Below are 57,671 nucleotides of genomic sequence, written 5' to 3'. Positions count from 1 at the left end.
CATCCACAACCAGAATCGGAAGAAGTGTTTGAGCGCCGGGTGCAGCTCCAGGGAGCGGTGCGCCGAATAGCGGTGCAGATATACGGTCACACTGACGATGGTGATATGGGTCAGCACCAGTATGATGGCGAGCACTTGCCAGCCGGAAGGATCGAGTAAACCGTTGTACCACATAGCAGAATGAACCTCTGACAGAAATTTGGGAGCAGGAACGCTGTCCCTGACTGCTAGGAATCAGTATGTAGCAATATCTGCCTGTTTGCATGACCACAAGTCGTCAAGCAGCTAAGATGAGGCCTGATTTTGCAAAAGAATAATTCAGACCTATGAGCCTTAGCCGAAGCGCGTTTCGCGTAGCGATGTTGTATTCGACGGTGGCCATGTTGTGGATTCTGTTTAGCGACTACTTGCTGGTCGCTCTTGGCCTGGAGCCTTTGGCTCAGCGCTGGATGCAGACCTCCAAGGGCATCCTTTTCGTTCTGGTGACCACGGCACTGGTGTTCTTCGCGTCGATGCAGCAGTTGAACCGCCGCGCCGAACAGCAGCGTTTGCTGCAACTCAATCAGGAACGTTTTGATTTGGCGCTTGCGGGCTCCAATGATGGTGTGTGGGACTGGGATATCGAAGCCGGAAGCGTGTATTTTTCTGACCGCTGTCTGGAAATTATCGGCTACCCGGGCTCATCAGACGTCGACCTGAGTGTCGTCTGGTTGCAGCGGGTGCATCCTGATGATCTTGCCGCGACACGGCACGCGATCCGTTCGCATTTTCGCGGCGTCACCGAGCGTTTCGACAATAATCATCGAATTCAGAACCTGAACGGCGAATACGTCTGGATCCACGCGCGTGGCAGGGCTATCCGCAACCAGCGAAATCGAGCCGTGCGCCTGATAGGGATCGTTCGGGACGTCACCGAACAGAAATTGAACGAGGAGAGTTTGCAGCAGGCGGCGGTGGTCATGGAAAGTACCACCGAGGGCGTGGTGGTCACTGACGATCAAAACCGTATCGTCAGTGTCAATCCTGCGTTTTGCAGGATCACCGGCTACGACGCTGAAACGGCCATTGGCCAGACGCCTTCATTACTTAAATCAGGCTGGCATCCCGAGCAGTTCTACACGGAATTATGGCGGCAATTGCGGTCAACGGGCAGTTGGCAGGGTGAGATCTGGAACCGCAGGCAGGACGGCGAAATCTATCCGCAATGGGAAACTATCAACGCGGTGTACGACGAGAGCGGTGGCCTGTCGCACTATGTAGCGGTGTTTGCCGATATATCGCAGATCAAACGTTCGCAGGAAGAAATAGACTTTCTGGCGCATCATGATCCGCTCACCCGCCTGCCCAACCGCCTCCTCATGATTGAACGACTGGGTAACGCGCTGTCTCGGGCCAAGCGCAACGATAGCCGCCTGGGCTTGATCTTCATCGATATCGACCGATTCAAGGCGATCAACGACAGTATGGGGCATACCGCCGGGGATGAATTGTTGCGCATCGCCGCAGAGCGTCTTTCTGAGCTGTGCCGCGAACAGGACACCCTGGCGCGGTTGAGTGGTGACGAGTTCATCATGTTGGTTGAGGATCTGGCCGAAGCCGGGGATCTGACGCCCTTTGCCCTGCGGATTCAGCGGGCTTTTGACAAGCCTTTCGATATCGACGACAGATCACTGCATCTGAGTTGTAGCCTGGGCATGAGCGTCTACCCCGAAGACGGCGAAGACAGTGCGGAGTTGCTCAAGAACGCAGACACGGCCGTCACCCTGGCGAAGAAGAATGGCCGCAACACCTATGCTTATTACACCCAGGCACTTACACACCATGCGCGCCGGCAGATGACACTGGAGTCCGAGCTGCACAAGGCAATCCGGGATGAACAGTTACGTGTGTATTTTCAGCCGCAGAAAGACCTGGCCAGCGGACGGATGGTGGGCATGGAGGCCCTGGTACGCTGGGAGCACCCGAAGCTGGGAATTATTCCGCCTATGGATTTCCTGCCTGCAGCGCAACATGCCGGGCTGATGTCGGCAATCGACGAGTACGTTCTGCATGTCGCCTGTGGTCAGATGCGCCGTTGGCTGAATATGGGCTTTGCGCTGGAAACGGTGGCTGTAAATATGTCGGGTTACTGGCTGCAGCGCGGCGAGGTCATCGCCGCCGTGCAGGCAGCGCTGAAGGATACCGGTCTGCCGGCACATTATCTCGAACTTGAAGTCACCGAAGACGAGATCATGGAACATGGCGAAAAGAGCGGCCCGGTGCTGGACGCTCTGCGCAACCTCGGCGTCAAGCTGGCGATTGATGACTTCGGCACGGGTTATTCTTCTCTCCTGCGCCTCAAGCGGTTGCCAGTTACCAAACTCAAGATCGATCGCGGGTTCACCATGGACCTGCCCGGTGATATTAACGATAGCGCTATCGCCCGGGCGATTATCGCTCTGGGCAAGAGCCTGCAATTGACCATCACTGCCGAAGGCATCGAAACGCTGGCTCAGGAGAGCCTGCTTGGCGAGCTTCAGTGCGACTATGGTCAGGGCTACCTTTACAGCAAGCCAGTCCCGGCGGAACAGCTGGAAGCTTTGTTGCGTAAGTCCTTTCCTGATCACGATAAGCCGGCCAGCACACCCTAGCGCTCGGATGATACCGATGTGCCATCGCTGAGGCGGGCGGACTGGCGTCGGGGTCTCGTTGAATGGTCCGCGATACCCTGTTGCGAGCTTTATTTGCCTAGTGTGGTATAGAAACTGCAGTAACCCTCCTCAGTGTTCAGAGCACACCACAGTGTGCCGAAACGCACTTATTTAGCGCATGTGAAAAGCATTCATATATATCAAAACGCCATTATGGTGCTGGGTCTGTGGTGCATTGGGGAAACAGGGAATGTCATTCGAGACGATAGACGTATTATGGATCGTGCTGTGCGCCGGTCTTGTCTTCAATATGCAGTTGGGCTTCCTCTGCCTGGAGTCAGGCCTGACTCGCAGCAAGAACGCAATAAACGTAGCAGTAAAGAACATGGCGGATCTAAGCGTAGCCATCGTTCTGTACTGGCTGTTCGGCTTCGGACTCATGTTCGGCAGCAGCGCCAATGGCTGGTTCGGCACCGGTTTCTTTATGGTCTCGTTCGACGATACCTGGCGCGCCGCCTTTTTCCTGTTCCAGGCGATGTTCTGCACCACCGCAGCGACCATCGTTTCCGGAGCGGCCGCTGAGCGAATGCGCTTTAGCGGATACCTGGTCGTAACCGTCATCGCCGCTGGACTCATATATCCGTTGTATGGCCACTGGGCGTGGGCCGGGGCTTTCAGCGAGTCGGTTGGTTGGCTCGCTGCGAGAGGGTTTACTGACTTTGCTGGCTCAACGGTCGTGCACTCAGTCGGCGGTTGGATTGCATTGGCTGTGATCCTGGTGTTGGGGCCAAGACGGGGCCGATTTGAGCTGGATCGTGAGGGTCGGAGCCTGCCGGGTTCGAATCTGCCGGTAGCGATGCTCGGCGGGCTTTTGCTCATGTTCGGTTGGTTCGGCTTCAACGGCGGAAGTACCTTTCGTTTTGACACCATCGTGCCGGGCATCATCGCGAATACTGTTCTGGCTGGCGTGGTTGGCATCCTCGGCGGCATGCTGGCCTCGTGGCTACGCTGGCGTCATGTCGATCCGGTTTATCCGTTGAACGGGCTCATTGCCGGAATGGTTTCCATAACTGCCAGTGCGCACGTGGTCTCCGCCGGCTCCGCGGTGATGATCGGTTTCACCGGAAGCCTGGTGATGTACGGCGCTGACCGGCTGATGTATCGCTGGCGGATCGACGACGCGGTGAGTGCGGTACCAGTGCATCTTGCCAGCGGCATATGGGGCACCCTCGCGGTTGCCCTGTTTGCTGACCTGGAGCTGCTGAACACCGGACTCAGCCGCTGGGAGCAATTAATGGTGCAGTTCGAAGGCATCATGGTGGCGGGGTTGTGGGCGTTTGGGGTGACCTGGATATTGCTGCAGACTATCAGTCGCTGGTTGCCGATGAGAGTCAGCACCGAAGCGGAAATGGTAGGGCTGAATGTTTCCGAGCATGGTGCCCGTACCGAACTGATTGAGCTTTTGGATGCCATGGAGGCTCACCAGCACGACGGACGTTTCGAACAGGAAGTACTGGTCGAGCCGTTCACCGAGGTGGGTCAGATTGCAGCTCAATACAACAAGGTGATTCGCGCGCTTCGCAGCGCCGTGGGCATGACTCAGGCCATCGTTCGCGACATTCGCGACGGCGTTGTAACCTGCTCAGCCGAAGGGCTGCTGACGACCTGCAATCCGGGTGCGGAGCGGCTGTTTGGCCGGGGCGCCTCAGATCTGATTGGTCAGCCCATACGGGGATTGGTGGCGGAGCAGGGCTGGGGTGGTCTGCCGCTGCCCGAGGCTGGCAACGAGCTGAAGCAGGAAGTGTTGTTCACTCGCCACGACCAGTCGTTCGTTGCCGAGCTGACCGTGAGCCGCGGCGCCTTGGACGACCCGTTTTATACCTGCATGATTCGGGACATCACCGAACGCAGGCGGGTAGAGCAGCAGCTATTTCAGGAAAAGACGCTGGCGCAGGTTACGCTGGCTTCGATTGGCGATGGCGTTATCACTACAGGCCCTGATGGCCGGGTGCGCTATCTCAACCCGGTAGCCGAAAAGCTCACTGGCTGGAGCGCTGAACAGGCCAGCGACCGGCCGCTTGAGGAGGTCTACCAGCTATTCGACGAGCAGACTGACGCGCCACTTGGGAATCCGGTTACGGCCCTTTTGCGCCGACACCGCAGAGCGCTGGTGGGTCAGGGTGAAATCATATCGCTGCTGCGAAAACGGGATGGCGAGCAAGTTTATATTCAAGATGCCGTCGCCCTGATGCACGATCAGGAAGGGCGGATTATTGGGGCAGTGCTTACATTTCGGGATGTCACCTCTACCCGGCGGATGGCCAATGAGTTGTCTCACCAGGCTGCACACGATGCGCTCACCGGCTTGGCCAATCGTTCCGAATTCGAGCGACGCCTGGCGATGGCCGTTCAGGCTCACCAGGAGAGCGACCGTAAACAGGTTCTCTGCTACATGGATCTTGACCAGTTCAAGATAGTCAACGATACCTGTGGGCACGCTGCAGGCGATGAGTTGCTGCGCCAGCTTGCTCGATTATTTCAGACCCGTATTCGCAGCTCGGATGTACTGGCGAGGTTGGGTGGGGATGAGTTTGGGTTGTTGCTGGTTGGGTGCTCGCTTGAAGAGGCGATACCGGTTGCTGACGATATTCGCAGCCTGGTTGAAGATTTTCGCTTCAGCTGGGAAAACAGGACTTTCGCCATCGGGGTCAGCATCGGTCTGGTGCTCATTGGTGAGCAAATGCATTCTCTCGGCGAATTGTTGAGTGCTGCAGACAGTGCTTGCTACGCAGCAAAGGATGCCGGGCGTAACCGCATTCACATCTACCAGGCCGATGATCAGATATTGATTGAGCGTCGCGGTGAGATGCTCTGGGTCAACCGGATCAGAGAAGCGGTGGACCGGGATTTGCTCCGTCTGTATGTCCAGCCAATCATACCTGTACATGCGGAGCCCGGCGGGCCTCGCTACGAAGTGCTGGTGCGAATGCTGGGCGACGATGGACGCATTATCCCACCAGGCGCGTTCATGCCCGCCGCCGAGCGCTATGATCTGGCGACGGCAATTGATCGCTGGGTAGTGGGCAACTTTCTGGCCTGGGTCGGTGATTATCAACGTCGTAGCAAGGGCCCGCTCGGACACTACTCGATCAACCTGGCTGCAGCATCCCTAGGCGAGGACGGTTTCCTCGAATTCGTGCTCGACACCATCAAGCGTCATCAGATACCTGCCAGCTGTATCTGTTTTGAGATTACCGAAACCAGCGCGATCGCCAATCTCAGTCGTGCAGTCATATTCATGCAACGGCTCAAGACTATCGGTTGCCACTTTGCGTTGGATGACTTCGGATCGGGGCTGTCATCCTTCGCCTACCTGAAGACGCTGCCGGTGGACATCCTGAAAATAGACGGGGTGTTCGTTAAGGATATCGAGACGGACCCGATCGCCGCAGCCATGGTCAGTTCAATCAACACCATAGGCCATGAGATGGGTTTGAAGACCGTCGCGGAGTATGTGGAGAACGAAGCCATTCTCGAGCGGTTGCGCGAGCTGGGGGTGGACTATGCCCAGGGCTACCTCCTGGGCCATCCCCGCCCTCTCAGCGAGTTGGACGGGGTGCGGATGATGCCGAGATAGCATAGCGATGATCTTATCTGCTGATGTCGGTCGAAGCGTTGGCCGCCGCCAGAGCAGCGGACCTGTTGCGGACCGGAACGTAGCTCATCGTAATAAAGCAAAACCACTTGGCTCCGCCACCGACCGCGTGGCGCACAGGAAACCGGAACACGAGAATCATAGACCTCTGGCCCGCTGCTTGCTTGAGTCGGGTCGTGCATAAGGAATTCAGGGATGTCTCTACATAGCGATCAAATGGTGCTTACCCAGACAGAACGTAAATGGCTGCCTTGGCTAGGTCCAACCGGCAAGCTGCGAATGGGGTGGGCCTGTTGGATAAATAACAATCGCTACGGGCAGCTCAAGGACATATTCGAGAGCATCGCTCAGACGCGGGTCCGCCTGTTGCAGCAATGGTGCGATAACCAGTGGAACACGCTTGCATCGGTATCCCAAAGCATAAGTGCGCAGACCCACGCGCCAGACAGCGATCGACTTGGTCAACTGCTGAAGAAGATGCCGGATGCCTCGGAATTATTCATCATCAACAGCAGTGGCGAGGTCACTGCCAGCAGCGCCCGGCATGGCGCGGCCTTTAAACTCGATACCGCCGCCATACAAACCGGGCTACAGAAACCCTTCTTGCATGGCCCTTATGTGGACGACCGAACCAAGTCGCTTGGCCCGTCCACGTCCAGCTTTCACGACGCCGTGACACTGATGTTTTACCAGCCCATGTCCAACGGAGGCTGCCTGTGTGCGCGGATACCCAATGACGTGGTGGGCGATTTGATCCAGCGTGAAGCTGGACACATCTACCCGGAGTCTGGCGACAACTATATTTTCATGGTCGATTCCCGTTTTGACAGGACTATCGAGCAGGGGCGTGCGCTCTCCCGCTCGCGTTTCGAAGACGACACGTTCAATCACGGTGACAACCTCAAGAGCGGTATCCGGACGGCCTGGGGCCAAGTGAGCGTACGGGAGCACACTGAGCTCGAGCTACGTTTTACTGACCCGGCGACCGGTCAGCTCCACCCCGGCGTTCGTGAAACCATACGTAAGGGACATAACCTCTACGTCGCCTACCCAGGCTATTCGGACTACCGCCACATTCCGGTTATCGGCAAAGGGATCACCTTCAGCCTTACCGGCTCACCGGATCGCTGGGGCATGATGTGCGAAGCCGACCTGGAAGAAGTTTACCGCTACCGTTCGCTGAGCTACGACCTGATGAGGCTGTTCCTGGGTCTCATGCTGTTCATCAGCCTGTGTCAGATTGGTACCGCTTATTCTGGTCTCGGCCAAGCTGCGGCCAGTCTGTTGAATCTGTCCGCCGTGGGCCTGTCTGCTTTCTGGTTCTGGCGCCGGGGTACCAAGCGTTTGGCCAGGCGCATGGGCCGAATGACCGAGATCATACGCAACATAGCGGAGGGTGAAGGCAATCTGAGGCAGCGGCTGGATACCTCACGCTTTGTCGCTGACGAAACCGGTGAGCTGGGGCGCTGGGTCAACAGCTTTCTGGACAGCCTGGATACCATCGTAGGCCGAGTGAAACAGGCCAGTCATCATGCAGTACAGAATAGCGAGCAAATGCTGGGGCATAACCGCGGGGCGAGCGATATGGCCGAAGAGGTAACCGAGAACATTGCCCAGATGTTGACCATGATCGAGTCTCAACTGGCAACGGTCAGCAGTGCCTCGGTCACCGCTGCTGAGATGAAAAAGACCATGGCAGAAGTGGTCGACTCTGCTCGCCAGCGGCTGGACGTGGTGTGCAGTGGTACGCAGAAGATTCGCGATATTGTCGCCACCTCGGCCCTCAGCGTACAGAAGCTGGATCAGCGATCGGGTGAGATTGTGGGGATGGTGTCGGTGATCAGCGACATCACCAGCCAGACCAACCTGCTAGCGCTGAATGCAGCTATCGAAGCTGCACGCGCGGGTGAACATGGTCGCGGCTTCGCCGTTGTAGCCGACGAGGTGCGCGCACTGGCTCTGCGTACAGCCAGCGCCGCAGAAGAAATCAGCCGCGGGGTTACGTCCATTCGCGACGCCACACGGCAGGCGGTGGAACTGATGGAGCAGGGCGTATCCGATGTGGATCTGCAGTTGCAGGACGCAGGCAACGCCTCGGACGACAACGACGTGTTGCATAGTACCGTCGAGCAGCTGTTTGAGGTGATTTCGGTAATGGAGACCAATAGCAAGGAGCATGGCCGTCAGGCTAGCCAGGTCGCAAGCGCTACGGAATCAATGGGCGATGTGGTCCGAACCCTGCGTATCAGTTCAGATCAGGTCAGAGAAACTGCGCAACGCTTGCACCAATTATCCGACACCTTCCAGGTCAGCGCTGACCGCGCCTGAGGGCTGAAGGCCCGTCAGACGAAATCCTGTGTCCGCTAATCGGGTGGATGATTACCACATGGCTTAAGCATTTGGCACACTTGAGACATCCACAACCCCGTTGACCGCGCCGCCGCAGGACAGCGTTGTACAGCGGCAGCGCACTTTGACGCCCGGCCTGGGTCAATACCTATTCGGTCGCCGCGCGGGCATTTCCCTGCGTGGCGAATGGCACTGACTCGACCACAAGTAACCGCTAAACATGCTTTCAGATCATATCCCGCAGTCCCGTTTTTCCTTGTCCTGTCCAGCCGCGTTCGGAGCGCGGTTCGAGGTTGAGCGCGCAGGTCTCGTTCGACGCTGCGCAGGATTGATGCTGCTGATCGGCCTGGGGATATTGGCTGGTTGCAGCACGCGGCCTGGTGTGACGCCGCCGGAGCACCGGCCGGCTGCAGTTCAGGCGCAGGTACTGCGGTTACTGCCTGCTGACGTGGCAGACCGGGAGGGTTGGGCGAGGGATATTCAGGTGGCATTCACCACGCTTGATATCGAGCCGCACGCGGAAAATATCTGCTCGGTGCTGGCCGTAACCGCACAGGAATCCACCTTTCAGGTGGCGCCGCCGGTTCCTGGCCTCGCCAAAATTGCGCGGGAGGAGATTGACCGTCGCGCGAGCACACTGCGCATCCCCGGATTTCTGGTCAATGCCGCACTGCGGATGGAATCGCCAACGGGCGAGACCTATGAGGAACGCCTGAGTCAGGTGCGCTCGGAAAAGCAGCTTAATGCCGTCTTCGACGATTTCATCAGCGTGGTTCCGCTTGGCAAACAGCTGTTCGGCAGCTTCAATCCGGTACAGACCGGCGGGCCGATGCAGGTCAGTATCGCCTTCGCCGAGACGCAGCGGGACGTCTATCCCTATCCGATCAGCGGATCAATGCGTGACGAAGTCTTCACCCGGCGCGGCGGGATGTTCTTTGGTATTGCGCACCTGTTGGGTTACCCGGCTGACTACACGCGTCCGTTATACCGCTACGCCGATTTCAATGCTGGCTGGTACGCCAGCCGTAACGCCGCCTTCCAGAACGCCGTCAGCAAGGCCACGGGTATAGCGCTGGCGCTGGATGGCGACCTGATTGTGCATGGCTCCAGCACAGTGGGTGCCACCGAGCGCGCGGTGCGTTCGCTGAGCAAACAGCTCGGCATGAATGACAACAGCATCAGGCGCGATCTGGAAAAGAGCATTGAGCTGGAGTTTTCCGATACCCGCTTGTACAAGCGGCTATTCGAGTTGGCTGACACGCTGGAAGGCGAACCTTTGCCGCGCGAGATGATTCCGCGGATTACCCTGGAAAGTCCCAAGATTACCCGGGAGCTGACCACCGGCTGGTTTGCCAATCGGGTCGATGAGCGGCGCAGACAGTGCATGGTGCGGGCCGGTGCGGCCCAATAACCGGGAAGGCTAGAACCAGCGGCGCACTGACTGACAATAGCGGCTGTACTCGCTGCCAAACTTCTCACTGAGCATGCGTTCTTCGGGGCGAATCTGGAAACGGTTCATGTACAGCACAAAGCCGGGCAGAACCAGGAAGGCGGGCGGGTTCTCCAGCCACACCGCCCAGGCAGCGAGACAGAGCGCAAAGCCCAGGTACATGGGATTGCGGCTGGATCGGTAGATACCCGAGCTGACGATCGAGGTTGCGCGTTCCGGAGCGGTGGGGTCGACGGTGGTCCTGGCCTGACGGAAGTTGACAACGCCCGCCACGGCGATAAACACACCCGCCGCAGCGAGCAGGCCGGCGAGGGCGGAGGCTCCCGGGATGCTCGAGCTGAGTCCTGCGAACAGGTGCGAGATAGCCCACATCAGCAGCATGCAGAGCGTAACCAGTACCAGCGGCGGTACCTTCAATTCAAGTTTGTTCAAAACACTTTTCCTCGTACGTCCGTGTAGGTTTTGTATACCTCTCTCGCAGCCGTAGACGCAAGCCTCGTTCGATATTTGCTTGAGCGGGCTGTCCGACGTGCGGTAGGCGCTGCGCCGAACAGTCTTTCAGCTGTGTGGTCGTAGAGGCTCCACAGTACTCATGAGGTTTCCATGTATTTGAAAACGGTAGCTTTCTTTTCCAGTCTGATGATGCTCTCTACGGCAGGATTGGCTAACGAACGGACCGTATACGGTGTCAGCGAGAACGCCCGGCTGGCCGATTTGGCGTTGGACGTGCCGGCCAAGCTGGACACAGGGGCAGTGACTGCATCGTTGAGCGCTTTGAATATCGAAATGTTTGAACGCGAGGATGGCGACTGGGTGCGTTTCGATCTCGCCGTCGACGGCGCCAAACAAGGCAAGACGCTGGAACGCCCGGTTGTGCGCATCAGCCAGATCAAGCGCCGCTCCGATGACATTCCCGATGGGGAAACCAAGGACTACACCACGCGTCCGGTGATCGAGATGGATGTTTGCCTGGGCGGCGAGCGGGAAAATATCGAAGTGAATCTGACCGATCGCACCGCGTTCTCATACCCCTTGCTCATTGGCTCTACCGCCTTGCAGCAGTTCGATGCGGTGGTTGACCCCAGCCTGAAATACTCCGCAGGCGCGCCTGGCTGCGCCTGATCTGCCTGGCAGTTGTCCAGTTGCTGGCCGGTTCTTGCTATCCGGTCAGCAGGCCTGATTCTCTGATCTATACTGCGAACTAACCGGTTTCGCGCGTTGCAATGACGCCAGCCGGGTACCCGCGATCCGGGTGCTTGCAGAGACGCTGGTCACAAACCAGCCCAGAACAACAGGCCGACCCACAGGTCCGGTCAGCAACCGCCACCGGCGGCAGTCGTAACGCGCCGGTCGAGGAGGTCAGTCCATGCCGTTGACTGTTCAGATTCCCTATACCCGTCTAATTGATGATCACGGACAGCCGCAGGCCGATCTGCCTGCCTGGATCGATGATCCACAGTTGTTGCGCGCGTTCTATCAGGACATGGTGCTGGTGCGCGCCTTCGACCAGAAATGCGTTGCGTTGCAGCGAACCGGCCAGATTGGCACCTACGCCTCGACGCTGGGGCAGGAAGCCATCGGCGCGGCGGTGGGTCATGCCATGACCGCCGAGGACGTGCTGATCCCCTACTATCGCGATACCTCCACGCAGCTGCAGCGCGGCGTTGCCATGCACGAGATCCTCCTGTACTGGGGGGGCGATGAGCGCGGCAGCGCCTGGGAAAATCCCGCGGTGGCGGAGGATTTCCCCATCTGCGTGCCCATCGCGACCCAGGCTTGCCATGCCTGCGGCGTTGCCTCGGCGTTCCGCATACGTCAGCAGGCCCGGGTAGCGGTAACGACCTGCGGAGATGGCGCGACCAGCAAGGGCGACTTTCTCGAACGCCTGAACCTGGCGGGGGTCTGGCAGCTGCCCGTGGTGTTTGTGGTGAACAACAATCAATGGGCCATTTCAGTCCCGCGCAGCCTGCAGACCGCCGCGCCCACGCTGGCGCACAAGGCGCTTGCGGCCGGCATTCCGGGCGAGCAGGTGGACGGCAACGATGTGCTGGCGGTGTATGACCGGGTAAGCCAGGCGATTCAGCGCGCCCGTGCCGGCAAAGGCGCAACGCTGGTTGAATGTGTGACCTATCGTCTGGGCGATCACACCACCGCCGATGATGCCAGCCGCTACCGCTCTGCTGATGAGCTCAACGCCGCCTGGAAGCACGAACCCATCGGACGCCTGCAGCGATTCCTGCACGATCATAGGCTCTGGGACGAACAGCAGGAGCAACAGCTGCAGCGCGACATTACTGAGCGCATCAATGACGCAGTCGAGCGCTTCCGCAACATGCCGCCGTCGGATACCGCTGCCGCCTTCGATTATCTGTATGCCGAACTGCCGGCGCAGTATCAGGCGCAGCGTGAGCAGTTGCAGGCGCGGCTGGATGCGCGGGGAGGGACCGGCCATGAGTGAGCAAGCCAGCATTTCCATGGTGGAGGCAATCAATCTGGCCCTGCATCGCGCCATGCAGGATGACCCGGACGTCGTCGTGCTGGGCGAGGATATCGGCACCAATGGCGGCGTATTTCGCGCCACGGTCGGCCTGCATGAGCGCTTCGGCTTCCGGCGAGTAATGGACACGCCTCTGGCGGAAACGCTGATCACCGGGATCAGCGTGGGGATGGCTGCGCAGGGGCTAAAGCCGGTGGCGGAGATCCAGTTCATGGGATTCATCTATGCCGGCATGGAGCATCTGGTCTCGCATGCCAGCCGCCTGCGCAGTCGCACCCGCGGCCGGCTCAGCTGCCCCATGGTGCTGCGTACACCGCATGGCGCAGGTATCCATGCGCCGGAACATCATGGCGAAAGCACCGAAGCATTATTCGCGCACGTTCCGGGCCTGCGGGTAGTGATTCCTTCTTCGCCGCGCCGCGCCTACGGGCTGCTACTGGCAGCCATTGCCAATCCCGACCCGGTGATCTTTCTCGAGCCAGCGCGACTGTATCGCTCGGTGCAGCAGGTCGTGCCGGACGATGGCCAGGCCTTGGCACTGGATACCTGCTTCACCCTGCGCGAGGGCCAGGATCTGACACTCATCAGCTGGGGCGCGGCCCTGAAGGAAACCCTGGAAGCCGCAGCGCTGCTGGCTGGAGAGGGCATCGATTGCGAAGTGATCGATGTCGCCACGCTCAAACCGCTGGATACCGAGACCCTGATAGCCTCGGTGTGCAAGACGGGACGCTGCGTTGTGGTGCACGAAGCCGCGCCGAGCTACGGTCCCGGCGCGGAAATCGCTGCGCTATTGCAGGAACAGGCGATGTACGCGCTACAGGCGCCGGTGTTGCGCGTGACCGGTTTCGATTGCGTGATTCCCTATGCCCGGCAGGAAATGGCCTATCTGCCGGATGTCGGTTCGATCTGCCAGGCCGCACGAAACGTGATGCAGGGGGACGTATGAAACAGTTCAAACTGCCGGATCTGGGCGAAGGCCTGCAAGAGGCCGAGATTGTTGAGTGGCACGTGCAGGCAGGGGATGAGGTCGAGGTTGATCAGCTGCTGGTGTCGGTGGAGACCGCCAAGGCGATTGTCGATGTGCCTTCTCCCTATGCCGGCGTGATCAGCCGGTGCTTCGGCAAGCCGGGAGATTTGCTCCATGTGGGTGAGCCACTGGTCGGCTTCGAAGGCGAGGCGGAGGACAGCGGCACCGTAGTGGGCAACTTGGGAGCCGCGAGCGGCTCCAGTGATCTGGCTGCGGATGACTTCCATATTGGCGCCGCGCCCTCCACCCGGGATTTTCAGCCGGCCCGCGCAGCGCCGGCGGTACGCGCGCTGGCGCGCAAGCTGGATGTGGAGCTGGGCCGGGTGAGCGGGTCGGGCCCGAATGGCTTGATCACCGAGCAGGATGTGCGCTCGGCCAGTGAAGGCCCGGCCGGGTTCGAGGGGACGGCTTTGCGCAGCGTGCGGCGGACCATGGCCAAGAACATGGCCCGCGCGCATGCTGAGGTGGTACCGGTGATGATCGTCGAGGATGCCGACTTGCATGGCTGGCCGACCAGCGCCCGGGATCCGATTATCCGGCTGGCGCGGGCTATTGCGAAAGCCTGCCTGGCCGAGCCGGCGCTGAATGTCGCATTCGATGGCCGGCGCTTGAGTATCCAGACCCATGACAAGGTTGACCTGGGCGTCGCCGTGGATACGCCGGACGGGCTATTTGTGCCGGTTCTGCGCGATGTCGCCAATCGCGAAGCCGAAGACCTGCGCGAAGGCCTCGCACGGCTGCGCCGGGATGTGGCGAACCGCTCCATCCCACCCTCGGAACTGATGGGGGCAACGATCACCCTATCCAACTTCGGGACCCTGTTTGGCCGCTATGCCAGCCCGGTGGTCGTCCCGCCACAGGTGGCGATTGTGGGCGCCGGGGTTATACGTGATGCGGTGGTGGCGTGGCAGGGTGAACCGGCGGTGCATCCGATTCTGCCGATATCGCTGACCTTCGACCACCGCGCCGTAACCGGCGGCGAGGCAGCGCGATTTCTGAAGGCGTTGGTGGAGGATCTGGAGCGTTCTTCCTGAGCAGCCGGACCCGCCCGGTTTGCGCCAATGCCACGGATGGCGCATGCATACTTCACGGCGCGCCGGAATTGCCGCCTGCTCCGGTTGCCATTTTTAATACAGCTGGCCGCGCTTGATGCGGATCAAGCCCAACGGCGAATAAAACCCTGATACTGTCTCTGCCGTTCGTACCGGGACCCCGTTCCCGGCGCGATACCAGACCCTCAAGCGCAGCGGGGCTATCGGGTGCCTTCTTCTTCACTATCCAAACCGATGAGTAACAGGACAGCAAGTCGGGGCACGCGTGCCTGGTTAGCTGTGCTGTTTGGCTGGTGTGTGATATTCAACGCAGTGATTTGCTGCGTGCACAGCAGCCATGTCGTTGCCGTCGCCCTGGACAGTGATTCGCTTGAAAGCTGTGTTGAACATGACGATGACATGCCGGGCATGGCTTCCAGCATGCCGGACCAGAGTGGCGCCAATCTGGCGGCCTCGCTAGGCTGCCCGCTGTGTTCCTCCGCCGGCGGTATAGCGTTGAGCTCGTATTGGCCGCCTGTGCTGGTTCCCCTTGAACAGTCCTTCGCGTCCAGCGTAACGCTGACTCTGCCCCTCACCATCACCGAACACGCGCCCAGCCAGCCGCGTGCGCCCCCAGCCGTCTCCTGATCCTTCAACACATTCGCTCCGGACCGCCGGAAACCGATTACTGATCGATATGAGACAACCACCATGTCGCACTCTTCCTTTGTGCCCGCTTTACTGTGCCTGGCCGTCGCCGCAGCCAGCAATCCTGCCTGGTCCGCTGAAGACCATTCCCGGCACGCCGGGCACCCGGCGCTGCAACTGGCGCCACGGGTGATTACTGCCGTGCAGCAGGATTCACCCCTGACCATCATCACTGACCCAAAACAGGCTCGTCAGCCGATCCCTGCCAGCGATGCGGCTGATTATCTGAAAACCATTGCCGGGTTTTCCGCCATTCGGGGCGGAGGGAGCAATAGCGATCCGGTACTGCGCGGCATGTTCGGCTCTCGGCTGAAACTGCTGACCAACGGGGGTGAAATGCTCGGTGCCTGTCCGTCGCGAATGGACGCGCCATCGTCCTATATTGCGCCGCAGAACTTTGATCAGCTGACCGTAATAAAAGGACCTCAAAGTGTCGCCTGGGGGCCGGGCGCGTCGGCTGGTACCGTTTTGTTCGATCGGCTTCCGGAGGAGTTCGATGAGCCAGGTAGTCGGATGGACGCCACGGCTGTGGCCGCCTCCAACACCCGGCGGGATGTGCAAGTTGATGGCGCGCTGGGTAATCGCGACGGTTATCTGCGTCTGAGCGGCAACCGTTCGCGATCCGGTGATTATGAGGATGGCGACGGCAACACCGTTCCCTCACGCTGGAACAAATGGAATACCGATCTGGCCCTGGGCTGGCGGCCGGATGACGACACCTTGCTGGAGCTGAGCGTCGGTGCTGGCGATGCCGAAGCGCGTTATGCCGGACGGGGTATGGATGGCTCGCAATTCGAGCGCGAAAGCCTGGGCCTGCGCTTCGAGAAAACCCTGTATGACGGCGCGTTGCGCGAGCTGAAGGCCCGCTTCTATTACAATTACGCGGATCACGTGATGGACAATTACAGCCTGCGCACACCGCCAGCCACCGGCATGATGGCTGGGCCGCGGGCGACCAACGTGGACCGGCGCACGCTGGGTGCGCGCGTCAGCGCGACCTGGGAATGGGATGAGCTTGAAGTGCTTGCCGGCGTGGATGCGCAGCGCAACATCCATCGCACCCGAAGCGGTATGGGCGTGGACAGCTACAGGGATCAATCATGGCTCAAGGATGCCGAGTTCAGTCAGATGGGAGTATTCTCGGAGCTGACCTGGTCGGTCAGCGACAGCCGGCGCTGGATCGGCGGGCTGCGGCTGGACCAGCATCACGTCGAGGATGAGCGCGCCACCGTCACTGGCGCAATGATGGGCATGGCGATGCCTAACCCCACTGTGAATGCCAGCCGACGCCAAACCCTGCCCAGCGGCTTTGTCCGGCTGGAGCAGGATCTGTCTGATGTGGCTGCCACTGCCTATATTGGTGTAGGACACGTACAGCGTTTTCCTGACTATTGGGAGCTGTTCTCGCCCAAAGGCTCACCCGGAGCGGTCAACGCCTTCGACGGCGTTGAGCCGGAACAGACCACCCAGCTGGATCTGGGCGTTCAATATCAGCGCGAAGGGCTTGAGGCCTGGGTATCAGCCTATGCGGGCGTGGTTAACGACTTCATTCTGTTTGATTATGCCGGCAGCGCCAGTACCGCGAACAATATTGACGCGCACATCATGGGTGCCGAAACCGGTGTCGCCTATGAGCTGACGGACAACTGGAAGACCGACGCCAGCCTGGCCTGGGCCTGGGGCAGGAACCGCAGTGATGGCGAAGCCTTGCCGCAGATGCCGCCGCTCGATGCGCGGTTCAATTTGAGTTATGAACGGGCCAACTGGAGTGCGGGTGCGCTTTGGCGCGTGACTGCCGAACAGAACCGCACGGCAATCAACAAGGGCAGTGTGGTCGGGCAGGATCTCGGCGACTCCTCAGGTTTCGGCGTGTTGTCGCTTAACGGTGCCTACCGTTTCAGTGAAGCGGTTACGCTGAGCACAGGGGTGGATAACCTGCTCGACAAGACCTACGCCGAACACCTCAACCTGGCAGGCAATGCCGGGTTTGGTTTCCCGGCAGAGACTAGAATCAACGAGCCCGGCCGTACCCTGTGGGCCAAGCTGGATCTGAGTTTCTAGACCGCCTCGGTTTCAGCTGTGCGCCATTCGCTGGCGCATAGCTGATCACGTCCGCTGTTCTTGGCCACATACATTCGAGCATCAGCCATTTTCAATAGCTGGCGGTAGGCACCGGCGCGGTCAAAGCAGCGTTCTGCCAGCCCGATGCTCGCAGTCAGTGGAGTCCCGTCTGGTCGCTCACCGAAACCCGCAGCGCGCAGGCGTTCAATCGCTTTGCGCGCCTGGGTCATGTCGGTATCGGGCATGATCAACAGGAATTCCTCCCCGCCCCAGCGCACCAGACTATCCGAGCTGCGCAGGCAATCCAGCACGCAGCTGGCCGAATCGCGCAGCACCTTGTCCCCTGCATGATGACCGAAGGTGTCGTTGATGTTCTTGAAGAAATCCAGGTCAATGAATGCGACCGCGAGCCCGCTGTTGTTACGCTGGGCCGCTGCCCATTGCAGGTTGAGAATTTCCTCGCCGCTGCCCCGCGAATACACCCCGGTCAAAGGGTCACGAATGGCCTGGCGAATCAATGCGATCATGAAGGCCAGTTGGCTCATGCAGGCCAGACTGGTAACCCCTGCAATCAATACCAGCAGCCAGAACGCGCCGACAAACGAGGGCCAGTTCAAGGTGCTCCAACTCAAGTAGCCGGCCAAGGCCTGGGCCAGCAACAACACCAGCCCCAGTGCGAGGTTTTCCACCAGCGTGAGCGGGAAAATGGCCAGACCCGCTACCAGTACGAAGGGCAGAAAGGCATAGCCTGCACCCACAGCGCCGGAAAAATCAGTCAGGTTGTAACTGCCCAGCAGCGTATGCGAAACGACATAAAAAACAGTCGGAATGGCGAACAGAATGGCGATCGCCCGGTAGGCATCGAACAGGTTTCCGCTGGGCCGGTACATCAACAGCAGGCAGACGAAGGCGGCGCAGACACTCAGGCGCAGCGCTCCCAGCATCAACCAGAGGTGTAGCGGGAAAACCAGCGCATCGACGATGCTCCAGAGCGGTGTCAACACGGCAAACAGGAACGCAAACAGCCGGACCCGATTGACGATCAGCGTGGCGCGACGCTGACTGAGCAGAAAATTGTGCCGGTGCGGTGACAGCAACCGGGGTATCTCGCTAGCGGCGAGTTCATTGGGGAGCAGAGAGCTCAATCGGTCCCTGAGAGCATCTAGTAGCAGCATTTGTTATCGAGTCGCTGGTTATTGCCGTGGACATTCCAGCGGCATCATGGCTTTTCGATATTATTCAAGCATGGCTATCAGGACCGCTTATTGATCCTGATCATAGACGGGGCGGATTTGAATGTGTTGTTACCAGAGATCCGGCGCAGCGGGTGCTGCGCCGGATCGCTCAGTCAGTAGAAGATCCACAGCAGGGCTATACCCAGAACGATCCGGTAGATCACGAAGGGCTGCATGCCGATGCGGTTGATGAATTCCAGGAAAAAATGGATACACAGGTAGGCGCTGATGCCGGATGCGACGATGCCCCCAGCCATGGCCAGCCAGTCGACGGCCACGTTGGCCTGAATCAGGTCCAGCGTTTCCAGCCCACAAGCAAGCACAATGACGGGGATCGACAGCAGGAACGAAAAGCGCGCCGACGCTTCCCGGCTCAGGCCCATGAGCAGGCCGGCGGTCATGGTGATGCCAGACCGCGAGGTGCCGGGGAACAGCGCTACGGCCTGGAACAGACCAATGACCGCGACATCCTTCCAGTTCATCTGATGCTCGGTGCGCTGGCCCTTGTGTCGCCAGTCCGCCCAACTCAACAACAGGCCGAACACGATCAAGCCGGCGGCGATATACACCGGGGAGCGCAATACGGTTTCGATCGTATCCTTGAATGCCAGGCCCGCCAGACCCACCGGGATGGTGCCGAGGATCACGGCCCAGGCCAGTTTGGCATCCGCATCCAGTTGCCGGGTGGCCAATGAGCGCGTCCAGCTGGTAGTCATGCCCAGGATGTCGCGGCGAAAATAGATCAATACCGCTGACAGGCTGCCCAGATGCAGGGCGACGTCGAAGGCAAGGCCCTGGTCTGCCCAGTCGGTCAATACCGGTACCAGAATCAGGTGCGCCGAGCTGGAAACCGGGAGAAATTCAGTGATGCCCTGAACGATCGCCAGAACGATAACCTGCAGCCAATCCATAGAAATCTACACTCCGATAAATGCCGGCCGCGAGCGACCTGTTCAGACAGCGCAGGCGGGCGGAGCTGGATGTCCGCCCACGGCTGCGTTGTAAGGCAGCATTATGCCGAAAAAATTCCGTTGCTCTATGAAAAAGCCGCACGTGATGCAATCAATCTCTCAGACAGCGCAATAGCAGCCCCATTTCCGCGTTGACGGGGGCGAGCCGCGGAATGCGTACCACGTGCCCGTCGCCCGGTGCGACATCGATGGAGCGTCCCTGGCGATCCTGCAGTGTTTCCAGAACCAGAGGGTAATTCCCCTGCGGTGTCATCAGCTCCAGCTGATCGCCGACCTTGAAGCGGTTCTTGACGGCAATAGTTAACCAGTCGCCGTTATCTTCCAGTACCTCGCCAACAAACTGGTGACGCTCCATCCGCGAGGCGCCCTGTTCGTAGTTCTGATAGACGCCCGGCGGGTGGCGGCGGTAGAAGCCTTCGGTGTATCCGCGGTTTGACAGGCTTTCCAGATCATCCATCAGGCCCAGGTCGAAGGGCCGGCCCGCGACAGCATCGTCAATCGCCTTGCGGTAGGTTTGCACGGTCCGTGCGACATAGAAATGCGACTTGGTGCGTCCTTCGATCTTGAGCGAATGCATGCCCATATCAACGAAGCGCTGCACGTGCTGGACCGCCCGCAAATCCTTGGAGTTCATGATGTAGGTGCCGTGCTCGTCTTCTTCGATAGCCATCTGCTCGTCCGGCTTGTCACTTTGATTAAGCAGATACACCGGCTGGGCCGCCACTTCCTTGACCACCGATTCGATATTGCCTTCTGCGGTTTCCTGCGCCGGTTGCAGATCATATTTCCAGCGACAGGCATTGGTGCAGGCGCCTTGGTTGGCGTCCCGGTGATTGAAATAACCGGAAAGCAGGCAGCGTCCGGAATAGGCGATGCAAAGTGCACCATGGACGAAGACTTCCAGCTCCATGTCCGGACACTGGCGACGAATCTCTTCCAGCTCATCCAATGACAGCTCGCGGGACAGGATCACCCGCTCCAGTCCCTGCTGCTGCCAGAATTTTACAGTCGCCCAGCTTGTGGCGTTAGCCTGGACAGACAGATGCACCGGCAGTGCAGGCCAGCGCTCGCGCACCAGCATGATCAAGCCGGGGTCGGACATGATCAGGGCGTCCGGCCCCATCGCCACGACTTCCTCCAGGTCTCGGAGATAGGTGGCCACCTTGTTGTTATGCGCAGCAATGTTACTGGCCAGGTAGAACCTCTTGCCTTGGGCGTGGGCTTCGGCGATGGCCTTGGCCATTACCGCCGGGTTGTGGAAATCGTTCTCACGCACGCGCAGGCTGTAGCGGGGCTGGCCTGCATACACCGCCTCGGCGCCGTAGGCGAATGCATAACGCATGGCTTTCAGGGTGCCGGCCGGAGCCAGCAATTCGGGGGCTTGGGGCATGACGCAATCCTGTGTACAAGACAAGAAAAGCGCGGAGGATAGCGGCGCGGGCCGAGCCGGGCATTGATCAGGCTCAAGAATGAGTCATGAAGTAGCAGGGCCACTGATACCCCCGATCAGTGGTCCTTTCAAGCACCCGCTCGCCACGCTTTGCTTCAGCGGTTCATTCGGCGCGCCACGGTTATCAGCGCCTGTGCGCACAGTTTGCCGGTGAAGACTACGCCGATCAGTCTCAGGGTTTGCAGCGCGACGACAAAACTGGCATCGGAGCCGGTCTCGACTGCAATGATCGCCATGGCATCCAGCCCGCCGGGGGAAATCGCGAGAAACACCGAGAGAAAATCGCGGGAAAACACCCAGCTGATCGGCCAGGCGAGGCCGGTGGTCAGCAGTATCAGCGCCAGGTTGGCGGTGATAATGGTCGGCATCAATCTGGCGACGCGCAGCACTGTTGCGCGATCAAAGCGCAGGCCGATGTAGCTGCCGATGGCGCCATAGGCCACTGCGAGGATCGGCTCAGTGAGGGTGATATCCAGCCAGCCCAGCAGCTGCAAGGCGCTGCCGAGAATGACCGGCGTCAGCAATGCCCCCGAGGGGACGAATCTGCCGCTCAGGGCACCGATGAATGCGACCAGCAGGGTGGCAGCCAGACCAAACAGGCTCAGCGGGACATCAGCGGCGTCCGAGGAGGGCTGCATGGCCTCTGGCCCGACGACCATATGACTTATCCACGCGCCCAGCATGACCACGCATACCACCCGCACATACTGCATGCAGGCAACCAGGCGACTATCGGCGCCATCTTCCTCTGCCATGGCAATCATGGCTGAGGCGGCCCCCGGCGCCGTACCCCAGGCGGCAGCACTGGCAGGGATGCCGCCGAAGCGGATCATGCCCAGGCCCACGACAGCACTGAGCAGCAGCGTCACCAGGGTCATGATCAGCATCAGATGCCATTCGGAGGCCATTGCCAGCAGCACGCCCAGCGTGACGGAGTTGGCCACCATCAAGCCGACAATACCTTGCCCGGATCGAAACAGCAGCCGGGGAACATGGATATTGCTGCCGGCCACGCCCATGCACACGGCGACGATCATCGGTCCGAGGAACAGTGCCGCGGGCAGTCCAATGTAATGCAGCAGATAACCCGCCAGACCGCCGCCGCCAACCAGAATGATCCATTGAAGCCAATGCGGCAGAGCGCTAAGCAGTGTGGGGAATTCGTTTTTCATCGCCTGTCTTTCTGCAAGGTATCAGGGCGTACAGCGAAGCGCGTTATGCAACGCGCGGTTCATACGAACCATGGATAAAAAAACCCGGCCACATGGACCGGGTTTTCGTTACCGCTCAAGCGTTACTTACAGCTTGCCGTCCAGCTCCGGGATGATCTGGAACAGATCACCAACCAGACCGTAGTCGGCTACCTGGAAGATCGGCGCTTCTTCGTCCTTGTTGATCGCAACGATCACCTTGGACTCCTTCATGCCGGCCAGGTGCTGGATCGCGCCGGAGATACCGACGGCGATGTACAGCTGCGGTGCAACGATCTTGCCGGTCTGACCGACCTGCATGTCGTTGGGTACGAAACCGGCGTCCACTGCGGCGCGTGAAGCACCCACGGCAGCGCCGATCTTGTCGGCCAGCTTGTACAGCATTTCGAAGTTGTCACCGTTCTGCATACCGCGACCGCCGGAGATGACGATCTTGGCACCGGCCAGCTCGGGACGGTCAGACTTGGCCAGCTCTTCGTTAACGAAGCTGGACACGCCGGCGTCCTGGGCAACGTCTAGGTTCTCGACGCTGGCGCTGCCGCCTTCGGCTGCAACCGGATCGAAACCGGTGGAGCGCACGGTGATGACCTTGACCGCTGCGCTGGACTGCACGGTAGCGATGGCGTTACCGGCATAGATCGGACGCTTGAAGGTATCGGCGCTTTCAACGGCGATGATCTCGGAGATCTGATCAACGTCCAGCAGGGCCGCCACTCGTGGCAGGTAGTTCTTGCCGTTGGTGCTGGCGGTGGCCAGGATGTGACTGTAGTTTTTACCGATTTCGGCTACCAGCAGGGAGATGTTCTCCGGCAGCTGGTTGGCGTAGGCAGCGTTATCAGCCAGCAGGACCTTGCTCACGCCTTCGATCTTGGCGGCAGCGTCAGCCACGGCGGAGCAGCCTTGGCCAGCGACCAGTACTTCGATGTCGCCGCCAATGGCTTTGGCAGCCGCCACGGTGTTCAGGGTCGAGGCAGTCAGCTCGGCGTTGTTGTGTTCAGCAATAACCAAAATTGTCATTTAGATCACCTTGGCTTCGTTCTTGAGTTTGTCGACCAACTCGTCTACCGACTTGACCATGATGCCGGCGCTGCGCGCGGCCGGTGCTTCAACCTTCACAGTGGACAGGGTCGAAGCGATGCTGACGCCCAGATCTTCCGGCTTGAGGGTTTCAAGCGGCTTCTTCTTGGCTTTCATGATGTTGGGCAGCGAGGCGTAACGCGGCTCGTTCAGACGCAGGTCAGTGGTGACGATGGCCGGCAGCTTCAGATCAACGGTCTGGGCGCCGCCGTCGATTTCACGGGTAACCTTGACGCTTTCGCCTTCGACGTTGACTGCCGAAGCGAAGGTGCCCTGGCCGTAGCCGGACAGCGCAGCCAGCATCTGGCCGGTCTGGTTGTTATCGGAATCGATGGCCTGCTTGCCAAGAATGACCAGCTGCGGCTGTTCCTTGTCGACCACACCCTTGAGCAGCTTGGCGATGGACAGCGAGCTCAGCTCTTCAGTGGACTCAACCAGAATGGCGCGATCGGCACCCAGTGCCAGAGCGGTACGCAGCTGCTCCTGGGCAGCAGTCGGGCCGACGGACACAGCGACGATTTCAGTCGCCACGCCTTTTTCTTTCAGGCGCACGGCCTCTTCCACGGCAATTTCGCAGAAGGGGTTCATCGACATCTTGACGTTGGCGAGATCGACACCGGAATTGTCCGCTTTGACGCGAACCTTGACGTTGTAATCGACCACGCGCTTTACGGCGACGAGGATTTTCATGGACGTTAGTCCTCCACAAGTCTATGAGACGCCCGGCGGGCGCATGACATTAAAAGGGTGCATAGCATAACGGGCACTGTGCCTGGCTGATAGTGCAAATCGCCATCAACCGGGTCACAAGTCGGCCGGAACAGCTTCAGCGGCTGTTCCGGCCGAGCGGCTCAGATGCTCAGTTGAGCAGCGTAGGCTTCGAGATGATGATCATCATCACCGAACTGATGGCCAATCATGACCAGACGCTTGGCGTAATGAGCACCGGCGTATTCCCAGGTCATGGCGATACCGCCGTGCAGCTGAATGCTCTGCTCTGCCACGTACTGGGCAGCGCGGTTGACCATGTACTTGGCAGCGGACAGCTTGGCGCTGCGCTCTTCGCTGTCTTCGTCGTCCGCCAGGCAGGCAGCCAGAATCGCCATGGAAGTAGCACGTTCCAGCTCGCTGATCATGTCCACCATACGGTGCTGCAACACCTGGAACTTGCCGATGACCACGCCGAACTGCTTGCGGGTCTTCAGGTAGTCCAGAGTGATGTCGCACAGTACGCGCATGGAACCGACGGCCTCAGCACAGAGTGCAGCAATGGCACGGCCGGAGTGATAGCGGATTGCGTCGTAGGCTTCGCCGTCGGTACCCAGCAATTCGCCCTTGGCGTTGTCGAGGAACAGTTCGCAGCCCTTGCGGCCATCTACAGTGGAATAGGTGCGGCGGCGAACGCCCTGGCTGTTCGGATCGATGATGAACAGGCTGATGCCGGACTGGTCGCGCACATCGCCCGCGCTGCGGGCAGAGACCAGAATCTTGCCGGCGGTGTGACCGCCGATAACGACAGCCTTGCGACCGTTGAGTGTCCAGCTGCCATCCTGTCTGGTTGCAGTAGTGGTGACGTGGCACAGGTCGTAGTGGCTCTGCTGTTCTTCCAGCGCCACAGCCGCCTGCAGCTCGCCGGAGGCGATGCCAGCCAGCAGCTCTTCCTTCTGTGCGTCGGAACCGAGCTGGGTGATCAGTCCGCCTGCGAGGATGACCGATTCCATATAGGGCTCCAGGCAAAGCCCCTTGCCCAGCTCCTGCATGATCAGCATGTTCTCGATGCCGGTGCCGCCAAATCCGCCCAGCTCTTCGGGGAAGGGAATCGCAGTCAGGCCCAGCTCGCCCATCTGATTCCAGAACTCAGGGCTGAAACCGGCTTCGCTTTCGCTGAATTTCTCGCGGTTGCTGAAAGTGTAAGCGTCGCGTACCAGACGCTCCGCAGTTTCCTGGAGCATTTGTTGCTCTTCAGTCAATTTGAAGTCCACGGCAGGCTCCTTAAAGTTCGAGAATCATTTTCGAGACGATGTTCTTCTGGATCTCGTTGGATCCGCCGAAGATCGACAGTTTGCGCATGTTGAAGTAGATGGAAGCCAGCGACGGGCTGTAGTCTTCCAGCAATACTTCGCCTTCGTAACCGTATTCCATTTCCTCCGGCAGGAAAGGCAGAGCGTACGGGCCGATGGCCTTGCGCAGCAGATTGGTGATCGCCTGGCGGATCTCCGTGCCCTGTACTTTCAGGATCGAGCTTTCAGCGCCGGGAACGCCGCCTTCCGAGGCTGCTGCGACAATACGCAGGGTGCTCATCTCGGCTGCCATCAGTTGCATCTCGATCTGGGCGATCTGCGTGCGGAACAGGGTGTCTTCGATCAGCGGCTTGCCATTTTTCTGCTGCTTGCTGGCAACGCGCTTGAGGTGACGCATGGCAGCCTTGGAGGCGCCGATGCCGGCCAGTCCGGTACGCTCGTGAGTCAACAGGTACTTGGCGCAGGTCCAGCCCTTGTTTTCTTCGCCCACCAGGTTCTCGACCGGTACCTTGACGTCGTCGAAGAAGACTTCGTTGACTTCATGGTCGCCGTCCAGAGTGATGATTGGACGTACGGTGATACCTGGGGTCGCCATGTCGATCAGCAGGAAGGAAATGCCGCGCTGCTGCTGCGCTTCCGGATCGGTACGTACCAGGCAGAAAATCCAGTTGGCATGCTGGCCCAGTGTGGTCCAGGTCTTCTGGCCATTGACGATGTAATGGTCGCCATCGCGCACGGCGCGGGTTTTCAGCGAGGCCAGGTCGGAACCGGCGCCCGGCTCGGAATAACCCTGACACCACCAGTCTTCACCGGACAGGATGCGCGGCAGGTAATGCGCCTTCTGCTCCTCGGTGCCGAACTTGATGATTACCGGAGCAACCATGTTCACGCCGAAGGGGATGGTGCGCGGCGCGCCGGCTGCAGCGGACTCTTCATCAAAGATGTGCTTTTCGACGGCTCCCCAGGTGGTGCCGCCGTGCTCAACCGGCCAGCCCGGAGCGTACCAGCCCTTGGCCGACAGGATTTTCTGCCAGCGCTGGTGGTCTTCCTTGGACAGGTGCTTGCCCAGCTTGACCTTGGACGCGATGTCTGCGGGCAACTCGTTTGTCAGAAATTCACGCACTTCATCGCGGAAGGCGAGCTGTTCAGATGAGTAATGGATATCCATGTGTGGTCCTCGTTGTAATCGGTCCAAATACGGCTGCTCCACCCGGTTGCGTTGACCGGGCTTCACAAGGACGTTTTCGGAATCCTCAATAATTGTTCAGAGATCAGCGAACTTGCGGCCTTCTTTAGCCAGCTTTTCCAGCAATGGAGCCGGTTTCCACCAGGCGCCGAGCTTTTCATGGAACTCGCTTATCTTCGCATAAACGCGATCCAGGCCAATGCTGTCGGCATAGTACATAGGGCCGCCCTGGTAGGCCGGGAAGCCATAGCCATTGAGATAGATGACGTCGATGTCGCTTGCGCGCTGGGCGATGCCTTCCTCGAGGATCTTGGCGCCTTCGTTGATCAGGGCGTACAAGGTGCGCTCAAGAATGTATTCGTCGCTCAGCTGCTGACGCTCGATACCCTGTTCCTTCGAAGCAGCTTCGAGAATCGGCGGCAGGGCCGGGTTCTCCAGCGGCGTGCGCGACCCTTTCTCGTAGACGTAGAAACCCTTGCCGGTCTTCTGACCGAGCATGCCGGCCTCGGCCATCTTGTCCAGAATCGCCGGCAGCTTGTACTCGGCAGGCAGTGTTTCGCGCTGACGGGTGCGGATCGCCAGGCCAATATCCAGGCCGGACAGGTCGCGCATCGCAAAGGGGCCCATCGCCATGCCGAACTTGCGCAGCGCGCCATCGACCTGGGCAGGTGTAGCACCTTCTTCGAGCAGGAATTCGGACTCGCGGCCGTACTGGAAGACCATACGGTTGCCGACGAAACCGTCACACACGCCGACCGGCACCGAGACTTTCTTGAGTTTCTTGCCGATGGCCATGGCGGTAGCCAGTACGTCGTTGGCGGTTTTCTCGCCACGGACGACTTCCAGCAGACGCATGACATTGGCCGGGCTGAAGAAGTGCAGGCCGACTACATCCTGGGGACGCTTGGTGAATTCAGCGATCCTGTTCAGATCCAGCGAGGATGTGTTGCTGGCCAGGATAGCGCCCGGCTTGCAGTTGGCATCCAGTGCTTCAAAGACCTTCTGCTTGACACCCATTTCTTCGAAAACGGCTTCGACCACCAGGTCTACGTCAGACAGGTCGGCGTAATCCGTTACGCCCTGAATCAGGTCGAGACGCTTGTTCATGGCGTCTTCGGTCAGGCTGCCGCGCTTGACGCTCATCATGTAGGTATCGCGGCAACGCTGCATGGCCTTGGCTTTGGCGTCTTCGCTGATTTCCAGCACCTTGACCGGAATCCCGACATTGGCAAAGCACATGGCGATACCGACGCCCATGGTGCCGCCACCGATAACGGCGGCGATCCTGATATCACGGACCGGTGTGTCCTTGGGCAAGTCATTGACTTTGGATGCCTGGCGCTCGGAGAAGAACGCATGAACCAGGGCGCCGCGCTGAGGGGAAACCAGACATTCGCCGAACAGTTCACGCTCACGCTTGAGGCCTTCCTCGAGCGGCAGGGTGAAGGCGGCTTCGACAGCAGAAACGCAGCGCTGTGGTGAGAACAGGCCGGGCGTCTTTTTCTCGATTTCTGCACGCTTGGCAGCAACGGCAGCGGCGTTGTCGACCCCTTCCAGCTTGTCGGTGCGCTCGCCGGTACGACGTGCATCCTTGCCTTCGGCAATCAGCTTCTCTGCATAGGCGATACCGGCAGCTTGCAGGTCGCCTTCGATCAGTTCGTCGATAACACCCAGTTCGTGGGCTTCGGTGGCACCGATCGGGTTACCGCTGACAATCATGTCCAGAGCCTTGGACACACCTACCAGACGCGGCAGGCGCTGCGTGCCACCGGCACCCGGCAGCAGGCCCAGCTTGACTTCCGGCAGGCCGACCTTGGCGCTCTTCACGGCAATGCGGTAGTGGCAGCTGACTGCCACTTCGAGTCCGCCACCCAGGGCGGTGCCATGGATAACGGCAACGCTTGGCTTGTTGCCGGCTTCAATGCCGTTGACTACTTCAGGCAGGCTCGGCGACTTCGGCGGCTTGCCGAATTCCTTGATGTCGGCTCCGGCCATGAAGGTGCTGCCTTCACAGACCAGTACGATCGCCTTGACTTGCGGATCGGCCTCGGCGGCTGCGAAGCTGTCTTGCAGGCCTTCACGAACAGCAATACCCAGGGCATTGACCGGTGGGTTGTTGACTCTGACGACTGCGATAGCGCCGTGTCGTTCCAGGGTGACCACGTCCGACATGCTGAACCTCCGTTCTGGTGAATCGTTATGGTTTCACTATGCGGAATAATGAAACCAAGTTTCGCTATGCAAAATACAAAAAAAGAATCTGTTTGTCGATGATTGAAGAAGCGAAATGTGGATCATTGATAACGGGTCATCGATAAGCAGACATACCGACCCCGCGCCGCGATTTTAGTGCGACGCAGGGTATGGCTGTTGGTCAGACGCCGAGTCGCTCGATATCCCGCGCGAGCATCTCCAGCTGATGGGCCAGCTGGTTCTTGACCTTTTCCGCAGGCACCAGATAGGTCGGTGCGCCGCAGGTCAGTACCATAATAGTGCCGTCCTGCAGGAACAGCGGAACGCCTGCAGCGTTAACGTTGCGGTCCCAATCACCGAGCGACAGGCAGAAACCATAGGCTTCATATTCTTCCAGCGCGGTTGCCACACGCCGTTCGATGTCCGGCCAGGTTTCCGGATGACGGTTGGCCAGAGCGGTCAGCACATGGGCGCGCTCTTCTTCCTTCATCGCTGCGAGATAGGCGCGCCCTGCGGCGGTGGTGCCGAGCGGCAGGCGGATACCGACATCCATGCGCAGGGAGGTCGCTTCGGCAGGGCGGCAGTTTTCCACGTAGATCATTGACAGACGGTCGCGGCAGGTCAGGCCCACCGAGGTGTTGGTGCTGCGGGCGAACTCGTCCATGTACGGCTTGGCCAACTGACGCACTCGCAGATTCGAAACATAGGCATAACCGAGGGCCAGCACGCCTGAATCAAGCTGATATTTCTCCAGCTGCGGCGAGTAGCTCAGATAGCCGAGTTTGGTGAGTGTGTAGGTCATGCGGGAAACGGTGGGCTTGGGCAGGCCGGTGATGCGGGCGATATCCTGATTGCCCATGACCACGGTGCCCTGGCTGAACGCGCGCAGCACGTCGAGGCCGCGGGAAAGCGCCTCGACAAATTTGCGATCCTTGACCGCCGTTTCCTTGATTGATTGCGAATCTTCGTTCATGGCGCTTTATTACCCTTTAAGCGTCTTGGACATTGGTCTGTGCACATTCCGTACGTTGGACTGAAGTGCCTGAGATACCGTGCTATGGATCATTCGGCGGCGCTATGTGAGCGCTGCCCGAACGGAGCAAATATTCAATGTCCGGCTGTTTTTGTTGTCTCGATGCTCTGAGCAATTGAGCCGGTGTGGCCGAGCAACGATGCGTGCGTCGTTGCCTGATCATTGCACACTCACTTTGGATAGAATAGCATCTTTTTGGTATTTGGTTCCGCAGTGCAAAATAACAGTCCAAAAAAATCAAGAGGTTCAGATGTCGATATCCGCTCACTCTGTCGTCGGCACCCAGCTGGCGCAACTGGGTCACGCCACCATCTTCGATGTGCTTGAAAAGGCCTGCCAGGATTACGGCAACAAGCCAGCGTTTTCCTGCGGTGCAGACACCGAGACCTTCCTTGAACTGCGCGCCTCGGCGGACTTCTTTGCGCGTTACCTGCGCCACGGGCTGGGCCTTGAGCCTGGCGACCGCATTGCCATACAACTGCCCAATCTTCTTCAGTACACCGTCGCCATCTTTGGCGCGATGAAGGCCGGACTGGTCATCGTCAATACCAATCCGCAATACACCCCGCACGAAAGTCGCCACCAGTTCGCCGACTCCGGTGCCAAGGCGATTGTCGTTCTCGACAAGCTGGTGCCGATGTTGCGCAGCATTCAGGGCAATACCGAGATCCAGCACCTGATTGTCACCAGCGTGGATGATCTGCAAAACCCCGTCCATGAAGCAGACGAGCCTGATGTGACACGTTTCCAGCAAGCGTTGCGATTGGGTCAGGGCCTGCCCGAAGTACAGACCGCACGCGGCCTGGATGATCTGGCTCTGTTGCAATACACCGGCGGCACCACCGGCGTTTCCAAGGGCGCGATGCTGACCCATCGTAATATTCTGAGCAACGTGATCCAGGCCACCAGCATCATCCGCGAGGGTGATGTCGAATACGGTAACGAGGTTCGCGTTTCGCCGTTGCCGCTGTACCACATCTTCGCATTCACGGCGAACTGCATCGCCTCTGTCGCGACAGGGTTTCACAGCGTTCTGATTACCAATCCGCGTGATCTCGACAGCATGATCGCCGATATCAAGCGCCGTCCGGTGACGCTGCTTACCGGTATCAACTCGCTGTTTGTTTCGCTGTTGGCGCATCCTGAATTCGACAGTATCGACTTCAGCCGGCTCAAGTGGGTGAATTCCGGCGGCGCGCCCCTGAACACCGAAGTGGCCAGGCGCTGGTTTCAGCGCACCGGCAGCGTGGTGCGTGAGGGATACGGTCTGACTGAAACCTCTCCGGTGGTTATCGCTTCCACTGCCTTCACGCCCTATAAGGAAGGTTTTATTGGTCGCGCGGTGATCGACACCGAACTGAAGACGGTCGATGAGGATGGCCAGGAGACTGCACCGGGCGAACCGGGCGAGGTGCTGATCCGCGGGCCGCAGGTCATGCAGGGCTACTGGCAGCGCCCCGAGGAGACCACCGAAACCTTCACCGCCGATGGCTGGCTACGTACAGGTGATGTCGGTCTGATCGATGAAGAAGGTTTTCTCAAGTTGGTCGACCGCAAGAAGGACATGATCCTGGTGTCCGGTTTCAATGTGTATCCGAACGAAATCGAAGAAGTCGTCATGCTGCACCCGGCGATCCGCGAATGCGTGGCGGTAGGCGTGCCGGATGAGAAGAAGGGCGAGGCGATCAAGCTGTATGTGAGCCTCAGCGAGGCCAATCTCGACGAGGCCGCGATTATCGCCCATTGCCGCGAACACCTGACCAGTTACAAGGTGCCCAGCACGGTCGAGATTCGGGATGACCTGCCCAAATCGACGGTCGGCAAGTTATTGCGGCGGGTGCTGCGTGACGAGGCGCGCGCGGGGTCTGCATCATGAGTGGCTTGACGCTGAATATCACCAACGGCATTGCCGAGATCACGCTGGATGACGGCAAGGCCAACGCCTTGTCGCAAACCATGCTCGAGGCCTTGCTGAAGGCGCTCGAGGAAGCGGCAGCGGCCGATTGCGCGGTGTTGATCAGCGGGCGACAGGGCATATTCAGTGGCGGTTACGACCGAAAGCTGATTGATGCTGGCGGGCCTGCCTGTGATGCCATGCGCGCGGCGGGTGATCGCCTGTCGATGGCGATGCTGGATTTTCCTGCGCCGCTGGTGATCGCCAGCACCGGACACGCAATGGCCAAGGCGGCGTTCATGCTGCTGTTGGCGGATTACCGTCTTGGAATTGAAGGCCCGTTCAAGGTAGGGCTGAATGAAGTGGCAATTGGCATGACCATGCCCGATGCCGCCATGCCCCAGGCACGGGCGCGCTTGAATCCGGCGTGGCTGTCGCGTTGTGCATTGCAATCAGAGACGCTGGATCCGGAGCGGGCAGTGCAGGCGGGCTTTTACGATGAGTTGGTCAGCGCCGATCAGTTGCTCGATCGCGCTCGGGCAAAGGTACAAGGTCTGGCGAAGCTGGATCGCAAGGCGTATCGGGAAACCCGGCGATTGATGAGCGAGCCACTGCGAGCAGAGTTGAAGGCTGCGCTGGAAGGGCGCAACGCATAGAAATGCCCGCCGGTGAGCTTGCTCGCCGGCGGGATGCACCGGGCTCAGCCGCGCTGGTAGGTGCCGATCAGGCGGTTCATGGCCAGCGTATGCGGCTCAATCTTTTCCAGCAATTCCCACATGCTCAGCCCCTCGGGCAGGTTCAGCTCGGCGTCGAGCGCCAACACCCAATAGTAGTAATGATGACGGCCGTGACCTTCGGGCGGCATCGGTCCCTTGTAGCCGTTCTCACCGAAATTGTTGGTGCCCTGGGTGTAGTCCGAGGTCCCCTCCGGCAGCGAATTGACCTCGCCGGGGATGTTGTAGAGCGTCCAGTGAACGAAACCGTAAGTGCCGTTGGGCGATACCAGCGGTGCGTCAGGATCATGGCAGATGATCGCATAGGACTTGGTGCCTGCCGGTGGGTTGCTCCAGCTCAGCGCCGGGGATACGTCTTGCCCCTCGCCGGTGTGTTTGGTGGGAATCGCGCCGTGCTGTTCGAAGGCGCTACTGGTCAGTTGCAGATCGGTGGAAAAGGCAAATCCCATGATGGTCTCCTCTGATGAAGTTGATGCCTTCGCATAGTTCGTTCTATGCGGACTCTCATTTGTGCTCTCGGTTCACGCGTGCTGCACCGCGGCTGCTCAGCGCACCAGCGCGCTCAACAACCAGAGCCCGAGCAGAATCCAGATGACTCCGCTGATAAAGCGCTTGCGCATCAGCGACTGCACTCCGCTATACAGCAATAACAGGCCGATAATCACGGCGCCGATGCTCAGCCAGCTGCTATCGACGCCCAGCGTGCGCGCAAATCCGTTGATGAAGCCTGCACTGGCGGTGCTGAGCAGGTCGAATATCCAGGTGAGGCTGTCGATGACGATACGCACCAGGCTGCCCAGCACTTCACCGAGCCATTCGAAGGGATTGGAAGCTATTTGCATCTGCGATACCGGGTTGATCAGAAGCGTTCACGATACCAGAAGCGCCGGGAAATTCGATGCCGCCATGTCACGCCTGGCAGGCAGAAAGCAAACAGCCAGACTGCCGATTCGGCAGGTCTGGCTGTTTGTGGCGCTCCGCATACTGCTCAGCGGAGGATCGGGTCAGTATTCAGACGCGTTCGATGACAGCTGCGACGCCCTGACCCAGGCCAATGCACAGGCTGACCAGTGCATAGCGACCGCCGGTGCGTTCCAGCTGGCGAACCGCCGTCAGCGTCAGTCGGCCGCCGGAAGCGCCCAGCGGGTGACCGACAGCAATGGCGCCGCCGTTGGGGTTCAGGCGTGGATCGTTGAAGTCCAGCTCGAGCATCTTGGCGCAGCCAAGCACCTGTGAGGCGAAGGCTTCGTTGATCTCGATGAGATCCATGTCTGCCAGCGTCAGGCCGGCGCGTGCCAGTGCTTTTTTACAGGCTTCAACCGGACCAACCCCCATGAGGCGCGGTGCGACGCCAGCGACAGCGCCAGCCAGAATGCGTGCGCGGGGCTTGAGTCCATACTTCTGGCCGATGGCTTCGGAGCCGATCAACAGTGCAGCGGCACCGTCGTTGACGCCAGAGGCATTGCCGGCGGTAACCACGCCGCCTTCAAACAGCGGACGCAGTTTCGACAGCGCTTCCATGTCGCTGCTGGGGCGGGGATGCTCGTCCTTGTCGACCAGTTTGCTGGGTTTTTTACGGCCCTGGGAGACTTCGATGGGGTGAATCTCCTCATCGAAGAAACCCTCGGCGCGGGCTTTCTCATACAACGCCTGGCTGCGTGCAGCGTAGGTGTCGGCCTGCTCGCGGGTAATGCCCAGTTCCTCGGCAACATTGTCTGCCGTCTCCGGCATGGTGTCGCAGCCGTGGTCTTTCTCAACCTTGGGGTTGGGGAAGCGCGCACCGATGGTGCTGTCAAAGGCGCGGAACTCGCGGGAGTAGGGGTTCTCGCTCTTGGCAATGACGAAGGGCGCACGGCTCATGCTTTCTGCGCCGCCAGCGATGAACAGCTCACCTTCGCCAGCCTTGACCATCCGGTGTGCGTCCAGGACGGCAGCCAGGCCGGAGCCGCAGAGGCGGTTTACAGTCAGGCCGGGGACTTCCTGGGGCAGGCCGGCCAGCAGGGCAGCGTGGCGCGCCAGGTTACGGGCATCTTCACCGGCCTGGTTGGTGCAGCCCATGACCACGTCTTCGTAGTCCTTCTGGTCGAAGGGGTTACGGGCGATCAACGCGCGCATGACTTCGGCCAGCAGATCGTCAGGGCGTACGCTGGCCAATGCGCCAGCGTGGCGGCCGAAGGGGGAACGCAGACCATCATAAATATAGGCAGTCATCAGATTACTCCTGGAAGTCGGGGGCGGTTAATGGCAGGTCGAGCTGAACGCGCCGACGCAGCCAGGGGCTCGGCCGGTACCGCGGTTCGCCATAAACGGCCTGGAGGTTGTTCAGTGCGGTAAGGACGCGATGCTTGCCGTAATGCTCGCCGAAGGCCAGCGGGCCTTTCGGATAGCCCAGCGCAAGCTGAATGGCGCGGTCCAGGGTTTCCGGCGTGGCAATACCTTTCTGGGCGATCTCGGTGCCCAGATTGATAACGCTGGCAATCAGACGCTGAATGACGAAACCGGGGGAATCGTTGATCAGCTCCACCGGCACGCCATCGGCGCTCAGCGCCTGGCGCGCCTGGGCAACGATATCGGCCCGGGCGGCGGGCTGGCGCATCAAGGTACGGCGCTTATCCCAGTCGGCAAAGCAGTCGATGGCCAGAGTGCGTTCGGCGGGCAGCCCAAGATGGATCAAAGCCGTGGTGCAGTCTTCACCCAGGGGTGTGACCAGGCAGATGGCTTCATCGCTGGGCTGATTGCCGTCTTCCAGCGTGGCGCCGGCGGCGGACAAGGCAGCGTGTACATTGCTGCGTACCGCGTCGTCATCGGTATGCAGCCAGAACGGACGCTTGATCAGCACGGTTTCGGGTGCGGCTTCCTGCGGCTCGATTTTCTGGCCGTTCTCGTAGCGGTAGAAGCCCTGGCCGGTCTTGCGACCCAGCAGGCCAGCCGCTACGCGCTGCGCAGCCATGAACGACGGCGTATAGCGCGGATCATGGTAGAACTGCTCGTATACCGACTCCATCACCGCGTGGGAGACGTCCAGGCCGGTCAGGTCGAAGAGTTCGAAGGGCCCCATGCGAAAGCCCGGGCCGTCGCGCAGGATGCGATCGATCTGTTGCGGCGTGGCAATGCCTTCGCTGAGGATACGCAGCGCTTCAGTGCCGAAGGCGCGACCGGCGTGGTTGACCAGGAAGCCGGGGGTGTCGGGCGTGATCGCGGGGAAATGCCCGGCGGTGTTGGCCAGATCAACCAGACCCTGAATGTAGCGCTCGTCGGTGCGCTCGCCACGTACCACTTCGACTATCTTCATCAGTGGCACAGGGTTGAAGAAGTGAAAACCGGCAACGCGCTCAGGCTTGTTGCAACTGCTGGCAATACGGGTGACCGACAGCGAGGAGGTATTGGTGGCCAGAACGCAATCATCACGGACGATGGCTTCGAGCTGATCGAACAGCTTCTGTTTGACCTCGAGAATTTCGACAATTGCCTCGATAACCAGATCGCAATCCTTCAGCTCTTCGAGGGTTGCCGCGGGCTGCATGCGACCCATGGTGGCCTCGAAATCCTGCTCGCTGAGCTTGCCTTTGGCTACAGACCGCTGCAGCAGGTTGCGATTGAATGCCAGCGCGTCGTCGATTGCCTCTTTACGCGTGTCGTACAGCAGCACTTGTTGGCCGCTGGTGGCAAACAGCTGGGCAATTCCGCGACCCATGGCACCGGCGCCGATTACGCCAATCCGGTTGAACATGCAATGTCTCCTCGTTTACCCTGCATTCCGCAATGCGGAACGATATTTCGTTTGAAGGTGCGTGAGATTAAATCCTGCGCTTATCGAGCGCAAGTTCACTGGTCGCGCGCGTTTCACGCGGCACGGCAGGCAGCGTGTAGGGCTGGTCAATTTCATGGCCGATGGGTCAGTCGCGCTGAATGGTAACGATCAACATAAAAACATTAAGGGTAATGCTTCATGGATCAGGATCAACGGCAAGCAGTCGCACGGTCAGTGACCGGATTCTTTCAGGACCTGGGTGCTGAGCTGGTCGAATATTCGGAAGGGCGAGCGGTCGTTGCGCTGACGCTGACAGAGCGGCACATGAATAACGCCAGCAACCTGCACGGTGGCGTGACTGCCAGTCTGCTGGATATCGCCATGGGTTTGTGCGGCACCTGGGCACCTACCTCCGAAGAACGTCGCGTGGCCATTACGCTCTCGATGAATGTCAATTTTTCCGCGACCGCGCCAGTCGGTACCCGGGTGCGCGCGGTCGCGACCTGCCGCAGCGCCGGGCACAAGGTGTTCATGGCCGCCTGCGATTTGCTGGACGATAACGACAAGCTGATCAGTTTCGGCGAGGGTGTATTCAAGAAAGGCCTGTATCGCAAGGACCTGCCTTGAGTCGCCGGCAATGATTGCCGGATTATTGCCGCTGGGTGTCGGGCTCGAGCTGGCGGCGCTGGTCAGCCAGCAGAAGCCCTTGAGCTGGCTGGCTGCGTTGGTTCTGGGGACGTATTTTTGCCTGCGATTCCGACGCCTCAATCCTTACCCGCGCTGGCTGGGCTTTATCACCCTGGCATTGCTACTGGCGGTCGTCTTCGGGTTCCGGGCCGAGCCGGACCTGTGGCCACGGCTGGCCAGTTCAGCCGCCTACTACACCAGCTTTCTCGGCGCGCTGGGTCTGATGCAGTTGCTGGCGCGGCGCCTGGAGCCTTTGCGCCAGCTGCACAAGATGTTGCTCTCCGGCCCAACCTCGATTCTTTACCCACGATACGTGCTCACCGCCGCCAGCATTGGGTCGGTGCTCAATTTCGGCATGATGAATCTGCTCTGCGGCACGCTCAAGGAGCACCTGCAGCGTTATCCGCTGACCGAGCAGCAGCAGCGTGACGGCCTGCGCAGCGTGATGGTGACGACACTCCGAGGCTTTGCACTGGTGCCTCTGCTGGCACCCACCAGCATCACTATCGCGATTATTTCCCGGGAGATGCCGGATGTTTCCTGGGTAGACCTGTTTCCCTACGGTCTGGCCGCGACCTTGATGATGGTGGTCGCCGGCTGGCGCCATGAAACGCGTGGTTTGAAGCGCCTGCGTGACAGCATCGGCGATGACAGCAAAACCGACGGTATGTGGCCACTGGTTCTGGGCAGCCTGCTGGGGCTGGCCGCCATGGGTGCGCTGGCCTACATGACCATACTCACGGCTTCGCAGTCAGCCATGGTGCTGGTGCCGCTCGGGGCGGTGGGCTATCTGCTCTGGCGTGACCGCGCGCCGAAGGCGGCCTGGCAGGAAGTCACCGAGAATATGGTGAGTATGCACAACGAAATGTTCATCTTCGGCTGTGCTGCGGTGCTTGGCGGGTTGCTCGGCGCGGCCGCGCCACTGGGCGACTTTGCCGCCTGGTTGGCTCAGGCTCCGAGATACAATGTCCTGCTGGCGGTGGCGAGCCTGTTCAGCACCATCATACTGGCGGCGATAGGCGTTGCGCCTATCGTCTCGCTGTCACTGATCGCGGGCTTGCTGGCGCAGCTGGCGGCGCTGGGCGTACCGATCCTGACCCCGGCGGTGGGCTTGATGTGCGGCTTCTCACTGGCGATGATCTTTTCTCCGTTTGGTCCTTCCACGCTGATACTGGCGCGCTATAGCGGCGAAGCGCCGGTGCGAGTGGCTTTCGTCTGGAATGCGCGGTTTGTGGCCACCGTCATGCCGATGTTGTTGCTGTTAATATTCGCCACCTATTGGCTGCACATCTGAGCAGGAGCCCCATGCCAGAACTACCTGAAGTCGAAACCACACGCCGCGGCATCGCTCCGCATCTCGAAGGTCATCGGGTTACCCGCTTGATAGTGCGTGACCGGCGCCTGCGTTGGCCGATTCCAGAGGATCTGGCGATCCAGATTGAAGGGCAGACATTTACCGCGGTGCGTCGCCGCGCGAAGTATCTGTTGATGGATATAGGCGGTGGAACCCTGATCAGCCACCTCGGCATGTCCGGCAATCTGCGGCTGGTGCCGGTGGATACACCGGTGCTCAAGCATGAGCATGTGGACATCAAGCTGGATTCGGGATTGGCGCTACGTTACACCGACCCGCGGCGCTTTGGCGCCATGCTCTGGCAACGCGACGGGGAGCTGCACCCGCTGCTCGCCAGTCTTGGGCCGGAGCCCTTGTCCGATGCGTTCAATGGCGACCGGCTGTATGAGCGCTCCCGCGGCCGCAGCATGGCGGTCAAGCCGTTCATCATGGATAACGCCATCGTTGTGGGGGTGGGCAATATCTATGCAGCCGAGGCGCTGTTTGCCGCCGGGATTGATCCGCGACGCGAGGCGGGGCGCATCAGCAGGGCGCGCTATCAGCGCCTCGCCGAGGAAATCCGGAAGGTCCTGGCCTTCGCCATCGAACGTGGCGGCACCACTCTGCGCGATTTTACTGGCGGCGACGGCAAGCCGGGCTATTTTCAGCAGGAGCTGTTCGTGTATGGACGGGCCGGCCAGCTGTGCAAGGTGTGCGGTATGACATTGAGCGAGGCCCGGCTGGGCCAGCGCAGCTCGGTATTCTGCCGCGGCTGCCAACGATAAGCGCTCTGCCAGGCCCTGAAAACGGGGTGGTGGGTGAATTTCCCCGGCCCGATTCCGAAAAGTGCCTTTAAGGCCTACAATGCAGAGTGAACGGTACCCGGGAAGGGTTGCCGGCATGATAAAAAACGCCTATCGGGCCACAAACCAGGGACTCAATTATGCGCCTGTTACGTCATACCACAGCTTTAATGGCCGGCTTGCTGCTGGCTGGCAGCGTTGCGGCTGCTGATCAATCATTTGGATACAAGGAAGAGGTCAACAACCCCGGAATTTTTGCCATGGTTGGTGATCTGATCATTGCCCGGCCGTTGTTGCTGGGCGTCACGGCTGTGGGCACTGCGGCGTTCGTTGTCAGCCTTCCGTTCACTGCTCTGGCCGGCAATACTGCCGAGGCCGGACAGGAGTTGGTAGTCCGTCCGGGACGCGAAACCTTCATGCGTTGCCTGGGCTGCACCAAGAGCGGCTACGGTCGCAAGCAGCAGGACGAACGCTTCTGATATGAACCCTGGCGAGTCGGACGACAGCCAGCAGGTTGTCGATCCGGTCGCTGGATCATAGGAGCTTAATGCGTACTTTCTTCAAGCCGGGCTGGCTTCCGGTCGCCCTGCTGGTACTACTGATTCTCTTTTTCTGGAAGGTTGAGCTGGCCACCCTCGCCGCAGGGGTCGCCTTGTTCATCATGGGTATGCGCCATCTCGAAGATGGGTTTCGGGCCTTCACCGGCGGTGCGCTCGAGCGCTGGCTGTCCAGAAGCACCGATCGGCTGTGGAAAAGCCTGGCCTTCGGTTTCACCAGTACCGCCCTCGTTCAATCCAGCTCTCTGGTGACCCTGCTCAGCATCGCCTTTCTAAGCGCCGGCCTCATCAGCCTGATGGCGGGCATCGGCATCGTGTTTGGTTCAAACCTGGGCACCACGACGGGCGCCTGGCTGATTGCATTGGTGGGCCTGAAGGTCGATCTGGCTTCGGTGGCCATGCCATTGCTGGTGTTTGGCGTCATGCTCGGACGTCGAGCCGAGGCGCACTGGAAAGGCATTGGCCAGGTTTTGCTCGGCATTGGTCTGCTGTTTTTCGGCATCGATCTGATGAAAGCCGGCTTCGCCAGTTTCGAAGGTGCACTGAACCTTGATACCTATGCGTTCTCCGGCTGGCTAGGGGTGATTGTCTACCTGGTGCTGGGTCTGCTGGCGACGGTGCTGATGCAATCCAGCCACGCCACACTGATGATTACGCTGGCCGCGCTGGCCAGTGGTCAGCTGGCTTATGACAATGCGCTGGCAATGGCTATAGGCGCTAATCTGGGCACTACTGTGACTGCCCTGATCGGCGCGCTCGGCAGCAATAACGCCGGTCGGCGGCTGGCCGCGGCACATATCATGTTCAACGGCGTTACGGCTGCAGTAGCCTTGCTCATACTGCCCCTGTTGGCCCGCAGCGTTGATTCGATGGCTTATGTGCTGGGGATCGCCGACGATGCCTATACGCTCAAGCTTGCCTTGTTCCATACGTTGTTCAATCTGCTTGGGCTGGTGCTGATGCTGCCCTTCGTTCCCTTGATGATAAAAGTGCTGATGCGCTGGTTTCCGGAAGCAATTCCCGTCGGCAGTACCGAAATCAAGCCGCTGGTGTTGAGTGAGCAGCCACGCGCACGGGCCCAGTACCTGAATGATTCGGCCTTGCTGCATGCCGATACCGCGCTCAAGGTGCTGGACCAGGAACTTCTGCATCTGGCCGCACTGACGCGGCAGGTCATTGCCGCGGCGACCTACCTGCCTCCAGCGGTACTGCTCGGCATGCCGCGGCGTCAGTTGCACGAGGCGGTGCGCGCGCCCGTGGCGGCGACCCAGCGCGAAAATGCCGATGTGCTGTACGAGCGGCATATCAAGGGCGTGTATTCGGATATCGTCGACTTCATCAGCCGTATGGATATCTCGCTGTTGCCGGAACAGCAGCAGGTGCTGATGGAACATAACCTGGCGGGGCGCGATCTGGTCGAGGCTGTCAAGGCGGCCAAACATCTGCAGAAGAACCTGCGCAAGCAGCTTGATGACGCTCCCCCTGCCGTGCGGGTGTCTTACGAGGTGCTCCGCGAGCAGTGCGGTCTGGCCTTGCTGGCACTGGGGCGGCTGGAAGATATTCAGGGCGACGCTGCCGCTCAGGCTGAGTTGTTCTACGAATACGAGAAGCAAGGCAAGCTGTTCTCAGCCGAGTTCCAGAAGGGCGTGCAGCTGCAGCTGCGCAACCGCGACCTCGACGGTTGGCAGGCGACCTCGTTGCTTAACGACATGCACTATCTGATGGACATTCGACGCCATCTGGCAATGGCTCATGCCGTGTTGGCCGCGCGGGGTGAGGTGGTCGAGCAGGTTGTCGCGCCGTACGAGCCGGAGCCAGCCGAGGTCGAACAGCCGCGAAAGCGCGAGCGGCCGACCAGGACCAAGCCTCTGGCGAGAAAAAACCGCAAGGGCGGACGGGAGCGGATCGAGCCCTCGATCAATCTTCCTTGAGCGGGTGTTTGACCTGCGCCGCACCGACGCCGCGCGGGTCGCTTGCGGCGCTCACTTCGCCCTTGCGCTTGTCCCACTCCAGCGCATGCATGTCACCATAACGGCGTCCGGCAGGTTCGATCCGGTGACCCAGCTTTTTCAGTGCAGTCTGCTCCTCTGACGTGAAGGCGTTATCTTCTGCCTGAATCCGGTCAGGCAGATACTGATGATGGAAGCGTGGACGGCTGACCCAGCGCTGTACCGGCTGTTGCTCAATGGCTTCCAGTGCGCCGAGCAACACCATGGTGATGATGCGGCTGCCGCCCGGCGTGCCGAGCACTGCCAGACGTGAATCACTCTCCAGCATGGTCGGCACCATGCTCGAAAGCGGACGTTTACCGGGGGCGATGGCATTGGCCTCGCCACCGGCCAGCCCATACTCGTTGCGCCCGGCCGGATCGGCGGCGAAGTCGTCCATCTCGTTATTCAGCAGCACCCCGGTGTCGGGCACGGTGAAGGCTGCGCCGAACGGCAGGTTGATGCTCAGCGTTGCCGAGACGGCGTTGCCCTCTGCATCCATCAATGAGAAATGCGTGGTGTTGGTACCTTCACTGAATAGCTTCGGTGCCCCCAGTTCAGCGCTGCGGGTGGCGCGTTGCGGGTCAATGGTAGCGGCGAGTTGTTCGGCATATTCTCTGGAGACCAGGCGCGCAACCGGCACCTCGACGAAATCACCATCACCCAGTAATAACGCGCGGTCGCGATAGCTGCGACGCATCATCTCTACAAGATTGTGCGTCCAGGCCACCGATCCAGGTTGTGTCGCGGGCAGGCTTTCGACGCCTTGGAGTATGGTCGCCAGAGCAATGCCTCCGGCCGACGGCAGAGGCGCGCTGATAATCTCCATGCCATGCGAGTGAAAGCGAATCGGTTCGCGCTCTATTACCTCGTAGGCATCCAGGTCAGCTTGCTGCCAGATGCCGTCTGCTGCCTCGACACCCTTTAGCAGCTGCGCCGCAACCGGGCCGCGGTAAAACCCGTCGCGGCCGTTGGCGGCGAGTTGCCGCAGTGTTTGCGCCAGCTCCGGCTGTTTGATCACCTCTCCTTCGGCGGGCAGTGCTCCATTGCGCAGAAACAAGCGGGCGGTTTCGGGGTCGCGGCGCATGGCCTCAACGCGGAAACCGCCCAGCATGCGGTATCGGTCAGTCACAGCAAAACCCTGCTCAGCCGCCTCGATGGCGGGCGCTAGGCTTCGGCTTAGCGGCAGGTCTCCGTAGTGTTCGGCCAGATGCACCAGCGCGGCAGGTAGACCGGGGATGCCGGCGGCGAGCGGACCATTCAATGCGGGGTCGCGCTGCACCACGCCTTTAGCGTCGCGGTACAGGTCACGGCTGGCGCGTAGCGGCGCGGTTTCCCGTGCATCGATGAAGCGGTAGTCAATGGTTTCGCCATCAGGCTGGCGCAGCAGGAAGAACCCGCCGCCACCGATGCCGGAGCTGTAGGGCTCGACTACACCGAGCGTCGCAGCGGCAGCAATGGCCGCATCAAATGCATTGCCGCCTTCGTCAAGAATGCGGTGGGCTGCGGCGGTGGCGTCAGGATGGGCGGTGGCGACTGCCTGCTGGCCAGGCAGGGAAGCTGCCTGAATCGTGAATGCCAGCAGCAGGGCTGGCAGCAGAAACAGGCGGTGCACGGGCTTAAGCCGTACCGACGAGGATCTGATACTTTTCCATCAGTTCCTCACGGCTCTCGACATGGTTCGGGTCCAGCGGAATGCAATCAACAGGGCAAACCTGCTGACACTGCGGTTCGTCGAAATGCCCGACGCACTCGGTGCACAGGTTCGGATCGATCACATAGATCTCATCGCCCTGTGAAATGGCGTTGTTCGGGCATTCCGGCTCGCAGACGTCGCAGTTGATGCAGTCGTCAGTGATGATCAGAGACATGAAACCGGGCACTCCTACGTGATGGTGCGTTAGGTCTGAGCCTAGGCATTATAACGCTTGCGCAGGGCCTCATTGACTACCGGATGTACGAATTTGGTGACATCACCTTTCAGACTGGAGATCTCGCGCACCAGCGTAGAGGAGATGTAGGAATACTTCTCCGACGGCGTCAGGAACAGACTCTCGACCTCCGGCGCGAGGACGCGATTCATGTTGGCGAGCTGGAATTCATACTCGAAGTCCGACACGGCGCGCAGGCCTCGCAGTAGAACATTGGCGTTCACTTCGCGGGCAAAATGCGCGAGTAGCGTCGAGAAGCCAACTACTTCGACATTGGGCAAGTGCGCCAGGACTTCCCGGCACATGCTGACGCGCTCATCGAGGGAAAAGGCAGGGTTCTTCTTGCTGCTGACCGCAACCGCCACGACCACCTTGTCGAACATCCTTGCCGCGCGTTCGACCAGATCGGTATGGCCCTTGGTGATGGGGTCGAATGTGCCGGGATAGAGTACGGTGTTCATTGGCAGTTTGCCTTTTCATGAGTGCTTGAAGGGGCAAATGGTAGCTTAATGCTTATCCGCGGCCAACCGTTGTGCTGCTGGCCTGCTTTGTTGCCGTTGGGCTAGCGCCCCGGCTCAACTGCTCGGCCAGCTGCGTTGCCAGACGTGCTGTCAGTGCATACACCGACAGCTGCGGGTTGGCGCCAACACTGGTGGGGAACAACGACCCGTCGAATATCGACAGGTTTTCCAGTTGATGATGCTGGCCGCGACTGTTGGCGACTGATCGGGAGGGGTCTTCACCCATCGGGCAGCCACCCATGACGTGGGCGCTGGCCAGCCGTACGTCGTGGATAACATAGCGCAAGGCTTCGACCTGTTGTCGGTATGCAGTCCAGCTGGTGCTGTATTCGCCGCGGCTGTGTACCGGCGCTACGGCGTTAGCGCCGGCAGCGAACTGGATTTCGCCCATCGCCAGATACGCCCGGCGCGCACCGTCCCACAGATACTCGTTGAGCGGGTAGTCGAGCACCGGCGTGTCATCGTCGCGCAGCATTACCGTGCCGCCCGGGCTCTGCTCGTGGAAGCCGTCGCGCAGCAGCGCCAATATCAGGTTGCTATGGGACAACTTGTGCATGCGCTGCAGGTTGGTGCTGCCGTGGCCACCCAGCAGGGCGGAGGTGATGCTGGGTTGCATCGGGGGCACTTCGAGCTTGAAACCCATCGGCCCAATCGCCCCGTCTTGCCACTGGAACTGGTCGGAGTAGATCGACTGCGGCGCGCCGTAGAAACCATTGATCGGTTTATCAAATTGCGCTGTGCTGAAATTCACCGGATGCAGAAAAGTGCGTTTGCCAGCCAGGCCGTGCGGATCAGGTGCGCCGGAGCGCAGCAGCAGTGCGGGACTGTTGATTGCGCCGCCGGCGAGCACGATATGTTTGCCACGCACTTCAATAGCCTGGCCGTCAGCGCGAGTCAGCTCGGCATTCATCGCCCGGCATTGCACGCCTTCCACGCGATCGCCCTGAATCAGTAAACGCTCGGCACGGGCGCGGTGAATCAGCGTTGCGCCACGCTTCAGGGCGGCGGGGATAGTGGTCACCAGCATCGATTGCTTGGCGTTGGTCGGGCAGCCCATGCCGCAATAACCCAGATTCCAGCATCCGCGTACGTTGCGCGGGATGACTGCCTGATGCCAGCCCAGCTTTTCGCAGCCGCTACGAATCACATCGTTGTTGGCATTGGGTGGCACGGCCCAGGGCGCGACGCCGAGGCGCTGCTCGATGCGCTCGAACCAGGGCGCCATGCTGGCGCTATCGATACCCGTCACGCCATGCACCGAATTCCAGTGAGCCAACGTCTGATCGGGGGTACGAAAGCTGCTGGTCCAGTTGACGGTGGTGCTGCCACCAACGGTACGGCCCTGTAGAATGCCGATGCCGCCGTCCTTGCTGGCCCGCGCTGCGCCTTCCTGGTACAGCTCGGCGTAGCCGGTGGCTTCGTCATTATGAAAGTCGCTGGAGGTGCGCAGGGCACCTTCTTCAATCAGCACTACTTTAAGTCCTGCTCCAGCCAGGATCTCCGCACTGGTACCGCCACCCGCGCCGGTACCGATGATGACCACATCAGCCTCGAAAACCGCGTCCCGGTCGAGGCTGCTCGCGTCCAGCACATCCCAGCCCTGTTCAATCCCTTGCAAGACTACGTCTGGTACAGGCATTTACTCATGTCCCCTTTGGTGTATCAGATGACCGGCGGGCCGGGATAGCCGGCGGCTTCCCAGGATTGGGGTAGCGCGTACCAGCTCATCAGCAGCAACTGTCCCAGGGCTTTATACCCCTGGCGCAGCAGGTCCAGCCGGCTGTCGCGCCAGCGCTGCAGAAAGGTATCAATTTCGGCCGGGCTGGCCTGCTCGATAGCGCCCCAGATGCCCGTCAGTGGACCGCGGGTAGGGGCGAAGCTGAGCAGCCCCAGCAACTGCAGTGCCTCTTTCTGGGTCTGCGCGGAGCTATGCGCCAGGGTGAAGTCCAGCTGGCGAATGGCCGCCTGGATCGCCACGTCGTCCAGCTTGGGATGCGGGCCGATAAAGGCCGGAAAGAGAAGGGCCAGCACCGGCAGGTCAACACTGCGCAGGACTTTCATGCCGGCATGCGGTTGGTCGGGCGTGGAGCCAGTAATGGTGGCTACAAGACCCGCCGTAGACAGCGCAACACTCGCACCGACGCCGAGCTTCAATAGACCCCGGCGATTGAGCCGTATTGGGCGGGGCATCCTTTTCCCTCCTCTGGTTAGCTGCGCGTCAGCGAATGAATAACCTGTATATCAGCTGCAACAGCTTGCCGCCGTAGGGTGGATAGATCGGCCGGGCGCCGTTGAAGCGTTGCTTGATATATACACCTTTCGCCTGGCTGAAGGTAAGGAACCCTTCGCGGCCGTGATATCGCCCCATTCCCGAAGGCCCTTTGCCGCCGAAGGGCAGGTCGTCCTGCGCGACATGCAACAGGGTATCGTTGATGCACATGCCGCCGGCCTGGGTTTGGGTCATGATCCGTTGCTGTTCGGCGCGGTCGTAGCCGAAGTAATACAGGGCCAGCGGCGTGGGCCGCTCGGCGATATAGGCAAGCGCCTGTTCCAGGTTGTCATAGGGCACGATGGGCAGAAGCGGACCGAAAATCTCGTCCTGCATCACCAGCATGTCATCGGTGACATCCAGTAATAGCGTTGGCGGCAGCACCCGGCTCCCGCCGATATCTTCCTCGGCTGGATTGATCGCATGCGCTGTGGCGCCCTTGTCGATGGCGTCCGCCAGATAGCCCTTGAGCCGCTGAAGGTGATGTGGATTGATGATCTGCGTGTAGTCCGGATTTTCCGCCAGGGTGGGGTACATCGTGCTGAAACGTTGGCGCAACGCCTCGACCAGCTCATCGACACGCGCGCGCGGACACAGCACGTAATCCGGCGCGACGCAGGTCTGGCCAGCGTTGAGTCCCTTGCCGAAGGCGATTCGCTCGGCAGCATCGGCAACAGGCACATCGGCTGCAATGATCGCTGGCGACTTGCCGCCGAGCTCAAGTGTCACCGGCGTGAGATTTTCCGCCGCTGCACGCATGACATGACGGCCGATTCCGGTGCCGCCAGTAAACAGCAGATGATCAAACGGCAGCCTGGCGAAGGCCACGGCGATATCCGTCTCACCGCAGACGACCGCTACCTGTTCCCGCGGAAATACCGTGGCTAACAAGTCAGCCATAGCCGCAGCGGTGGCTGGCGTCGACTCGCTCATTTTGATCATCGCCCGGTTGCCGGCCGCCAGGGCAGCTGTGAGGGGGCCCATGGCGAGATAAAGCGGGTAGTTCCAGGGCACGATGATGCCCACCACGCCCAGCGGCTGGTAGATCACCCGCGCCGTGGCCGGCTGGAACGCCAGACCAACGCTGCGTCGAGACGGCTTCACCCATGCGTTCAGATGCTTGATCGTGTAGTTGATGCCTTCCACCGATGGCAGCAGTTCGGCCAGCCGGGTCTCGTCACTGGAGCGGCGTCCGAAATCCTGGTTGATGGCATCGATCAACTTCTGTTGCTGGGCGATCAGAGCTGTCTTTAGCTGCCTGAGCTGGCGGACGCGCTCTGCCGCGTCCGGGACCGGCGCAACCCGAAACGCAGCGCGCTGATGAGCAAAGGTATCGTTCAGGGCAGAAATGGCTTCGTCTTGCTGCTGGAGGTAGGCGATGTCGGCAACCATAAGAGCTCTACTTAGGGGTCGGCGGGCCGACTGACAGGGGATTCAAGAGAATTGGTTCTAGAGTAAGACCCTGGGGCTGTCAATTGCTGGGAATGTCTCGCTGCAGGGATTTGGGGATCGAGCGGTGTAGTTGCCAGTCGCGCTATATCGAGGCGGAGCTCGACACTCCATCGTTGGGTGTTTTTATGGAGGGCTGGGTACCATCCCAGCCAGCGTGCTAGCCGGCGGCACCTATGGTCGAGTCCGGTCGTGGCCCGTGGTGCTCGGCCTTCCCAGGAGGGGCGAGCTACATCCTTAGCAGCGGAGTCGCCGGCGGTAGCGCTATATCGAGGCGGAGCTCGACACTCCATCGTTCGGTGTTTTATGGAGGGCCGGGTTCCATCCCGGCCAGCGTGCTAGCCGGCGGCACCTATGGTCGAGTCCGGTCGTGGCCCGTGGTGCTCGGCAATCCATCGTTATGCTTCGCGACGCCACAGTGTGTACCACACCTGGCCGGCGCGCTTTTCGCGGTGTAGCCGCCAGCTGGCAGGGACTGTCTGGCGGTCCGGCGGCAGTTCGCTTTCGGTATAGATCCAGGCCTGGTCTGTCAGCCAGCCGTTGTCCTCTACCGCAGCGCAGGCGGGTGCCAGCAGCGCTTGCCGGAACGGCGGGTCGAGGAACACCACATCAAAGGGTGTATCCGGCGTGCTGGCCAACAGGCTCAGGGCGTCCTGTTGACGAACTTCGCCATTCTCGCATTCCAGCATGGTCAGATGACTGCGCAGGGTGGCGACAACATCACGGCTGGCGTCGGCACATAACGCGAAGCTGGCGCCACGTGACAGCGCTTCCAGGATCAGCGCGCCGCTGCCGGCGAAGGGGTCCAGGCAGCGCGCGCCTTCGATTTCGCCGCTGAGCCAGTTGAACAGGGTTTCCCGCACCCGGTCCGGCGTGGGACGCAGTCCGGGCTGCTCGGTGAAGGTGAAACGTCGGCTGCGCCAGGTTCCGGCAATGATCCGCAGCTGGCTCTGACGGCCCTTGTCCTGCCTCATGGGGTTACTTCCTCAAGCGCATCGGGCGCGATTTCGGTGTTGGTATCGTCCGGGTCGGTTTCTGCTAGAAGCACAGGCCCGACGGTGACGACGAGCCTTCCGGCCGGCTCGAAGTGACGCGCAAAGGCTTCGCGGATCTGCTCGGTGCTCAGCGCCTGAATGCGATCCATGAACAGCTGCATGTGATTCAGCGGCAGGTCATAGAAGCCGATAGCACCCAACTGGCCAACGATCGCTGCGTTGCTCGCGGTGCTGAGCGGGAACTGGCCCATTATTTGCCGCTTGGTGCGCTCCAGGTCCGCTTCGCTCGGGCCCGTCTCGATGAATTCATCCAGGCTGTCGTTGATGACTTCCAGCGCCTGTTCGACCTGATCGGCGCGGGTCTGCATGCTGATCATGAACGGGCCGGGTGCTTGCATCGGAATCAGGCTGCTGCCGACTGAATAGGACAGGCCGCGCTTCTCGCGGATTTCCTCCATCAGTATCGAACCGAAGCCCGAGCCACCCAGCATTTCGTTGCCGACATAGAGCGCGGCATAGTCTGGATCGTGGCGACTGATGCCGCGCTGGCCGACCAGAATGTGCGTTTGCTGTGCATCGAAGGGGATATGCGTAGGTTCAGGCTCGATCGGATCGGGCACAGGCGTTTTTGCCGCTGCGGAACCTTCCGGCATGGCATCCGCCAGGCGCTGCGCAATGCGCTCTGCTTGCTGGCGGTCTATCGCGCCGACCATGGCGATAACGGCGTTGCCCGAAGCATAAAACTGCTGGTGAAAACCTTCCAGTTGCGCAGGTGTTATCTGCTGCAGGCTCTCCGGGGTGCCCTCTGGCAGACTGCCGTAGGGATGGTCGGGGTAGAGCTCTGCCCAGAACGCTTCGCTGGCCAGTGCTGCCGGACGCTGCAGGCGATAACGCAGACCCGCCAGCAATTGGTTGCGCAGGCGCTCGAAGGCGTCCTGCGGAAAGCTCGGACGGCTGACGACTTCAGCGAACAATGCCAGGGCGGGGTCCAGCTTGTCGGCAGCGGTCAGGCTGCGCAGGCTGGCCAGTGCCATGTCGCGATGAGAGCTGTTGCTGAACTGCGCGCCCAGGCGCTCGAAGCCTGCGGCGATGTCGCCCGCATCCTTGTCACCGGTACCTTCGTTGAGCATCGCGTTGGTCAGTGTGGCCAGGCCTGGCTGATCGCCGTCACGGCTGGCGCCTGCGGCGAACAATACCTGCACGTCGAGCATGGGCAGTTTATCAGCCTGCATGAAATACACCCGCGCGCCTTGCTCTGTCGTCCAATGCTGCAAATCGAGTTTACGACGGGCCGGTGGCTTGTCCGGATCCAGAGTGCTCAAGGACTCGAGGTCGGGTAACGGTGCGTCGCCAGCGCTGCCCTGGGCGGTGCTCTCGGTATCCACTGCGGCTGGGGTGGTATCGACCAGAGGAGCCGGGGCGGCCTTCGCTTCGGCCGGAGGATTATCCCCGCCTGGTTTGAGCAGCGTGATGCCGGCAATCACAGCCAGCGCGATGAGGACAAGCAACCAGCGCAGCGTTCTTCGGGAATGCGCGACAGCCATCAGCGAGTCTCCTTGTTCTGGGTGGCAGGCAATACATGGGCGCGGGTCAGGCGCTCACGTGTCAGGTAGCGTCGGGCGACCTCGCTGACCTGTTCCGGCGTGATGGCTTCGAGGGTCTCGACGTCCTTGTCCAGCAGGGTCCAGGGCAGACCGATGCTTTCCAGCTGACCGATGCGGTTGGCCTGCTGGCTGATCTGATCCTGTTCGTAAACCAGGCTGGCGATCAGTTGCGATTGCACCCGGTTCAGCTCCTCGGCACTTGGCGGCTGGTCCTTCAGCTCTTCGATCTGCTCCCAGAGCGCGTCTTCCAGCTGCTCCAGGGTGATATTGCGCGACTCGTTGGGCACGCCGCTGAGCATGAACAGCGAATCGCCCCGGCTGAAGGCGCTATAACTGGCGGACGCCGAGGTGGCGATTGATTGCGCCCGCTCCAGACGGCTCGCCAGGCGGGCGCTGTATCCGCCATCCAGTACGGCTTCGAGAAGTCGCAGCGCGTGGGCCTCCCAATCATGCTCTGCGGTATTCAGACCCGGTACGTTGAAGCCCATGATCAGGCTCGGCAGCTGTACGTCGAGTTCCAGCACCATGCTGCGCTCGCCACCGCCGGGGAGTTCCAGCGGTGCCTTCTGTTCGGGTACCGGGCCAGCGGGAATCGGGCCGAAGTAGCGATCAACCAGCGTCCGAACTTCTTCCAGTGTGACGTCCCCCACGATAACCAGTGTTGCGTTGCCCGGTTGGTAGTGCAGCTCATACCAGGCGCGCAGGTCTTCGACGGTCAGCCGGTCAAGATCATGCATCCAGCCGATAACAGGCTGCGCATAGGGGCTGGCCATGTAAGCCTGGGTCATGAATCGTTCATAGGCGAGGCTGTTGGGATTGTCATCGACACGCAGTCGGCGCTCTTCCTTGATGACCTGCATCTCGCGCATGACCTCGTCCTCGGGCAGGGACAACAGGTGCATGCGCTCGGCTTCCAGCTCCAGGGCAACGGCCAGCTGGTCACGGCTGAGCACCTGATAATAGGCAGTGTAATCGCGGCTGGTGAAGGCGTTCTCCTGGGCTCCGAGACTACTGAGTAACTTCGACGCCTGCCCCGGCGCGATGTTTTCGCTGCCCTTGAACATCATGTGTTCCAGCGCATGCGACATGCCGGTTCTGCCTGGCGGCTCGTCGCTGCTGCCGACCTTGTACCACAGCTGCGATACCACCACCGGTGCGCGATGGTCCTCTCGCACTATGACCTTGAGGCCATTGTCGAGACTGAATTCGTGGGTAGTCTGGCGTTGTTCCTGAGCATGGGCGAGGCCGGACAGCCCAAGCATCAGCAGCAGGATCGAAACGGGTTGAAGAAGGCGCGACATGCGATGGTCCTGGATAGTCTAGGAGGGACGACGGTCATACCGCCTGTGGCGGAAGTGGGGTAGGATAACCCAACCTACAACGTGGCGGCCAAACCGCGTCGCCAGACTCTGATAGTGATCGTAAATGTTTGGTTCAAAAGACAAGTCAGATAAGCCGGATTCGAAGCGCCCGGAGAACGAAGCGTCCAAGCCCGAGAAAAGGGGCCTGTTCGGCTGGGCTCGGCGCAAGAGTGAACCGGCCCCGCCTGCTGCCAGTGAGCCGGTGGTCGACCCGGTCGACCAGCCGGTTGAGCAGCCGGCCGAACAACCGGCCGCCCGCGATACGCCCCCCCCTGCGCCCGCCGAGACCGAAACTCCTGTTTCGACACCGGTCGTCTCAAGTCAGGATCAGGCCGCCCGGGAAGTCGCTGCAGAGCTGTTCTCTGGCCTCGGCCAGGCATCGGAACAGCCCGAGAAGGAGCCCGAGCCGGAGAAGCCGGCAGCCGAGCCCAGGGGCTTCTTCGCCCGGATGAAGGCGGGGTTGTCGAAGACCAGCGCCAATCTTGGCGAGGGCATGGCCAACATGTTCCTCGGCGAGAAGGAAATCGACGATGAGCTGATGGAGGATATGGAAACCCGTCTGCTGATGGCCGATGTCGGTATCGAAGCCACCACCCTGATCATGGAATCGCTGCAGCAACGCGTCAGCCGGCGCCAGGTGAACAACCGCAAGGCGTTATACGGCGCCTTGCAGGGCGAGCTGGAAAGCCTGCTGGGTAATGTGGCCAGACCCATGGTCATTCCCGCTGAGAAAAAGCCTTTCGTTATCCTGGTAGTGGGCGTCAATGGCGTCGGCAAGACCACGACCATCGGCAAACTGGCCAAGCGACTGCAGGGCGAGGGCAAGCAGGTGATGCTGGCTGCTGGCGATACCTTCCGTGCCGCAGCGGTGGAGCAATTGCAAGTGTGGGGCGAGCGCAACCATATTCCGGTTGTCGCGCAGCATACCGGCGCTGATTCAGCTTCGGTGATCTTCGACGCGTTGCAGGCCGCCAAGGCGCGGGGAGCGGATGTACTGATCGCCGACACTGCTGGGCGCCTGCATAACAAGGACCATCTCATGGATGAGCTGAAGAAGGTCAAGCGGGTGCTGGCCAAGCTGGACGATGAGGCGCCGCACGAAGTGCTGCTGGTGCTCGACGCCGGCACCGGTCAGAACGCCATCTCCCAGACCAAGCTGTTTGATCAGGCGGTGGGTCTTACCGGCCTGGCATTGACCAAGCTTGATGGTACCGCCAAGGGCGGGGTGATTTTCGCCCTGGCCAAGCAGTTCGGACTGCCCATCCGGTTCATCGGTGTCGGCGAGAAGATCGATGATCTGCGTCCCTTTACGGCGCCGGAGTTCGTCAAGGCTCTGTTTGGGCGCGAGTAAACCATGATTCGCTTCGATCAGGTCAGCAAGCGCTATCCTAACGGTCATCAGGGGCTCGATAACCTCGACTTTCATATCCGCACCGGTGAGATGGCTTTTATCACCGGCCATTCCGGTGCAGGCAAGAGTACGCTGCTCAAGCTGGTGATGTGCATGGAGCGGCCCAGTACCGGGCGCGTGCATATCGGCGGCCAGGATCTGCACGAACTCGGCAGTGACGACATCCCCTATCTGCGTCGCCAGATTGGCGTGGTGTTCCAGAACCACCAGTTGCTGTTTGATCGCACGGTATTCGATAACGTTGCGCTGCCGCTGATTATCAATGGAACGCCGCGGGATGAAATCGGCAGGCGCGTACGTGCAGCGCTGGATAAGGTCGATCTGCTGAAAAAGGAAAACCTGTATCCCATCTCCCTGTCGGGTGGTGAGCAGCAGCGAGTCGGTATTGCCCGGGCGGTGGTCCACAAACCCGCGTTGCTCCTTGCCGACGAGCCCACAGGTAACCTTGATCCGGCGCTATCGGCGGAAATCATGACCCTGTTCGAGGACTTCAACCGCGTCGGTGTGACGGTGCTGATCGCCAGTCACGATCTGCCGCTGATCGCGCGGCTGGATCACCGTATGCTCACGTTGCACGAGGGTCGCCTGGTCAGGGACGGGGAATAGGCATGGCTGAGAACAAGCGAAACCCGGTAGCGCCGCGCAAGCGGCAGACCGTTGATGCGCGTGAGAGCAAGAACACCCATGCGCCCAAGGGCGCTGCGCGCTCGCAGCGCAACTGGAAACATCCGCTCCGCAGCTGGCTGGGCAGCCACCGAGACAGCGCATTGCAGGCGTTGCAGCGCCTGCGCCGGCACCCGCTGAGCAGCGCCATGACCATCCTGGTGATGACCATCGTACTGGCGCTGCCTACCGGGCTCGCTGTGTTGATTGGCCAGGTTGAGCGTCTGGGCGTCGACTGGCAGCGCGCTGCACAGTTATCTGTCTATCTCCAGGATGAGGTTAACGCCAGCGCCGCCGAACAGTTGCGCGACAGTATTGCCGCGCTGGACGAGGTTGATGAGGCGCAGCTGCTGGACAAGGATCTGGCGCTGGCGGAATTCCAGGAGCACTCCGGAATGGGCGATGCGCTGGAGCAGCTGTCCTATAACCCCTTGCCCTCGGTGGTTCTGGTAACGCCGGCGAGCATCGAAGGCGGCGCCTCGGCACTGCAGCCGTTGCGGGATCGCATTGCCGGTATGTCCGGTGTCGAGCTGGTGCAGATCGATCTGCTCTGGGTCGAGCGCTTGACCTCGATTCTCGCCATGCTTGAACGCTTTACCGGCGGGTTGGCGGTATTGTTGATCTTCGCTCTGCTACTGGTGATGACCACTACCATACGACTGGCGATTGAGAGCCGGCGTGAAGAGATTCAGGTAATCAAGCTGGTCGGCGGCACCGATGCCTTCGTGCGTCGGCCGTTTCTCTATATCGGCATGGTTTACGGGTTGGTCGCCGGGATACTGGCCTGGCTGTTGCTTGCCGGCGGTATCGCCTGGCTGAACACTACGGTGCGTCAGGTTGCGGCCCTGTATCAGAGCGGTTTCGAGTTATTGCCGATGCCGGCGGGGGATGGCCTGCTGCTGGTCGCAGGCGCTGTGCTACTCGGCTTGCTCGGCGCATGGCTGGCAGTGGGTCGACATATCCGCGACATTGAGCCGCAATGAAAATGTTACCTGTCGGTAACATTCTGTTTTATATGGAATTAGTCTCGTTTTGATGAACTTCCCCAGGCGTTCACAGTCTCATCCAGCGGTGATACACTGAGCCGTCAATTTTTCGGAGTTCGAACATGAGCACTGCCTTGCAGCCCGTACATAACCTTGTTCCCGGTGCGAACCTAGAGGCCTATGTCCAGACCGTAAGCAGCATTCCGATACTCAGTGTTGAGGAAGAGCGCGAGCTGGCTGACCGTTTGTACTATCACGAAGATCTGGAAGCGGCCCGCCAGCTGGTCATGTCGCATCTGCGTTTCGTCGTGCATATCGCCCGGAGTTACTCCGGCTACGGTCTGGCCCAATCCGACCTGGTTCAGGAAGGCAACGTGGGCCTGATGAAGGCGGTCAAGCGCTTCAACCCGGAGATGGGCGTGCGCCTGGTGTCCTTCGCAGTGCATTGGATTCGTGCGGAAATCCACGAGTTCATCCTGCGCAACTGGCGCATTGTCAAAGTCGCGACTACCAAGGCCCAGCGCAAATTGTTCTTCAACCTGCGCAGCGCCAAGAAGAAGCTTGCCTGGCTCTCGCACGATGAAGTCAGCGCCGTTGCCGAAGATCTGGGTGTCGCCACCCGCGAAGTCCGCGAGATGGAAAGCCGCCTGTATGGCCAGGATCTCGGTTTCGACGGAGCGCAGGACGAAGATGACGACACGGCCTATGCGCCAGTCCACTATCTTGAGGACAAGCGCTACGACCCTGCGACCCAGCTGGAATCAGCGGACTGGACAGACAGCTCTGTCAGCCAGTTGCAGCAGGGACTGGAACAGCTCGACGAGCGTAGCCGCGATATTCTTTATCAGCGTTGGCTGGCCGAAGAAAAAGCCACGCTGCACGAGCTGGCGGCCAAGTACCAGGTCTCTGCCGAACGCATCCGGCAACTGGAAAAAAACGCGATGAACAAACTGAAGAAAAATCTGGCCATCGACGACGCGGCATGACGTTGTTTGACCGCATGAAAGGGCACCTTCGGGTGCCCTTTTTGGTTCCTCTGCGCTAATCAGTGTCGCTTGCTGCGCCGCCAGGTCGCTGGTGGCAGACCGTACTCCCGCCGGAAGGCGCGGCTGAAAGCCCCCTCTGATTCATAGCCAATATCAAAAGCTATCTGCGCGATGCAATCGGAGCTCTCCAGCAGACGGGTAGCGGCCTGTTCCAGCCGATGACGTAGCAGGTAACCCATGGGCGCTTCACCGAGGGCGCGTACGAAACGGTCCGCGAAGGCGGAACGGGACAGACCGACTTCCCTTGCCAGTTGATCCGTCGTCCAGTGGCGGGCGAGCTGTCCGTGCAGCAGTTCCAGTGCGCGGGCGACCAGCGGATCGCGCAACCCGGCTATCCAGGCTTCTGACTGGTCTGTTTGCGCTGCGGCGTATTGCTGAACCGTTTCGGTAAACATGAGTTCCGCAATCTTCGCCAGCATGGTTGGGGATTGCCGCCGCCCTGTCGCCAGTTCGTTGGCGGCAAATTGAAACAGGTTCCTGATCCAGCCGGCTGAACTGCCTTCCTCCACGCTCAACTTCAGCGCTCGGGGTAGCAGGGCAATGATCGGGCTGCGTTTCATGTTGTGACCGAGAAAGCCGCAAAGTAGCGAAGTCCGTTCACCACCCTCTCCATAAACGAGGCGGGTCAGGCCGCCGTCACCGGCCGGCAGGAGAAATTGTTCAGGGCAAACCGGTGGCAGATCCAGAGCGCTGCTCAAAATATGTGGGTCATTACGCGGCAGGACGACGATGTCACCACCATAGGCCTGGAATGAAGGTATGCCTTCGACACTCACGAAGCAGTGACCGGCAATCAGATAATGGTAGGCGATGATGTAGCGTGGGGGCGGCGTGAAGGGGCCGCAGTCATCCGGAGTGACCTGGGCTTTGATGCACCATGGCGCGCTGAACTCGGCATCCAGGAAAATACTCCCACTCAGACGTAATGATCCCAGCAACGTTGAATCACCCACCTCCCTTTCTCCAAGTCGGCGGATCGGCCATAAGATCCGGTGTCTTGCGCATTCTTTGCCGTGGCCCGGCTAAATAAGCTTAGCAGCAATCCGCAGCGCTGTTATGGGTCGTAAAGCGTGCGGAGCGGGGCGGTTCGGATGGTTTAACGGAGAAGAGTAATGATTACTGACAGGCAAGGCGAAGCATTGAACGGCGCAAACCACGTCGCCGCGGAGTTGTTTGATCAGGCGGTCGATGCTTTCAATCTATATCGCGGCGATCCGGTGGCGCTGATTGATCAGGCGATTGGCGCAGCCCCTGACTGCGCCATGGCACGTATTTTCAAAGCCTATGTGTTTGCGCTGGCGACGGAGCCGGACGCGAGCCGGCAAGCCACCGAGCTGGTGAAAGGGCTGAAATGCATGAAACTGTCCGAGCGGGAAGGGTCCCATGTCGCCGCGCTGGAACGCATTCTGGATGGCAACTGGACCAGAGCGGCGCTGCAGCTGGATGCGCACAATGTGGCTTATCCCAGGGATATGGTTGGCTTGCAGGCCGGTCACCTGATCGATTTTTACCGGGCCAACAGCCGTAACCTGCGTGACCGCATTGCCCGGGTCCTACCGCAATGGCCGACCGACACGCCGGGTTTTCCGGTGGTGCTGGGGATGTATGCCTTTGGACTGGAGGAAACCGGCGATTACGCCAGAGCTGAAGACACTGGGCGTCGCGCAGTGGCCCTGCAGCCGCTGGACTGCTGGGCTCATCACGCTGTGGCTCACGTAATGGAAATGCAGGGGCGTGCCGAAGATGGCATCGACTGGATGCTCTCTCGCGAGCAGCATTGGGCGGGCGACGACAACCTGTTCAAGGTCCATAACTGGTGGCACCGCGCGCTCTGTCATCTGGAGCTCGGGCAGGATGAGCAGGCACTCGCGCTGTATGACCGGGCCGTCTGGCGCACGCCGAG

Annotated in this window: 48 protein-coding genes (2 of these 48 running past the window's edge); 22 read left to right on the top strand and 26 right to left on the bottom strand. The window is 60.3% G+C overall.

Annotated features, from left to right (window positions below; all coding sequences use genetic code 11):
* A protein-coding gene (gene desA / locus G3M63_RS03625; RefSeq protein WP_163981900.1) for a delta-9 fatty acid desaturase DesA crosses the window boundary here: on the bottom strand, positions 1 to 174 show its 5' portion. Its footprint begins 1,020 nt before the window's first position; only the first 174 of its 1,194 coding nucleotides appear in the window; the start codon lies at positions 172 to 174; the stop codon falls past the left edge of the window.
* Positions 175 to 326: 152 nt separating this feature from the next.
* Here desA and G3M63_RS03620 point away from each other — a divergent pair, with 152 nt between their 5' ends.
* The 4 genes from G3M63_RS03620 to G3M63_RS03605 all read left to right on the top strand — a co-directional run bounded on the left by G3M63_RS03620 (position 327) and on the right by G3M63_RS03605 (position 10,045).
* A complete protein-coding gene (locus tag G3M63_RS03620) occupies positions 327 to 2,630 on the top strand; it encodes a bifunctional diguanylate cyclase/phosphodiesterase (protein WP_163981899.1) in 2,304 nt (767 codons plus the stop codon).
* 250 nt (positions 2,631 to 2,880) lie between these two features.
* Positions 2,881 to 6,267 carry an ammonium transporter gene (gene amt, locus G3M63_RS03615; protein WP_163981898.1) on the top strand — a complete coding sequence of 1,129 codons (3,387 nt, stop codon included), beginning with the start codon at positions 2,881 to 2,883 and terminating at the stop codon, positions 6,265 to 6,267.
* Between the two features lie 213 nt (positions 6,268 to 6,480).
* Positions 6,481 to 8,613, top strand: coding sequence for a methyl-accepting chemotaxis protein (locus tag G3M63_RS03610; protein WP_256669931.1), 2,133 nt, complete (start codon positions 6,481 to 6,483; stop codon positions 8,611 to 8,613).
* 352 nt (positions 8,614 to 8,965) lie between these two features.
* Positions 8,966 to 10,045 (top strand): DUF1615 domain-containing protein, encoded by a 1,080-nt coding sequence (locus G3M63_RS03605; RefSeq protein WP_178101030.1) that lies wholly within the window; start codon positions 8,966 to 8,968, stop codon positions 10,043 to 10,045.
* A gap of 9 nt (positions 10,046 to 10,054) precedes the next feature.
* Here G3M63_RS03605 and G3M63_RS03600 read toward each other — a convergent pair whose 3' ends face one another.
* The gene (locus G3M63_RS03600; protein WP_163981896.1) at positions 10,055 to 10,516 is read right to left on the bottom strand and encodes an isoprenylcysteine carboxylmethyltransferase family protein; all 462 of its coding nucleotides are present in this window, start codon (positions 10,514 to 10,516) and stop codon (positions 10,055 to 10,057) included.
* 171 nt (positions 10,517 to 10,687) lie between these two features.
* Between G3M63_RS03600 and G3M63_RS03595 the strand changes: the two genes are divergently transcribed.
* From G3M63_RS03595 to G3M63_RS03570, 6 genes are all read left to right on the top strand, one after another.
* Positions 10,688 to 11,206 carry an ATP-dependent zinc protease gene (locus tag G3M63_RS03595; RefSeq protein ID WP_163981895.1) on the top strand — a complete coding sequence of 173 codons (519 nt, stop codon included), beginning with the start codon at positions 10,688 to 10,690 and terminating at the stop codon, positions 11,204 to 11,206.
* 244 nt (positions 11,207 to 11,450) lie between these two features.
* Positions 11,451 to 12,542 (top strand): pyruvate dehydrogenase (acetyl-transferring) E1 component subunit alpha, encoded by a 1,092-nt coding sequence (gene pdhA / locus G3M63_RS03590; RefSeq protein WP_163981894.1) that lies wholly within the window; start codon positions 11,451 to 11,453, stop codon positions 12,540 to 12,542.
* Complete coding sequence (locus tag G3M63_RS03585) at positions 12,535 to 13,527, top strand: alpha-ketoacid dehydrogenase subunit beta (protein ID WP_163981893.1); 993 nt, start codon at positions 12,535 to 12,537, stop codon at positions 13,525 to 13,527. Before pdhA ends, G3M63_RS03585 begins: the two co-directional genes overlap by 8 nt.
* Positions 13,524 to 14,642: a dihydrolipoamide acetyltransferase family protein gene (locus G3M63_RS03580; protein WP_163981892.1), complete on the top strand. Its 1,119-nt coding sequence runs from the start codon at positions 13,524 to 13,526 to the stop codon at positions 14,640 to 14,642. Before G3M63_RS03585 ends, G3M63_RS03580 begins: the two co-directional genes overlap by 4 nt.
* Positions 14,643 to 14,894: 252 nt before the next feature.
* Positions 14,895 to 15,287 carry a DUF2946 family protein gene (locus G3M63_RS03575; protein WP_371923523.1) on the top strand — a complete coding sequence of 131 codons (393 nt, stop codon included), beginning with the start codon at positions 14,895 to 14,897 and terminating at the stop codon, positions 15,285 to 15,287.
* 63 nt (positions 15,288 to 15,350) lie between these two features.
* Positions 15,351 to 17,408, top strand: a complete 2,058-nt coding sequence (locus G3M63_RS03570) for a TonB-dependent copper receptor (protein WP_163981890.1) — start codon at positions 15,351 to 15,353, stop codon at positions 17,406 to 17,408.
* On the opposite strand, the gene G3M63_RS03565 is transcribed toward G3M63_RS03570, so the two are convergent.
* The 10 genes from G3M63_RS03565 to G3M63_RS03520 form a co-directional block, all read right to left on the bottom strand.
* Positions 17,405 to 18,583 carry a diguanylate cyclase gene (locus tag G3M63_RS03565; protein ID WP_163981889.1) on the bottom strand — a complete coding sequence of 393 codons (1,179 nt, stop codon included), beginning with the start codon at positions 18,581 to 18,583 and terminating at the stop codon, positions 17,405 to 17,407. The two genes, G3M63_RS03570 and G3M63_RS03565, sit on opposite strands and share 4 nt — an antisense overlap.
* Positions 18,584 to 18,756: 173 nt before the next feature.
* A complete protein-coding gene (locus G3M63_RS03560) occupies positions 18,757 to 19,554 on the bottom strand; it encodes an undecaprenyl-diphosphate phosphatase (protein ID WP_150299768.1) in 798 nt (265 codons plus the stop codon).
* Between the two features lie 151 nt (positions 19,555 to 19,705).
* Positions 19,706 to 21,004, bottom strand: coding sequence for a tRNA 5-hydroxyuridine modification protein YegQ (gene yegQ / locus G3M63_RS03555; RefSeq protein ID WP_163981888.1), 1,299 nt, complete (start codon positions 21,002 to 21,004; stop codon positions 19,706 to 19,708).
* A 155-nt stretch (positions 21,005 to 21,159) separates the two neighbouring features.
* Positions 21,160 to 22,236: an AbrB family transcriptional regulator gene (locus G3M63_RS03550; protein ID WP_150299766.1), complete on the bottom strand. Its 1,077-nt coding sequence runs from the start codon at positions 22,234 to 22,236 to the stop codon at positions 21,160 to 21,162.
* 126 nt (positions 22,237 to 22,362) lie between these two features.
* On the bottom strand, positions 22,363 to 23,292 hold the full coding sequence (locus G3M63_RS03545) for an electron transfer flavoprotein subunit alpha/FixB family protein (RefSeq protein WP_163981887.1): 930 nt from the start codon (positions 23,290 to 23,292) through the stop codon (positions 22,363 to 22,365).
* Positions 23,293 to 24,042, bottom strand: a complete 750-nt coding sequence (locus tag G3M63_RS03540) for an electron transfer flavoprotein subunit beta/FixA family protein (RefSeq protein ID WP_163981886.1) — start codon at positions 24,040 to 24,042, stop codon at positions 23,293 to 23,295. It abuts the gene before it with no gap.
* A gap of 161 nt (positions 24,043 to 24,203) precedes the next feature.
* Positions 24,204 to 25,334 (bottom strand): acyl-CoA dehydrogenase family protein, encoded by a 1,131-nt coding sequence (locus G3M63_RS03535; protein ID WP_150301677.1) that lies wholly within the window; start codon positions 25,332 to 25,334, stop codon positions 24,204 to 24,206.
* Between the two features lie 10 nt (positions 25,335 to 25,344).
* Positions 25,345 to 26,541 (bottom strand): acyl-CoA dehydrogenase family protein, encoded by a 1,197-nt coding sequence (locus G3M63_RS03530; protein WP_150301678.1) that lies wholly within the window; start codon positions 26,539 to 26,541, stop codon positions 25,345 to 25,347.
* A 96-nt stretch (positions 26,542 to 26,637) separates the two neighbouring features.
* Complete coding sequence (locus tag G3M63_RS03525) at positions 26,638 to 28,731, bottom strand: 3-hydroxyacyl-CoA dehydrogenase NAD-binding domain-containing protein (RefSeq protein ID WP_150301679.1); 2,094 nt, start codon at positions 28,729 to 28,731, stop codon at positions 26,638 to 26,640.
* A gap of 202 nt (positions 28,732 to 28,933) precedes the next feature.
* Positions 28,934 to 29,725, bottom strand: coding sequence for an IclR family transcriptional regulator (locus G3M63_RS03520; protein WP_150301680.1), 792 nt, complete (start codon positions 29,723 to 29,725; stop codon positions 28,934 to 28,936).
* A 310-nt stretch (positions 29,726 to 30,035) separates the two neighbouring features.
* Between G3M63_RS03520 and G3M63_RS03515 the strand changes: the two genes are divergently transcribed.
* A complete protein-coding gene (locus G3M63_RS03515; protein ID WP_163981885.1) occupies positions 30,036 to 31,661 on the top strand; it encodes an AMP-binding protein in 1,626 nt (541 codons plus the stop codon).
* Positions 31,658 to 32,335 (top strand): crotonase/enoyl-CoA hydratase family protein, encoded by a 678-nt coding sequence (locus G3M63_RS03510; protein ID WP_163981884.1) that lies wholly within the window; start codon positions 31,658 to 31,660, stop codon positions 32,333 to 32,335. The genes G3M63_RS03515 and G3M63_RS03510 overlap by 4 nt, the downstream gene beginning before the upstream one ends.
* A 44-nt stretch (positions 32,336 to 32,379) precedes the next feature.
* On the opposite strand, the gene G3M63_RS03505 is transcribed toward G3M63_RS03510, so the two are convergent.
* The 4 genes from G3M63_RS03505 to G3M63_RS03490 all read right to left on the bottom strand — a co-directional run bounded on the left by G3M63_RS03505 (position 32,380) and on the right by G3M63_RS03490 (position 36,143).
* The gene (locus G3M63_RS03505; RefSeq protein ID WP_150301683.1) at positions 32,380 to 32,862 is read right to left on the bottom strand and encodes a YbhB/YbcL family Raf kinase inhibitor-like protein; all 483 of its coding nucleotides are present in this window, start codon (positions 32,860 to 32,862) and stop codon (positions 32,380 to 32,382) included.
* A gap of 96 nt (positions 32,863 to 32,958) precedes the next feature.
* Positions 32,959 to 33,255, bottom strand: coding sequence for a hypothetical protein (locus G3M63_RS03500; protein ID WP_150304867.1), 297 nt, complete (start codon positions 33,253 to 33,255; stop codon positions 32,959 to 32,961).
* Between the two features lie 169 nt (positions 33,256 to 33,424).
* Positions 33,425 to 34,627, bottom strand: coding sequence for a 3-oxoadipyl-CoA thiolase (locus tag G3M63_RS03495; protein WP_218573686.1), 1,203 nt, complete (start codon positions 34,625 to 34,627; stop codon positions 33,425 to 33,427).
* A gap of 1 nt (position 34,628) precedes the next feature.
* A complete protein-coding gene (locus G3M63_RS03490) occupies positions 34,629 to 36,143 on the bottom strand; it encodes a 3-hydroxyacyl-CoA dehydrogenase (RefSeq protein WP_163981882.1) in 1,515 nt (504 codons plus the stop codon).
* Positions 36,144 to 36,362: 219 nt separating this feature from the next.
* Here G3M63_RS03490 and G3M63_RS03485 point away from each other — a divergent pair, with 219 nt between their 5' ends.
* From G3M63_RS03485 to G3M63_RS03465, 5 genes are all read left to right on the top strand, one after another.
* Positions 36,363 to 36,791, top strand: coding sequence for a PaaI family thioesterase (locus G3M63_RS03485; RefSeq protein ID WP_150301687.1), 429 nt, complete (start codon positions 36,363 to 36,365; stop codon positions 36,789 to 36,791).
* A gap of 10 nt (positions 36,792 to 36,801) precedes the next feature.
* A complete protein-coding gene (locus G3M63_RS03480; RefSeq protein ID WP_150301688.1) occupies positions 36,802 to 38,145 on the top strand; it encodes a hypothetical protein in 1,344 nt (447 codons plus the stop codon).
* Between the two features lie 11 nt (positions 38,146 to 38,156).
* Entirely contained in the window at positions 38,157 to 38,969 is an 813-nt protein-coding gene (gene mutM, locus G3M63_RS03475; protein ID WP_163981881.1) for a bifunctional DNA-formamidopyrimidine glycosylase/DNA-(apurinic or apyrimidinic site) lyase, read from the top strand.
* Positions 38,970 to 39,127: 158 nt separating this feature from the next.
* Positions 39,128 to 39,466 (top strand): multidrug transporter, encoded by a 339-nt coding sequence (locus tag G3M63_RS03470; protein WP_150301690.1) that lies wholly within the window; start codon positions 39,128 to 39,130, stop codon positions 39,464 to 39,466.
* A 68-nt stretch (positions 39,467 to 39,534) separates the two neighbouring features.
* Complete coding sequence (locus tag G3M63_RS03465; RefSeq protein WP_163981880.1) at positions 39,535 to 41,475, top strand: Na/Pi cotransporter family protein; 1,941 nt, start codon at positions 39,535 to 39,537, stop codon at positions 41,473 to 41,475.
* Here the strand turns inward: G3M63_RS03465 and ggt are convergent.
* The 9 genes from ggt to G3M63_RS03420 all read right to left on the bottom strand — a co-directional run bounded on the left by ggt (position 41,462) and on the right by G3M63_RS03420 (position 51,602).
* On the bottom strand, positions 41,462 to 43,147 hold the full coding sequence (gene ggt / locus G3M63_RS03460) for a gamma-glutamyltransferase (RefSeq protein ID WP_163981879.1): 1,686 nt from the start codon (positions 43,145 to 43,147) through the stop codon (positions 41,462 to 41,464). The genes G3M63_RS03465 and ggt overlap by 14 nt on opposite strands.
* Before the next feature lie 4 nt (positions 43,148 to 43,151).
* On the bottom strand, positions 43,152 to 43,403 hold the full coding sequence (locus tag G3M63_RS03455; RefSeq protein ID WP_150301693.1) for a YfhL family 4Fe-4S dicluster ferredoxin: 252 nt from the start codon (positions 43,401 to 43,403) through the stop codon (positions 43,152 to 43,154).
* Positions 43,404 to 43,444: 41 nt separating this feature from the next.
* On the bottom strand, positions 43,445 to 43,924 hold the full coding sequence (coaD, locus tag G3M63_RS03450) for a pantetheine-phosphate adenylyltransferase (protein WP_150301694.1): 480 nt from the start codon (positions 43,922 to 43,924) through the stop codon (positions 43,445 to 43,447).
* Positions 43,925 to 43,976: 52 nt separating this feature from the next.
* Positions 43,977 to 45,623, bottom strand: a complete 1,647-nt coding sequence (locus tag G3M63_RS03445; protein WP_150301695.1) for a GMC family oxidoreductase — start codon at positions 45,621 to 45,623, stop codon at positions 43,977 to 43,979.
* Between the two features lie 23 nt (positions 45,624 to 45,646).
* A complete protein-coding gene (locus G3M63_RS03440; protein WP_163981878.1) occupies positions 45,647 to 46,174 on the bottom strand; it encodes a twin-arginine translocation pathway signal protein in 528 nt (175 codons plus the stop codon).
* A 28-nt stretch (positions 46,175 to 46,202) separates the two neighbouring features.
* A complete protein-coding gene (locus G3M63_RS03435) occupies positions 46,203 to 47,645 on the bottom strand; it encodes a coniferyl aldehyde dehydrogenase (RefSeq protein WP_163981877.1) in 1,443 nt (480 codons plus the stop codon).
* Positions 47,646 to 48,100: 455 nt separating this feature from the next.
* Positions 48,101 to 48,676: a 16S rRNA (guanine(966)-N(2))-methyltransferase RsmD gene (gene rsmD, locus G3M63_RS03430; protein ID WP_163981876.1), complete on the bottom strand. Its 576-nt coding sequence runs from the start codon at positions 48,674 to 48,676 to the stop codon at positions 48,101 to 48,103.
* Positions 48,673 to 50,241, bottom strand: a complete 1,569-nt coding sequence (locus G3M63_RS03425) for a pitrilysin family protein (protein WP_163981875.1) — start codon at positions 50,239 to 50,241, stop codon at positions 48,673 to 48,675. Before G3M63_RS03425 ends, rsmD begins: the two co-directional genes overlap by 4 nt.
* Entirely contained in the window at positions 50,241 to 51,602 is a 1,362-nt protein-coding gene (locus tag G3M63_RS03420) for a pitrilysin family protein (protein WP_163981874.1), read from the bottom strand. The genes G3M63_RS03425 and G3M63_RS03420 overlap by 1 nt, the downstream gene beginning before the upstream one ends.
* A gap of 124 nt (positions 51,603 to 51,726) precedes the next feature.
* Here G3M63_RS03420 and ftsY point away from each other — a divergent pair, with 124 nt between their 5' ends.
* The 4 genes from ftsY to rpoH all read left to right on the top strand — a co-directional run bounded on the left by ftsY (position 51,727) and on the right by rpoH (position 55,708).
* Entirely contained in the window at positions 51,727 to 53,013 is a 1,287-nt protein-coding gene (gene ftsY / locus G3M63_RS03415) for a signal recognition particle-docking protein FtsY (RefSeq protein WP_163981873.1), read from the top strand.
* Positions 53,014 to 53,016: 3 nt separating this feature from the next.
* Positions 53,017 to 53,679 carry a cell division ATP-binding protein FtsE gene (gene ftsE, locus G3M63_RS03410; protein WP_150301702.1) on the top strand — a complete coding sequence of 221 codons (663 nt, stop codon included), beginning with the start codon at positions 53,017 to 53,019 and terminating at the stop codon, positions 53,677 to 53,679.
* Positions 53,680 to 53,681: 2 nt separating this feature from the next.
* On the top strand, positions 53,682 to 54,719 hold the full coding sequence (ftsX, locus tag G3M63_RS03405; RefSeq protein ID WP_163981872.1) for a permease-like cell division protein FtsX: 1,038 nt from the start codon (positions 53,682 to 53,684) through the stop codon (positions 54,717 to 54,719).
* A gap of 125 nt (positions 54,720 to 54,844) precedes the next feature.
* Positions 54,845 to 55,708: an RNA polymerase sigma factor RpoH gene (rpoH, locus tag G3M63_RS03400; RefSeq protein WP_150301704.1), complete on the top strand. Its 864-nt coding sequence runs from the start codon at positions 54,845 to 54,847 to the stop codon at positions 55,706 to 55,708.
* A 59-nt stretch (positions 55,709 to 55,767) separates the two neighbouring features.
* Here rpoH and G3M63_RS03395 read toward each other — a convergent pair whose 3' ends face one another.
* Complete coding sequence (locus G3M63_RS03395; RefSeq protein WP_163981871.1) at positions 55,768 to 56,721, bottom strand: AraC family transcriptional regulator; 954 nt, start codon at positions 56,719 to 56,721, stop codon at positions 55,768 to 55,770.
* Positions 56,722 to 56,880: 159 nt separating this feature from the next.
* On the opposite strand from G3M63_RS03395, the gene G3M63_RS03390 reads away from it, so the two are divergent.
* Positions 56,881 to 57,671, top strand: the 5' portion of a protein-coding gene (locus G3M63_RS03390; protein ID WP_163981870.1) for a tetratricopeptide repeat protein. It continues 568 nt past the right edge of the window; only the first 791 of its 1,359 coding nucleotides appear in the window; the start codon lies at positions 56,881 to 56,883; the stop codon falls past the right edge of the window.

The sequence above is a fragment of the Pseudomonas sp. OIL-1 genome (assembly GCF_010669185.1).
In the GTDB taxonomy this organism is placed as follows: domain Bacteria; phylum Pseudomonadota; class Gammaproteobacteria; order Pseudomonadales; family Pseudomonadaceae; genus Halopseudomonas; species Halopseudomonas profundi.
The sequence above is the reverse complement of the archived record's forward strand: the minus strand, read 5'-3'. Positions and strand labels throughout refer to the sequence as shown.

Bases quoted from the DNA above. Each gene is read 5' to 3' on its own strand.
- G3M63_RS03585 (WP_163981893.1), top strand. From the start codon at position 12,535: ATGAGTGAGCAAGCCAGCATTTCCATGGTGGAGGCAATCAATCTGGCC.
- rpoH (WP_150301704.1), top strand. From the start codon at position 54,845: ATGAGCACTGCCTTGCAGCCCGTACATAACCTTGTTCCCGGTGCGAAC.
- G3M63_RS03520 (WP_150301680.1), bottom strand. From the start codon at position 29,725: ATGAACGAAGATTCGCAATCAATCAAGGAAACGGCGGTCAAGGATCGC.
- G3M63_RS03570 (WP_163981890.1), top strand. From the start codon at position 15,351: ATGTCGCACTCTTCCTTTGTGCCCGCTTTACTGTGCCTGGCCGTCGCC.
- G3M63_RS03545 (WP_163981887.1), bottom strand. From the start codon at position 23,292: ATGACAATTTTGGTTATTGCTGAACACAACAACGCCGAGCTGACTGCC.
- ftsY (WP_163981873.1), top strand. From the start codon at position 51,727: ATGTTTGGTTCAAAAGACAAGTCAGATAAGCCGGATTCGAAGCGCCCG.
- G3M63_RS03565 (WP_163981889.1), bottom strand. From the start codon at position 18,583: ATGCTGCTACTAGATGCTCTCAGGGACCGATTGAGCTCTCTGCTCCCC.
- G3M63_RS03500 (WP_150304867.1), bottom strand. From the start codon at position 33,255: ATGCAAATAGCTTCCAATCCCTTCGAATGGCTCGGTGAAGTGCTGGGC.
- amt (WP_163981898.1), top strand. From the start codon at position 2,881: ATGTCATTCGAGACGATAGACGTATTATGGATCGTGCTGTGCGCCGGT.
- G3M63_RS03440 (WP_163981878.1), bottom strand. From the start codon at position 46,174: ATGCCCCGCCCAATACGGCTCAATCGCCGGGGTCTATTGAAGCTCGGC.
- G3M63_RS03505 (WP_150301683.1), bottom strand. From the start codon at position 32,862: ATGGGATTTGCCTTTTCCACCGATCTGCAACTGACCAGTAGCGCCTTC.
- G3M63_RS03425 (WP_163981875.1), bottom strand. From the start codon at position 50,241: ATGGCTGTCGCGCATTCCCGAAGAACGCTGCGCTGGTTGCTTGTCCTC.
- G3M63_RS03595 (WP_163981895.1), top strand. From the start codon at position 10,688: ATGTATTTGAAAACGGTAGCTTTCTTTTCCAGTCTGATGATGCTCTCT.
- G3M63_RS03485 (WP_150301687.1), top strand. From the start codon at position 36,363: ATGGATCAGGATCAACGGCAAGCAGTCGCACGGTCAGTGACCGGATTC.
- G3M63_RS03540 (WP_163981886.1), bottom strand. From the start codon at position 24,042: ATGAAAATCCTCGTCGCCGTAAAGCGCGTGGTCGATTACAACGTCAAG.
- G3M63_RS03610 (WP_256669931.1), top strand. From the start codon at position 6,481: ATGTCTCTACATAGCGATCAAATGGTGCTTACCCAGACAGAACGTAAA.
- G3M63_RS03480 (WP_150301688.1), top strand. From the start codon at position 36,802: ATGATTGCCGGATTATTGCCGCTGGGTGTCGGGCTCGAGCTGGCGGCG.
- G3M63_RS03470 (WP_150301690.1), top strand. From the start codon at position 39,128: ATGCGCCTGTTACGTCATACCACAGCTTTAATGGCCGGCTTGCTGCTG.
- G3M63_RS03580 (WP_163981892.1), top strand. From the start codon at position 13,524: ATGAAACAGTTCAAACTGCCGGATCTGGGCGAAGGCCTGCAAGAGGCC.
- G3M63_RS03530 (WP_150301678.1), bottom strand. From the start codon at position 26,541: ATGGATATCCATTACTCATCTGAACAGCTCGCCTTCCGCGATGAAGTG.
- G3M63_RS03465 (WP_163981880.1), top strand. From the start codon at position 39,535: ATGCGTACTTTCTTCAAGCCGGGCTGGCTTCCGGTCGCCCTGCTGGTA.
- G3M63_RS03560 (WP_150299768.1), bottom strand. From the start codon at position 19,554: ATGGATTGGCTGCAGGTTATCGTTCTGGCGATCGTTCAGGGCATCACT.
- mutM (WP_163981881.1), top strand. From the start codon at position 38,157: ATGCCAGAACTACCTGAAGTCGAAACCACACGCCGCGGCATCGCTCCG.
- yegQ (WP_163981888.1), bottom strand. From the start codon at position 21,004: ATGCCCCAAGCCCCCGAATTGCTGGCTCCGGCCGGCACCCTGAAAGCC.
- G3M63_RS03620 (WP_163981899.1), top strand. From the start codon at position 327: ATGAGCCTTAGCCGAAGCGCGTTTCGCGTAGCGATGTTGTATTCGACG.
- pdhA (WP_163981894.1), top strand. From the start codon at position 11,451: ATGCCGTTGACTGTTCAGATTCCCTATACCCGTCTAATTGATGATCAC.
- G3M63_RS03515 (WP_163981885.1), top strand. From the start codon at position 30,036: ATGTCGATATCCGCTCACTCTGTCGTCGGCACCCAGCTGGCGCAACTG.
- G3M63_RS03525 (WP_150301679.1), bottom strand. From the start codon at position 28,731: ATGTCGGACGTGGTCACCCTGGAACGACACGGCGCTATCGCAGTCGTC.
- G3M63_RS03575 (WP_371923523.1), top strand. From the start codon at position 14,895: ATGAGTAACAGGACAGCAAGTCGGGGCACGCGTGCCTGGTTAGCTGTG.
- coaD (WP_150301694.1), bottom strand. From the start codon at position 43,924: ATGAACACCGTACTCTATCCCGGCACATTCGACCCCATCACCAAGGGC.
- G3M63_RS03550 (WP_150299766.1), bottom strand. From the start codon at position 22,236: ATGAAAAACGAATTCCCCACACTGCTTAGCGCTCTGCCGCATTGGCTT.
- rsmD (WP_163981876.1), bottom strand. From the start codon at position 48,676: ATGAGGCAGGACAAGGGCCGTCAGAGCCAGCTGCGGATCATTGCCGGA.
- G3M63_RS03435 (WP_163981877.1), bottom strand. From the start codon at position 47,645: ATGGTTGCCGACATCGCCTACCTCCAGCAGCAAGACGAAGCCATTTCT.
- G3M63_RS03445 (WP_150301695.1), bottom strand. From the start codon at position 45,623: ATGCCTGTACCAGACGTAGTCTTGCAAGGGATTGAACAGGGCTGGGAT.
- G3M63_RS03510 (WP_163981884.1), top strand. From the start codon at position 31,658: ATGAGTGGCTTGACGCTGAATATCACCAACGGCATTGCCGAGATCACG.
- G3M63_RS03420 (WP_163981874.1), bottom strand. From the start codon at position 51,602: ATGTCGCGCCTTCTTCAACCCGTTTCGATCCTGCTGCTGATGCTTGGG.
- G3M63_RS03455 (WP_150301693.1), bottom strand. From the start codon at position 43,403: ATGTCTCTGATCATCACTGACGACTGCATCAACTGCGACGTCTGCGAG.
- G3M63_RS03490 (WP_163981882.1), bottom strand. From the start codon at position 36,143: ATGTTCAACCGGATTGGCGTAATCGGCGCCGGTGCCATGGGTCGCGGA.
- G3M63_RS03605 (WP_178101030.1), top strand. From the start codon at position 8,966: ATGCTGCTGATCGGCCTGGGGATATTGGCTGGTTGCAGCACGCGGCCT.
- ftsE (WP_150301702.1), top strand. From the start codon at position 53,017: ATGATTCGCTTCGATCAGGTCAGCAAGCGCTATCCTAACGGTCATCAG.
- ftsX (WP_163981872.1), top strand. From the start codon at position 53,682: ATGGCTGAGAACAAGCGAAACCCGGTAGCGCCGCGCAAGCGGCAGACC.